The following is a 57,671-nucleotide window of genomic DNA, read 5'->3' as shown; positions in this document are numbered from 1 at the left end:
TTGTGGGTTGTTCGCCCTTAGCGTTCCCATAGGGTAGGTTGTTAAGGCTTGGCGTCCCTTGTAGGGTAGGTTGAAAATTGATCAAAACTGATTGAGATTGTCAATCTTAAGCTCAATTAGGCTACGCCGTTGTTAGTTGGTCTTGGCTAACCCCATCTGGATCTGTAGTCCTATGGGGGTGTTATTTTAATTAATGGGCAAAAAACTATTGTGTGCGTCATCTAGTTCTGTCATCTAGTTCTATAATAAATGGCAGCTAAAGGATTTATGCCATTGGTCGCCATCGTTTAAAAGCATGGGATCTGAACTACCAAAAATACTGGGAACGTGAGAGCCTCCCTTTTCAAAAGGGTTTACGGTTTCGTCTCCGGGATGAAACTCCCGGGACGGGGTTTACCCCGCCGTATCTATTCCAATAGGTTATAATAAAGAGAGGGAGGTGATAGTAAGATGTACAAAACAATTCCAGTAAAAGCAACGTTTTCAGACGAAGAAAATGCTTTCTGGCTATTTCAGTGTGAGCAAGCGAATAGCTTGATAAATTGTGCAGTCTATTACTCCAAACAGAAGCATTATAGTTGGTTGAAACAGCAACCAGAGGCATTTACAACTTACTGGCGGGGGGATGAACTGCGCTATGGTTGGAAGACTTACAAGTGCGCCCTCAAGTATGCTGAGCTATGCAACAGCTTGAAAGACAACCCTCATTACAAGGCAATGGCGGCTCAGTCAGCACAACAAACTCTTAAAACTGTAGCCGAGTCAATCACTAGCTATAACCAATTAGTCAGCCTTTACTACAAAGGCCAAGTCGATAGACCAAAACTGCTTAGGTACCGCAAGAAAGGCGGGCTAGCTGCCGTCACTTTTCCCAGACAAGCGCTCAACTATAAGAACGGTTTGTTTTACCCGTCGATCAGCAAGGAAAGTAGACCTGAACTGCTTACTGAGATCGCCTTAGAACCTCCAGGGTTCATAGATCCAGATTGGGTCAAACAGGTTACTATTCGCCCGTATCTAGGCCAATTATGGATCGATTGGGTAATTGATGATGGAAAACAACCGGTGGAAAATAATCCCAATCTAGACTATTTCCAAGCATGGAGTTTTGATCACGGCGGGGACAACTGGTTAACCGGAGTTTCAACCCATGGGAGAAGCCTGATTATTGATGGCAGAAAGCTCAAGTCTCTGAATCAGGCTTATGCCAGGTTGGTTGCCAAATATAAAGCTGGAAAGCCTGAATTATACTGGGATTCAAACTTAGATCGTGTCCAACGCAGAAGAAACAATCAAATCAGGGATGCGATCAACAAAGCCGCCCGTTTTATTATTAATCGGTGCCTGAGCGATTGCGTTGGAAACCTCGTCATTGGTTGGAACGAAGGACAGAAAGATTCCTCAAGCATGGGGAAACGGGGTAATCAGAATTTTGTGGTCATTCCAACAAAAAGACTGATTGAACGACTGAAACAGCTTTGTCCTGAGTATGGAATTAAGCTAACAATTACCGAGGAAGCGTACACCAGCAAAGCGTCTTATCTTGACTCCGACAGCCTCCCAAGACACGGCGAAAAACCCAAAGGATGGAAACCGTCGGGCAAACGAGTTAGGCGTGGTCTGTACAAAACTTCTAATGGTTGGCTAATTAATGCCGATTGTAACGGTGCTGCAAATATAGCTAGAAAAGTAGCCACACAGTTAGGTCTTGACCTGACCAAGGTGGGTAGGGGAGCATTGACACTACCGCACCGGTATGATCTTTTCAACTCTATGAAAAGATCATATAGGACGAGAAGCTACAAGGCACGGTTTCAACCTGCCTTGTAGGAACCTTGTAGAATCCCCTGTGCTTCAGCCGGGGGAGATGTCAAAATCACAAAATATTCATAATTTAGTCTGAATGTAAATTTGTGGACTGCATCTATTTTGATGACAGACAGATGACAGAATCTTCAATTCCGATTCGAGCCCTACCAGAAGCACGCCAACGTTCTCGACCCAATGGGTTGAAATGGTTTTCCTACATAAGTTTGGGGATTTTGAGCAATGCTGCTATTTTGGGTTTAGCTTTTTTTGTGCTCGAGCAAATCCCTCCAACTTACACCAGTAAGGCAGCAGCAATTATACCTGGTGTGGGTTCTCAAGGATCTGTTCAACTCCCTGGAGTCGGTCAAGCTTCCTCCAATCCAGGTGAGAAATCTCCTTACGGATATCTTTTAAAGGTAGATCCACGACAAAACTACCAGTATATCGCCATGAGTGACGTCGTATTAACTGAAGCTGCTGCTGCTGTTAATACCTCAGTCAAAGATTTTGAAGAGTTTGCCAAGCCAAGGGTTTATTTGGATAGAGGTACCACTATCATAGAGTTTGAAGCGGATGGCAAAAGCCCATCGGACGCTCAGCGAAATACTCAGGCTTTTTATCAAGCTTTAGTCAAGCGGATTGATTACTTAAGAGCAGAAGAATCAGCTCGTCAGGATAACAAGACGTTGCTAGCTTTAGACTCTGCTAATAGTAACTTAAAAAACGCCCAAACAAAGCTGTCTCAATTCAAAAAGAAGTCACTGCTCAAAATTTCTGAACAAATCAATAACCTTTCAGAAGAAGTAGAAAGGTTGCGAGTGCAGCGTGCTAATTTATTGGCTCAGCAGCAAGCGGCTACCTCTGGATTAAGGCAGCTAGAAGCTAACCTAAGGTTGTCAACTGACCAAGCAGCCGATGCTCTGATGCTTCAGGATGATGAAGTGTTTAAAAAACTTTGGCAAAACTATAGCGATATTAGTGCTAAGCTAACGATACTAAATTCTCAATGGACACCAAACAGCCCTCAGGTGATTAATCTCAAAGCTAAGAAGCAAGCGGCGCTTGAGGCATTACTTGCTCGTAGCCAACAGCTATTGGGCAAGGGGATGGATGTTCAACGTTTGGATAATCTCAATTTAGGCTTAGATGCCCAGACAGGTCGAGCAAATCTGGCACAAGTGTTAATCAACCAGAGAGCTCAACAGCAGGGACTAACCGGTCAAGTGAACACCTTGGCAGAACAAATTGCTCAGCTAGAGTCCAGACTTCAGACATTGATTCAGGAGCAGTTAACCCTGACTGAGCTTGAGCGAGAGGTGCAAATCTCTGAAGCTATATTTACGGCGAAGTCGGCTCAATTAAACCTGAATAAATCGGATCATGCTACTGCTTATCCAACCCTGCAATTGTTAGTAGAGCCGAACTTACCGAAAGAACCTGTTGGTAATACCAAAAAAACGGTAATCTTGGGAGCTGTGGCGCTTTCCCTGTTAATGACAACTGGCCTGGTTATCCTGGCCTGGGAAAAACCAAGTTCTAAGACAGACGCTCCTAAAGATTCCCCTCCGGTACTTCAACCTGAGTCTTAAACCAGTGAATTTAAACGTAGCAACAATTTGGATCTAATTGTTGGAAACTACTAGCACGGAAAACTAACAGAGAAAGACCCCAAGTCTGCTACCTTAATCAGGTGTTGGCAGTAAGTAATCTGATGAACCTATCCAACCGTATAATCAAAGGGTGGAAATCTCCCACGCTGCGAGTGATGTCTCTGACCTTCTTCGGTATGCTACTGGCGTGGGTTGCGGACATTTTGATGGCGGCGAAACTGGGGACTAGTCAAACCACAGATGCCTTGATTGTTGCCCTCAGCTTACCGCGACTAATTGATACCGTGAGCCGGGAGGGAACCAGACAAAGCTTGGTTCCAATGTTCATGGAGCGTCGAGATGCTCTGAATCACAGGGAATATCATCGCTTGGTCAGTGGCATTGTCAACTTAGCTTTAGTACTCGGTGTTAGTCTAACTGTTCTGTTGGAAATTATAGCGCCATTGATTATAACTGGGTTAGCCCCAGGATTTTCTCCAGAGGGTAGAGCACAAGCAACGTTTTTATTTCGGATCTGTGCGCCAATGGTTTTGTTTGCTCCTGGGATTGCGGTCTTTAGTGTGATCCTCAACAGCCAAAGGCGCTTTAGTGCGGTAGCTCTGCGGAATGCGATCGCACCAGGTTTCGTAGTGGCTGCCATTGGGTTGGCATGGCAACAGTCTAGTATTGCTCTGTGGATAGCGATCGCTTATACCTTGGGATTTGGTGGATTCTTTGTGCTGGTATTTCTAGATGCTTTTAAAGCGGGACACCAACATCAATGGTTGGCGTGGGCTGGCAAAGATGACCTTGCGCGTCTGTGGCAAGCAGGTTCTTTACCTACTATCGGTTTTGTGATTAAGCTCGCATCTAATCTAGTCAAGAGTCAGATGCTGCCTTCCTTAGTAGCAGTTGGTGGGGTCTCCACATTCTACTTTGCAATTCGGATCGTCTCCGCTGCTCAAACGATTATTGGTGTCAGTATTGCTACCACCAGCTTGCCTGCCATGACAGAGCATGACTTAGCTGGGCATAAATCCCGGTTGGGATCGGCTTTGCGCAAAAACTTGACCAAAACTCTATTAGTAAGCTTACCTGCAGTACTTTTTATTGTGGTATCCCATGGAGAAATCATTCGTTTGCTATACGGACATGGTTCTTTTGAAGCTACCTCTATTGAGCAGACGTCTCAAGTATTCTTTTGGTTAGGGCTGTCCTTGGCATTTATTTCTCTAATCCCCGTGCTTGAAGCTGGTTTATATGCTCAGAGAGCTTATGGTTTGGTTGTCTGGAGTATGGTGACCATGGCATTTGTAGGGGTTGCTCTGAGTTGGTTATTTTGGCAAGTTTGGGAATTAATTGGTATTGCTATGAGTTGGCCTGTTATGGCTATTATCTATGTGATACTCATCATCTATCTACTCCATCGAAAGGGTGTTTCTCTGCTGCAAAAACATCACAGTGAATGAGGGGTAATAAAATCTATGAATAGTTCAAGTTTTAAACAGCACTCTTACTTGATTATTGGAGGCACGACAAAAGCGGCAACCACATCACTATTTTATTATCTAGCTGATCATCCTGAAGTTTGTACCTCTAACCTCAAAGAAATTCGCTTCTTTTTGGATCAAGATTATCCAGAAGCTTCAAACTATCGATATGAAGATGGTCTAGAAAAATATGATGATATTTTTCGTTATGCTCAGTGCTCCAATGTCGAAAAAATTCGGATGGAGGCAACACCAGACTATCTTTACTCATCAGGTACACCCCATAAAATAAAACAATCTCTACCAAATGTTAAACTTATATTTATCCTACGGGAACCGGTTTCTCGCTTAATCTCTTGGTATAAATTTGCTAAACAGAAAGAGTATCTTCCTCAAAATATCAGCTTTGATAACTATGTTGACCAGCAATTAATTAAAGATAATTTTGAGCACGAAAATACCTATACCTATATGCGTTCCCTTGAGCAAGGGCGTTATTATGTCTACTTAAAACCTTACTTTGAGTTATTCGGATCCGATAGAATTTATGTGGCTTTTTATGAAGAATTATCCCGTAATCCCAAATATGTGCTTGAAAAAATTTGTCGATTTGCAGGAATTGATTCCAGCTTCTATGGGGATTATCTCTTTAAAGTATATAATCCCAGCAAGGCAGTAAAAAATTGGTGGTTTCACCGGAATTATGAGCAGTTTTTAAAGTGTATGCGTCAATATACCCAAAACAAACCCATTCACAAAGTTTTGAGGAAAATTCGACGAGCCTTGGATCCGATCTATTTACGCCTTAATGTGCAGCCTCAGGAAAAGGTGTCGATTTCACCAGCTATCAAAAATGCTCTTACTATGTATTATAAACAGGAAGTTACAGCATTGGAAGAACTACTTGGTCGCTCAGTGCCATGGGAGTCATGGAATTAATTTATAAAAAAACAATAACAAAGAACACTAACGAAACAACGGGACACGATATGATCAGAATCATGAGAGAAGAACACTAATTTAGGAGAATATCCATGAAGAAATATGTCTGTACCGCTTGCGGCTATGTATATGACCCAGAGGTAGGGGATCCAGATAGTGGCATTGCACCGGGCACACCCTTTGAAGACATTCCAGATGACTGGGTATGCCCGGTCTGTGGGGTCGGTAAGGAAGATTTTGAACCGGAAGAATAGTAACATCCTTATTGTCGTAATCGGTGGCACTGCCACCGTGTCTTGATGCAATAGCGAGTGGGGGAAACCACGGCAGCGCGGTCATGGGGGAGACCCCCAAGACCGCGCTGCCTCCCCAAGACCGCGCTGCATCGCTTTTTTTGATCAAAAATCGTGAGAGGCCAGAAAAACTGGTCTTTTAGTGGGACTTAAACAAAAATCAAGCCCAAATGAAGCCTAAACTGGCTTTATAAGCAGCAAACACCTCCTGATTGTGAGTTAGTTAGCCAATTAAAGAAACGAAAAGACATAGCTGTACGGAAAGCCTCCAAGGCTTCTGTAAAAGTATTCATTCGCGTAGCGTGGCCAAGGTTTGGAACGCCCATCGCCAAAGTAATCCCCCGGTTAACTTATGCCAAAGAATAAAAATATAGGCACAAAATACTAGAATAAAATGGTGAATTAGACTTCTTTTATCCCTGACTTGGTATTCTTTCAACCCTAGCCAACCCTTGGCTTCCCAAGAAAATACTTCCACCCAATTTCTTTGGGAATAGGTCATTACTATCCACTGTTTTGTTACTTTTTTTTGCCTCAACATTGGTGATCAAATAATCACGGTGCGCGCCTCCTAGGGCGAGTAAATCGCCCTTTCGACGTGAAAGGTTGATCCATCATAGATTATACCATAATTTTGCTCTTTTTATCGTTTAAGTCCCGATAGTTGCTGTCCCCAATGATTGTAAACTTCTCCTGATTAGATTTTAGAGATCTATTGTCGAAATCCTTGACTAAAAGACATTTGATCGATTTACCCATAGTATGGAACCAGTCTCCAAGAGTCCCTAAGTGTTAATGCAATATTTGAGACCTCAAGAATAGAGAAGATGGTAGGGTCATTTCTTAATGATGGGAGCTCCGATTGTTTTGTAGTCCCAATACTGAGAAGGTAGGGGTGGATTTACATCAACAACCTCAAAATCGATCTTGGAAAAGCCAGCTTCTTGCAATAGTTTTTGATGTGCTTCTGGTATTTCAGTGGCAACCCGTGAAAAATAAGTAAATGTTCCATTTTTTTTGAGTAACCGACCCGCTTCCTTAAAAAAATCGTGTTGGTGGAAACTTCCTGCATCCTCTGGAGTTAGTGGGACAGTATCAAACAGAATCCCATCAAAACTCTCATCATCAAAACGTGAACTAACCTCTTGCCAAAAACCTGGGACAATTTCCATCCTACCTATCCTCAAGGCTTCAGGGAATTTTTGTTGCGCGAATTCGCGTACATCTGGGTGGGCTTCAAGGATCGTATGTTTCTCAATGTCGGGGGAGTCTTGAATAAAACCTGCTGATAATCCAAGTCCAAAGCCTAATTCTAGTACTTGTCCGCCATTTGAAGTTGCGATTGAAGCCAACTTCTTCATATACGGAATTTCCCAGTCCTGCATTACTTCGACACCATTAACGCTCAATTGATCGGGAGTATAAATGGCTTTTTTTTGTATCCAATTTTGTTGCTTGGTATCCAATTTTGTTCCTTAACTAGCTATGCTCGCTGCATATTGAAACTACCCAAATTTAAAAGTAGGATTTCAACATACCACGCCTGCGTACATCACAAGTTGCACAATGTAACCCACCTCCAAAAACATAATGGTCTTTAAAGTCCACTAAAATTGGCTTTAAGCCTATCTCTTTAAAAAACTTAATCGTTGGTTCCTCACTCTTCTCCACAACCACTCGCTCCTGATCAATCATCAGAATATTCATAGAAAGCCAGCGGCTGGACATATGAAATTCGGCGTTTGCTACGCCCCTGGGAGGATAAAGAATTTCCCATCCTCCCTGCTTAAACATCTCTAGGATATCCGGTGAGATGCACGGACGGTCAGGGCAAGACAAGACACGCCCTTCGCCGATGGGAACCCAAGTTGCATCCATATGTATGGGAGCTGGATCACGGAACTTGACTGTGTGGACTCGGTACTCCGAGCCAAGATGCCTCTGCATCCACTGAATTCCCAAGTCGTTGGTGACGTGGCTCCTCTGTGCCAAGATGTCTCTGCCGAAGCGAGTGAAATCAGCTGCATCGAAGCAAGGTTCTGACTCGGTAGTAATGAAGCGCCCATTCAAAGGACCAACGCTATCTGGTACACCAGATTCCCCCCGGAAAAAGGCCATATCTTCTTCAGGATAGTCCCAATCGTAGAGGGCATCAGACATTTTGGGCTTGGGAGCCGCTGTCCAGCCTGCTCCCTGCTGGAAATATTCCTGAATCAGGGGACGATAGCGCAAGAACTCGAAATAGCGGCATCTTTGAGACATAGGCGCTTCGATGATTTCCTCGCCCACAACAAGCAAGACATCCCTCACATCAGCATTAAAGAATCCCGCTGATGTAAAATAAGGTGTTTTAAAAATATGATGGGCATAATCAACAGCTTCTGGTCGTCGTACAATGACACCTTCTCCTTCAAGCACTTCTTGAAGGTTATCTAGAGCTTTGGCGGCTTTCTTCACCAATTCTGTGGGGTAGGGTTTCCCCCCATGCTCTCGATAGAAGCTCCAATAGTCCTTTCGTATGAAGGTTTTTATGTCATGGGTTAAAACAGGGGCTGTAACCCCGTCAATAGTTCCCACAATTATTTCTTCGAGAGGGTCCCATTCGTTATAGCTACAAATCGAGGGAATGTTCATCTTAAATCATCATCTATGGGCGTATATAGGCGAAACTTAGAGATTATACCAAATCCGGTTCGCATATGTACCTTTTCTCAAATAGCAGGGGGACAGGGAGCAGGGGGCATGGGGGAAAAATTAGCGACAATCATAAAGCCACTCTCACAACCCCCCAATCGCATTCTTGGCAATTAGCAATCTGGCACTCCATAGCGCTGCTGAATTTCCAGCAATTTTACCCTGGCCTGCCCAGCATTATCCGCCAACTCAGCAAACTCCAAAAATCGCTTCAATTCCTTTTTCAACAAACTCCGTTCCACTTCCCAAGTTTCCCGTCCCAAATCTGGGGGCAAAACAATCATGTCAAATAACGTTGCCCGTTCCTTACCTGGGTGCGGTCGCAACACTCGCCCCCGCCGCTGAATAAATTGGCGGGGATTGCTACTACTTGCCAGAATTACCGCAGTTTCAATGGATGGAATATCCACCCCTTCATCCAAACATCGAATTGCTACTAACCCCTGCAACTCCCCCCGCTCAAATTGACGACGTAATTCCTCCCGTTCTGCCAACGGTGTCTGGGCAGTGTACGTGTTGACCCGATACCCCAGTTGAGAACCTAGTAACTGGGTTACTGCTGCTAACTGACGGTTGCTTTCATTACTCACTTGCCCATCTACCGAACCATCCCCACAATAAAACAAGGTATGGTAGGTGTTCAGTCGCTTAGCCATTAACCGCTGCAACGCCCTTAACTTGTTTGCCGCCGCCCCAACTAACCGAGCTCGTTGCATCAATAACGATGTTAAAGTAGTGTCATTTTCTATATCGTCTGCTTCCCCTAATGCCCAACCAATCCGTTGAGTTAACTTAGCATAGGCAATATTTTCCGCCTCTGTTAATTCCACGAACACCGGATAGTAGAGGTAACGCACTAGCGCTCCTTGGCGAATAGCATCGGCTAAGGTCAGTTCTGGTTGTAATACCGAACCAAAATAGTCAAACAATGCTTCTGTTCCAGCTTCATCAAAATACCGTTCCGGTGTAGCTGACAGACCAAGGCGCAGTCCAATGTTACGGGGTAAACTCTTTTCGATGCGGGTAGTCCCGAAATTATGGGCTTCATCTCCCACTATCAGGGTTTTTTCAGGAAAATACTTCAGCTGAGACTGGAAACCCTCCTTGATCAGGGTAGAATTGGTAGTGATTATGGTAATAAACGATTGTTTCCCAACCTGGAGGTTGTATAGCTGGGCAGATAGTTGACTCTGCCAGCTGTAGACACTCTCGAAGGCTAATATCGGTTCTAGATTAAAGTGTTCGCATTCTCTTGCCCACTGGGTGACCAAGTGGCGGTAAGGGCAAACTACCAGCAACAGCTGTAAACCAATTTTTTGATACAGTTCCGTTGCGATCGCTAAAGCAGTAATAGTTTTACCACTACCCGTTGCCATTTTCAGGGTTCCTCGTCCCCGATGGGCAAACCAATTTGCCACCGCTTGCCGCTGATACTGCCGCAGCTGAATATCCGGTGGTATCCTAGGGCATCCCTTGGGTGAGTGAGTCTCAAAGGAGAGCGGTAATTGGTAAGCTCCCCCCGATTCAGCTACTGTGATGTTAGGGGAGGGCTGATAGTATCCTCGTGCTGCTACACTTTCCCAGTCCTCTGATACCACGAATGGGAATTTGTTGTTCCTCATTGGTCATTGGTCTTTTGTTATTTGATAATTGGTATTTAGTATTTGCTATAGCATTTTTATTTGAGTTGTGAACATAGGATTAAAGTAACAAGGGAGCAGGGAGCAGGGAGTAGGGAGCAGTAGGAAAGAGCTTGGAGGATTTTTTTGTGTTCTTAAAAATCAGCAATATTGTTCGTGTCCTATTTATAAATCCTAGATTTCCTAGTTGCTATTTCCTAGTTGCTATTTTCTATTTTGATGTAAGCAAGTCTTTTTAATTTTACTTTTTACCGTTTTCCTTGGTCAGCAAACACCTCAATTTCCCCTGTCCTAGAGGGTTGGCATTCCACATTACCAATTGCTTGAGAACCTAACCCTGATCGCCCATCCACCTGCTTAATTCGACAAGACTTGGTGAAGGAATAATACTCAGGTTTGGTGTCAGGGCTTGAACGGGGACCGTTCCAATTGGCCTGCAAGTCTAAGTTATAGTCATACCCAGACTCCCTGGATGAAAATTTATAGGTTACTTTCCATAGAGGATCTTCAGCAACCGGTGAGCTTTGCTTGGCTTGATATTCAATCTCCTTCAGTAACTTTTGGTGATTTACCTTAAGCAGGGATTTCTCAACCTCTGACCAAGATTTTGCATTCAACTCTTCTTTCAATTGAACTTCCATCCCCTCTAATATCGATACACCTCTAGATAGCATAGTGACTTGGGCAGAGGGCAATTTCCAGACAAAGGAACTATGGATAAAATCATCACTCAGTAAGCTAGGATATTGCACTAGCCAGTTTTGAATCACGAAATAAAACTGTATCCAGCAGCTAATCAAGAGCTGGCTACCGAATAATATAACTAGATATTGACGTTCTGCTGGAGATGGTTTTTTTAGCTCCAATCTTACTGCTAAAATATAAGGTAAAGTCGCAATTACGGCTGATATCAATGGCCAACTAATGAACGTCCAGGATGATACGTCCCTTGAGTCGATGCCGAATAAATAGGTACTGATACCCTGAATTTCGGGCTGGTATTCTCCAAGGTTTAAATTGATGCCGAATAGATAAATACTAGTTAATGCGCCGGTAATCCAGGGACCCAGGGGCAAGCCTGTCTTGGCGTCTTTGTTCTTCTTGGCAATTCTTAGCTTAGCCGCCGCTGCCGTTACCCAGTAGACAAATAAAATAAACAAAATACCACCACAGCTTGCTATCAGCCGTTGTACAAATCCCGTGGCTAACCCTGCCATTACATAGGAAAACACAGTTAGCCACATTAGAGCCTGCCAGGAAAATGCCTTGGGAGGTTTCAGTACCTTTACCACCCAGTCTACCACCGCTAAGCCAATGACAAATTCGAATAGGGATGTGAAAAATTTCACGACGCTAGTTATCCACTAATGGGGTTGACATAAAGGAAACGCAGAAACAAAAGCAGTAAGATAGCGCTATAGCTACAGGAATTAGCAATGAGGACGACCATAGCTCGATTTTCCCCACCCGATCCTCTCTGACCAGAGCGCCTCAAGGATAATGACTTTTCCTCGTCGGAAGCCGATGTGGAACCAGTTGCCTGATCTTCAGCTAGTTCTAAAAAGATTTTGAGTAACCTCAGCCCTGCCAGCTTAATAATAAAGGAAAGAAAGAAAATTGTGATCACACTCATAGCAATAAGAGTATAAAAATTGTCAGGCTTATCCTCTGAAAAGTGATCGAAAAAGATATAACTAATCATCTGGCCTTGAAATTCCGTAGGGAGTTGGTCGTGAAGGGCAAAAAAACAGCACCAACCTACAATAGTGGAAAGTAGATTAATCGATGCTGCTTGCTGCATGCTGGTTTTGCGGTTGAGTTTTAGCCCTCGTTGTAAGACTATCCCTTCCACCGCAATTACCACCAGCAGGAAGAGAGTTTGAAACACGACCGTCTTTAGGGGCCATACAGGTGCCATAATTTTAAGTTTGCTCCAACGTAAGAATTTGCATTAAAAACCCGTTTGAGCCACATTTTACCTGCACGATTCGGTGAAACTTGGTTTTGTTGACACTTTATGTTGACACCTTATGTTGACACTTTATAGTTGCTTATTTAGTGCCAACCGTCAACAGAAATGGAGCAACTAAACGGGAGCAGGTCTAATGTTCATTAAATTAGACTACCAGTAATTTTCGGATACTGGTAGTTAATTTGAATGAGGGGTGTTACCCCTAAGCCTCTTCGGGCGGGTTTCCTGTTAAACTCCTTAACCACAGGCTATACATTGAAGCACTACAAGGAACATCTGTAAAGATGCGATTGACCGTAGGCCACGCTACGCGATGCTCCTAGGTCGCCGCTAAGCGATCGCATTTTGTTACATATTTTGTTTTTTAGATACCTGTTTGACCTGCCGTCACCCTTCGCGAACATAATTTAGGGTTTAGGCTCTAGGGTTTAGGGTTCTGTTGAAACTTGGCTAGCTCTCTTAGGACGGAGGTGCTCAAGTGCCCCTGTTGTAGCTCATACCTAATACGATTAGCCTAATACCTATAATTTCTCGATTATTGCTCTATGGCTTTGCCGTCAGTGTCTGGTAGTTGACTCCTGGGGCAATGCTATGGTTGATGGGTGTACCCCACACCTGACAGACAAGCCAAAACTTTATCTTTACTGTATCTTTGCAGATCAACTCCCATCACCATAGCGCAAACCTATGACACGAAATCACTATGAACCTGAACTCAAACTGCGTTCTGAAAAAGGAGTAGACTACACTAAACTGCGAGACTTACTAGCAGCAGGCAAGTGGAAAGAAGCTGACCTAGAGACAGCCAGGGTACTCTTGGAAGCAGCAGGTCGAGAAGCTGAAAAATGGCTAGATATAGAGTCGCTCAAAACATTTCCCTGTGCTGACCTGCTGACCATTGACCAACTTTGGGTAAGATACAGCCAAGGACACTTTGGGCTTAGTGTTCAGCAGTCCATTTATCAAGAGGTGGCAGGAGACTGCGTCAGGCTAGGTGAACGCATCGGTTGGAGAGTGAGGGGAGATTGGATAGCCTATAGTAAAATCAAATGGAATCTAGATGCCCAGATGGGACACCTACCCGTCTGTATGGCATTCATCTGGAGTAATCATCGGTCTGTATCCGGTATCGTGTGGTTATCTCGGGTAGGGTGTGAGGCGTGGTATACTTCATTTATGCAAAGACTTGTAGAGTGTAGCATATAAGCGTTACAGCCCAAGGAAATAATTCTTTAAACAAAAATTTTAAACAAAAATATTTGCTACGAATTCTATAAACATTTTAGGGATTTCAAGGTTAGTTTGATAACTCAAAACTACCAGGTCTATTGTTTGGAGCGCGCTTTGTACAAACTAGGGATGATTTGTTAGTCTATGGGTTACTCCCCATGCCCTACTGCTGGTGCTGGAAGTCGATAAATCTTTTGGGTAGTTTACCATAAATAAACATAATTCTCTACAGCTATGAGATAGGCTGTATCTGGATAGACAACAATGCAGTATTGAAACTCTGCGCTCTTCCATAGGCGCAGATTCTTCGGAGGAGTTAACTAACAAATGTTAGCCATTGCTCGAAACAACCACATCAACCTCACCTTCCGTAAAACCAATAGGCTTGCAGTCCATCAGGCAGTGCCAATTACCGCTACTCTCTCACGGTGGTGGGGGTTGAGGTTACCTTTAAGTATGTGGTTTGTAAGTATGTGGTTTGTAAGTATGTGGTTTGATTCACTAGCCTTAAAGCCTTTGCTTGCAGGGGCTAAAACTAGACTACGTGGCTGTAGCCAATCAATCATTTCGATTGATTGTCTTTTCAGTGGAATTTCCCACCACTGGGAGTCCCAGCCAACCTTAAAGTTTTTTTTGTATAACTATTATTGTAGTACTTTGACAGCAGTTAAAATCGCCTCCTCGCGTTTCCTCCACCACATAAATGACCACATAAATAATAGTAGTTTCCACTCTCCCGTGAGGCTTTAGATGACCAGCGCTTATATCCTGATTGCCTCAATTTTGGTGTTGGGGGGGTTACTCGCTACCTTAGGCGATCGCATGGGTACACGAGTAGGAAAAGCACGGCTGAGTTTATTTAATCTACGTCCCCGTACTACTGCCACGGTAGTAACAATTATCACCGGTGGCTTAATTTCTGCCTCGACCTTGGGGATTTTGTTTGCCACCAGTGAGTCTCTACGAGATGGGATTTTTGAGCTTGATAATATCCTCAAAAAACTTAGAAGTGCTCGCCGGGAGGTCAGCCAATTAGAGGATGAGAAAGATCGAGTAGAGCAGAAGTTAGCCGAGGCCAAAGCAGAGCAAATAGAGGTTCAGAAGCGTCTGGATGAAACTAATCGAAATTTCCAACAGGCTCAAAATCAACTGAAAGACGTCTCTGCTCAGGTTGGGGTGCTGCGTACTGAAATTAAGTCACTCCTCAGGGAACGTCAGCTGCTAATCCAACAGCGGAATCAACTCAATGAACAAATTACCCAACTCCAGAGCCAAATCACTCAATTAAAAGAATTGGTGAAGAAACGGGATCAGGAAATGCTGGAGCGAGACCAAGCTATCCAAGAGCGAGACCAAGCTATCCAAGAGCGAGACCAAGCTATCCTCAAACAAGACCAAACGATCCAACAGCGGGATCAGGAGCTGGCTGAGAAAGACCAAGCTATAAAACAATTTGACCAGAAAATTGCTGAACGAGATCAAGTCATTGCTCAGCGTGAAACTTTCCTAAAAGAACTCGAACAAGAACTTAAAGAACTTGAACAAAAACTTAAACAAAAGGAGAGTCAACTTGCTAAACGTAATAAACAACTTGAATCACAAGAAAAACAACTGGCTTTTTTAAAACGGGAACTCGCAATTCTAGAACAGTACTATCAGAATTATCGAGTACTGCGTCAGGGAAATGTTGCTTTATTTCGTGGTCAGGTACTCACCTCTGGAGTAGTACGAATTGTCGATCCAACAGCCGTAAATCAAGCTGTTGATCAACTGTTGAGCCAAGCTAATAAGACAGCTGTAGACATTACCCGTGCTAGTAGCAGTAATTTCCAAGAGCCACTGGTGCAAATTACTCAAGCACAAGTAGATCAGTTAATCCAGCAGATTAAAGATGGTAGAGACTACGTGGTGCGAATTCTCTCAGCGGGTAACTACGTTGAGGGGGAAAAATCAATACAAGTATTTGCAGATGCAGCCCTCAATCAGGTTGTCTTTAAGGGGGGTGATGTCCTTGCTACCATCTCAACTAATCCCTCAACTATGACCAATGAGCAAATTCGGAAGCGGCTCGATCAGTTGTTGGCAGCCTCTGAGTTCCGTGCTCGTCGCGCTGGGATTTTGGGTGATATCCAAGTCGGAGATGGTCGGCTGACCACCCTAACCAACTTTATTGAGCAGCTGGAGCAGTATAGTCAACCCCTTAATGTCAAAGCTATTGCGCAAGAAACTGCCTACACAGCTGGTCCTTTAAAAATGCAGCTGGTAGCGAGCTACAATGGAGAAGATGTTTTTAAAACTATTGTTAACTAGCTAGGTTGTTAACGTAAGCATTCAGCGGTCAGCGCTCAGCGGTCAGCGCTCAGCCGTCAGCGGTCAGCCGTTGGCCACGCTACGGGAATGGCCAAGCTACTTGAGCTGCTTAAAATAAACCTCTTTTATTCAAAAGCTATTCAAAAACTGATAGCTGATAGCTGATTGCTGATTGCTGATTGCTGATTGCTGATTGCTGATTGCTGATTGCTGATAGCTGATAGCTGATAGCTGATAGCTGATTGCTGATTGCTGATTGCTGATAGCTGATAGCTGATAGCTGATAGCTGATAGCTGATAGCTGATTGCTGATAGCTGATAGCTGATAGCTGATTGCTGATAGCTGATAGCTGATAGCTGATAGCTGATAGCTGATAGCTGATTGCTGATTACTGATTACTGATTACTTACTTGTTAAGTAGCTAGCTCCTCCACAATTTGCCAATCGGGATTGTTATTAACTGCCTCTTGAAGTAGCTCAAACATTTGCCGACAATGGTTATTAACCTGTAGAGGTAACTCTTCATTTTTGACGACAAAATTTATGGGCACTTGTTGCTCAGTGGCTTTCGATTTGTCAATCAATACGTCCACTGTAACCAGCTTGGTAAAGGATATATTATCCGGACTCTCTCTTGCCATTATATAGTCATCACTCTCGTAGAGAATCTCAAAATGGCAGGATTTTAGAACCTCAATCAGTAACGGTAGAAGACGATCAAGGGAAATAGTGATTTTAATGGAACGAGTGTAGCGAGCCATATAGACTTGGGGCTTGCTGATAGCTAAATTTTTCTATCTTGACATTCCCCCGTGCGAGGGATTGCTCGCACGGGGGATTCTCGGTTCATCGACTCGCCATAAGCTGATAGGTTTATACCAACCAAGCACTTAGGGCAAATCTCCCGAAGGGTTTTAGGTCTTATTGACCCAGTTTTCCGCATTCCCTGCTGTAACTTGTTTCTCCGGCTGTTGATAGCTAACTAGTTGTTTGCTTCTAAGCCGACCTAGGTGACCAAATTGTTAGGCAAGGATTACGCAGTACCCTATCTCTGGCGATACTTTTTACTTTACTCTACGGAGGAAGGATTTGGGCAATAATTTATTGTTTTTTTAACTTATTTTTAAATAATTGGGCTCTTCGGTCCCTGTGGTGATAAGCTAAGCTTATTTATAGCGTTTATCGCAGTTATGAGGTACAGTATTCTTTGACGTTGATTCCCTGTCTTGATGTAGCGCATCGCTATTCCTTATTCCCTCTTCTCTCTTCTCAGATCCGCTGTTCCCAGATCCGCTGTTCCCTAAAATCCCGAAATTGTGTACCTCATAGCTATGATAATTGCTATAAACAAGCAAGCTAACAGCTTTTCCCTCAGATTATAAAAATTTCTAAACCCATAGCTTTGACGAATAATCAATTTCATCTTATTATTTAATACTGCCATTACTCCACTAGTTGTTTTATTGATCAAATAATGACAAATTTATGGTAAATTTTATTGGCCTTTGGCCACGCTACGCGAACAATAGTCTCAGCTACTTGACCTAAAATAATTAAACCGCCCTACACGCTCACGTTTCATCCCCCCTTGAAAAAGACGGGGTTTTCAAGGAAAGACCCAAGGGGTAAAGCGGGTGCATCTCATATTTGTAAAAAAGGAGGGGAGTGTGGGGCGGGGGCGCGGGAAGTGTGGGGCGGGGGCGCGGGAATTTTTGCCTAATTTCATGCATTGAGATACACCCGGGTAAAGCTTGCGCGAAGGTAAGATTTTTTATAATAATCGAATTTTAAAACATACGAGCTATGAATGTAGCAATCATTGGTTGTGGATACGTGGGTAGTGCTGTTGCTCACCTTTGGCATCAAGAGTTAGGGTTATCCACTACAGTAACCACTACTACCCCTGAGCGGGTCCGAGAACTAGAAACAATTGCTGACCGAGTGGTTGTGGTTAAAGGAAACGACCCTATTGGTCTCGAATCGGTAGTGAAAAACCAGGAGATTATTCTTCTGTCTGTGGGTGCTGCCAATGGCAAGGTCTATCAAGAAGCCTACTTAGACACAGCCCAAACCTTAGTTTCTGTGCTCAAAAACGCTCCTACGGTACGACAGCTAATTTACACGGGAAGCTATGCTGTGTACGGTGATCGACAGGGAGGCTGGGTAGACGAAACATCACCGATTGCTCCCGCGAGTCCAAATTATGAAATTCTGGCAGAAACTGAGCAGGTATTACTATCAGCATCCAATCCTAATCTGAAGGTTTGTATCCTGCGTCTGGGAGGAATTTATGGTCCGAAGCGGGAACTAGTCAAAATATTTGGTCGATTCGCAGGTACTACTCGTGAGGGTTCGGGTCAAGAAGTCACCAATTGGATTCATCTAGATGACATAGTGGGTGGGATAGAATTTGTCCGTTCTCACCAACTGCAAGGGATATATAATCTAGTAGATGATCAAATCCTGACTTATCAAGAATTGCTTGAAAAAGTATTTAAACAGCACAACTTACCCCCCGTATCCTGGGATTCATCCGTTACTAAAGCCCGACCTTACAATGCCCGAGTGTCAAATAAAAAGATAATTGATGCAGGTTACCAGTTTATTCATCCAGAAAAAATTTTCTAATCTGATTACTCGGTGGGTAAGCATTCAGCTATCAGCCATCAGCTTTCAGCTTGCATAGGTAAGCTTCGTTTAATCTCTGTACGGAAAGCTGTTAGCGTAGCGTGGGCCTATGGGCAATGGGCAATGGGCTTTTCCCCAAACTTTCAATTCTGTAAAATCTCGAACTATTAAATTCTCACGAAAGAGGTTTATTTTAAGCTCACGGCTGACAGCTGACGGCTGAATGCTTACCTCGGTGGGATTAGTTGACTGAAAACTAGCCTAAATATAAGTAACGAGGCGATTGGTGCATGAATCGCCTCTAGCCAAGATTCAACAAATACACTATCTAAAACAAGTGTGAATTTTTTGTGACTGAAGTTCCCCCGTTCATTTGTACTACTATACTAGTTAAAAGCTCTCCCCATAAGGGATATAGCGATTGAGCCCAAAAATTGTGTACCCATGTTGGTTCTTGAAGTATGTCTGCAATTGGAATATAATCCAACTATAGGCACTGGTCGCATTTTTATTTGAGAACCAAATCGCTTCTTGATGCAATAGCGAGTGGGGGAAACCACGCCAGTTGCTCATGGGGGAGACCCCCAAGACCGCACTGGCTCCCCAAGACCGTAATGGTGCGCTTTCCGTAGGCGAATTAAATTCGCCACGGGTCGCACCTCTGCATCGCTCAAACGCCCTTCAGATAAACGTTGTGAGCATTCTCAATAAGACTGTACCCAGTAGCAATAAGTACCGACAAGCCTAGGAACGCCACAGAGCTTGGGATTGAGGTTTCGAGTAGTTCAAACTTTGGGGGAACTTCAGTTGTGATATGTAGGATTTGGGATTTTAGGGAATCGGGAATTGGGAATCGGGAATCGGGAATTGGGAATTGGGAAAAAATCTTGTTTACCTGATTACTATGAGAACCGATAATTACCCTTAATAAAAATCTCCCCATCTCCCCGCTCCCAGCGCTATTAGCTGATCGGTGGTACCGTCAACCCCTTAAGGGCCACCCCTTCTGCTGATGGCGTTAATCCCTTACTTTGAATTAAAACCCCAAAGCCACCCAATCCGGTTGGATCGATCAACTGGTGTAACCGTTGGCGACGCTGCATAATCTTGATCACATCCTGTGCTGTTGCGTTCGCATTTCCCCCTTCTCTAGGCTCAGAAAGAGCAGCTATGCGATCGCCTAATCCCAATGCCATTAGAAACAACCCTTGCTTGGTCAAACCTACCTTACCCAAACCACATAACTCTCCTTGTTGCTCTAGGGCAGTAAAATCCACATGAGCCGTAATGTCTTGTTCGCCGATATAACTATAGGGGTTATTGTGGTGCCGGTGGCGATAATAACACTGTAATGTTCCCTGATCACGGGCTGGCAAATAATACTTTTGGGCTGGATAGCCATAATCAATCGTTAGGACAAATCCCTGGTTTAACCGTTTCGCAACAGTTTTAATCCAATCCAGTGCAGCGAGATTCACCTCACAGCGATAGCCCTCTGGATAGGAACCAGAGAACAAATCAATACCTACCAAATCAAAATACTCTCTCAGTTGGGGTGTAGAAGGGGTATCTAAAACTTCTACAAACTTAATGTCATCGTCATCCTGATCAACAGTTGCGATATAAATTTCTTTGAGATCTCCTGCTTGCAGCACAACTTGATGTACCGGTAATGCATCAACCAATTCGTTAGAGAAACAGCAACCAGTCAGGGAATTGTCTTGTATTTCTTCCCAAGAACACCACCGTACAGGTAACGAGGGCTGGTGATTGTCGAGTCTGGGTAGGTTTAGTTTCAACAACAGCTGCTTCTGTTGAGCAATCATTGCTGTTGCCTTTTCCACAATGATGTAATTTACCGCACCATAGCAATCTGGGTAGTGCTGGTGCAAGTAAACTAGAACATCTGCTGCTAGGAGGCCCTGTCCCGCTCCCACTTCCATCAGGGTAAAGGGATTAGGTTGTCCGAGGATATCCCACATTTGGGCAAACTGTTCAGCAAGTAATTCCCCGAAGTCTTTTCCTAAGTGAGGTGAGGTGAAAAAGTCTCCTGATGAACCAATGTTAACTGCACCAGAAGCGTAGTAACCTAGCTGTGGATGGTATAGTGCTAAGTCCATGTACTGGGCAAAGGTAATTCCCTGGTTAGGTGCTGTAGCAATGTGATTAGCAATTACCTTGGATAGAGGTTGAGTAGATGGAAGGTTTGAATTCAAGAAATTAGTCATTAGACTTCTTGCAGAAGGTAAGCATTCAGCAGTCAGCAGTCAGCAGTCAGCAGTCAGCAGTCAGCTTTGTGGCACAGGCTTTGGCCTTGGCCTTTTGGCCTTTTGGCCACGCTACGCGAACGGCCACGCGTGCGCGTTTGGCCACGCTGTGCGAACGACGCTGGGAGGTAACTCAGCATTATTCGAATGCTGACCTGTTGTCTTGATGCAAAGCGCGAGTGGGGGAAACCCCCGCAGGTCGGCGCTGCATCGCTTATTCAAAAGCTGTTCGCGTAGCGTGCGCGTAGCGCATTAGCACCTCAAGTAGCGTGCGCATAGGCTGATAGCTGATAGCTGATAGCTGATAGCTGATAGCTGATAGCTGATAGCTGATAGCTGATAGCTGATAGCTGATAGCTGATAGCTTACGTCAATTTTATTCTCCCTACTCCCTTTTCTATAGCTTACGTAGACACTTTTTTATTAGCCGTGAATACGCCATTGGGTTGAGTAATCACTGCTTGAGTCACAACCCCACCATTATCGGTAGTGAAGTTAATACTATATCCTGCTGGGGAATCCTTAAAATTAAATTCGGTTCCTTGGTAACGAACTAACTCTATCTCTGGCTGACCAGCTAATGACACAAATAGTTTATTATCTTTGATAAAGATAGTCATAGATTGACCAGAAATGTCATATTCACCCACAAATTTTTCCATAAAACTAGTGGTTAAAATGCTTTGGTCAGGGATTCGTTCAAATACAATATCCTTCACCTTCGGTTCTAGAGGTATGGACAGTCTCTGAATAATTCCTTTGGGGTCATTAAAGAATGATAATAGTTGAAAATTATCAGAACCCTCTGATAGTAATTCAAAACTATCATAGTGGTAGTGCTTTAGTTCCGCAACGATGGAATTATAAGTTGCCGTTAACTGCTGATCTTTGAGCGCAATGGAAACTATTCCGTATCCGGGATGCTCAAAATCTCCTGTGTAATCTTCTAGGGGATGTGATGGTTGAGTGCCAGTTTTAGGCTGTGGTTTGGTGTTCTGTTTGCCTTGTTCAGCCGCTTGTTTAGCTTCCTCAACCTTACTCTTCTGCCTTTCATTCCAAGGAACTTCGTCGAGACCAAGCAAGCGATCGCAAATGTGATAAGTTATAATATCTGGCAATGGGGTTCCTTGGAGATTGGTGAGAACTACCACACCAATTTTATCTTGAGGCATCAACGTTGTCAGGGCAGAAAATCCGTCAATACCACCCCCATGCTGGACGTGATTATGACCTCGGTAGGCAGTGAGAAACCATCCTAATCCATAAGAGTAATGCCAGAATTCCGGATACTCAAGGGATGACGGCTTCACGATTTGTGGTGTATACATCTCAGTCAGAATACCAGGGTTGATAATCTGCTTATCCTCATAGTTTCCCTGGTTTTGATGGAGTAGAAGCCACTTCGCCATATCAGTAACATTGGAATTAATAGAGCCAGCAGGACCAATAGTGTCGATATTGCGAAATGGGATGGCTTTAACTACGTCATCTTTCTCTCGATAAGGAAGGGAAAAATCCTCAGTCTCCTGGGATTTGACAACGGAAAAATTGCTGTCTGCCATCGACAAAGGATTAAAAATTTCCTGCTGAACAAATTCTTCCCAGCTGCTCTCGGCAATTTGACCGACTAAGTAGCCAGCGGTCATGTACATCAAATTTTGATACTGATAGACACTCCGCAATTCATGATTAGGTTCGAGATACTGTAAGCGCTCAACTATTTCTTTACGAGTGAAAGGACTGTTATACCACATGAAACCGTGACGGGGTAAGCCAGAACGATGAGTGACCAGGTCACGGAGAGTCATGTGTTCACTAGCATAGGCATCGTATAGTTTAAACGTGGGCAGATAATGTCGAACTGGTTTATCCCAATCTAATTTTCCTCGCTCAGCCAAGATGCCCATAGCCATTGTGGTAAAGGCTTTAGTGCAAGACCCAATCGCAAATAGGGTTTTAGAGGTTACTTTTAAGCCTTTTTCTACATCCCTAAAACCAAAGCCTTCACAAAAGATGATTTCGCTATCGTGAACAATAGCGACTGCCAGCCCTGGGACTTTCCACTCTTCCATTCTCTGGTTAATAAAATCACTAAGACCTTCCATTAGTTGCTCTCCATTCATGTGAATTTCAGAAGTTTCGACGTAAGCATTCAGCCGTCAGCCGTCAGCCGTCAGCCTTGGCCACGCTACGGGAATGGCTGAAAGCTGTTCGGTGTAGCGTGCGCGTAGCGCATAAGCTTACGTTTCGACGCCAGTTGCTGATCTGACTCCCCACGCTTACCACACTTACCACGCTTACCATGCTTGCCACACTCCTGCCACACTTCCTATACTCTTCCTTGTCCTGTTTATTGATAATCACTTAATTTCCCCATGGCAAATTAAGTGAAGCGGGTCACCATTGGCGGTAAAATCAGATAAGATAGGTATATCTACTAGAGAAAAATTACTTATGGCTAGTGGTAAATCCCAGAATCATGCAACTCTGTCTTACCGCGAATTGCAAATCATCGAACATGTAGCGGCTGGTTTAACCAATCTCGAAATCGCCCAGGAGCTGGCAATCAGTAAGCGCACTGTTGATAATCATATCAGTAACATTCTGACCAAAACTTCCACTGATAACCGGGTGGGTTTGGTTCGTTGGGCCTTAAAGTGGGGCAAAGTTTGCTTGAATGATGTCAATTGCTGTCCTTTACCAGCCCCTGGTCAAACTCAGTGATACCACTGACTTATCCAGTCCCGGAGATTATTGAAATTACTGATAGTTTTCAGAGTCGGCTTGAAGCTAGGATTAGGCAATTTTGCTCAGGTTGCTTTGCTCAGGTTGCTTTGCTGAAGCCACCAAGCACCTCAGTGGCACTGGCAACCCCCCAGCTAAACACCAAGAAACCCATGATTATCTAAGTCCCACTGGCATAATTAGTTTAGTTGTCCAGAGTGACTTCTAGGCTTTTGGCTGACTGCTGATAACTCAAAGCTGATAACTCAAAGCTGACAACTCAAAGCTGACAACTCAAAGCTGACAACTCAAAGTTGACCGCTCAAATTATATCTTAAGTATATCTTAAGATATTTTTAGCATCTTTAGCGATCGCAGGCAATCTTTCTCTAGGATGTCCCATACCTGTTTAGGGGTTAGGGTAGATATCTACGATATATCGACCGCTATTCCTTTCGTTCTACCACTACTTTCAATCGAGCCGCCAATGCCCCGATCGCTCCCAGGGGGAGTAACCAAGGAGCCCAGAAAATAGCAGTAAATCCTCCTAATACGCCAAAAGTTAGCGGAATCTCCAACAAAATCCGATCCTGGTCATTTTTGATCATAATTCGGCGAATATTCCCCTGATTAATTAGGTCTTTAACTTTGTCAATCAGGTCATTACCACTAATACTGAATTCTTCGACACTGACCTTTGGCTGAACATCTGTCTCTACCGAATTGGAGTGATTGTTTATTTGTTGATCAGTTGGTTCATTCATGGTAAGCTGCTAAGGCACCGGCTTGGTAATTATGGTCATTACTTTTCTACAGTAGCTCAAAAATAATTGTTAATGTTGATACAAAATCCTATGGGACTGGTGGTAAGGGATTTTGGGTTTTATAATAAATAGTCGAGATGTTCGTTCTATAATTGCTTGACACCGCTGTGACTAAAACCCCCCTACCCCTTAGTATCGGTGACCATAGGGATCACCACACCCAACAACCGGACGCTTTGGGACGTTTTGGGAAATTTGGTGGTAAATATGTTCCAGAAACCCTGATGCCTGCTCTGAGTGAACTAGAGCAGTCTTTTGAGCAATACCGTAATGACCCGGATTTCCAACAGGAACTACAACAACTACTGCGAGACTATGTGGGACGTCCTAGTCCTCTGTATTTTGCTGAACGTCTGAGTAACTACTATACCAAATCTGATGGTAGTGGACCACGAATTTATCTAAAACGGGAAGATTTAAATCACACCGGTGCTCACAAAATTAATAATGCTCTGGCTCAAGTATTGCTAGCCAAGCGCATGGGTAAGGGGCGCATCATTGCTGAAACGGGAGCGGGTCAGCATGGTGTGGCTACCGCAACAGTATGTGCTCGATTTGGTCTCGAATGCGTCATTTATATGGGCGTTCAGGACATGGAACGGCAATCCCTGAATGTGTTTCGGATGCGGCTACTGGGAGCAACGGTGCAACCGGTATCGGCTGGAACCGGTACTCTCAAGGATGCGACCTCGGAAGCGATTCGAGACTGGGTGACAAATGTCGAAACCACTCACTATATCCTTGGGTCAGTGGCAGGTCCTCATCCTTACCCAAAAATGGTACGGGATTTCCATGCTGTGATTGGCCAGGAAACTCGCGCTCAATGTTTGGAAAAGTGGGGCGGTTTGCCGGATATATTGTTAGCTTGTGTGGGAGGTGGCTCCAATGCCATGGGCCTGTTCCATGAGTTTGTTAATGAACCCACTGTGCGGTTGATTGGCGTGGAAGCAGCAGGCGCTGGTGTGGATTCTGCTAAACATGCGGCTACCCTCACTCTTGGACGACCAGGAGTGTTGCACGGGGCAATGAGTTATTTGCTCCAAGATCATGATGGTCAGGTGCTCGAAGCTCACTCGATTAGTGCTGGATTGGACTATCCTGGTGTCGGTCCAGAGCATAGCTATTTGAAAGATAGTAGTCGGGCAGAGTATTATAGTGTTACAGACCAAGAAGCGGTGGCTGCGTTTCAACGGTTGTCTGAGCTGGAGGGAATTATACCGGCACTGGAAACATCTCATGCGATCGCATATCTCGAAACTCTGTGTCCCCAACTCAGTGGTAATCCCCAGATCGTGATTAACTGTTCCGGTCGGGGTGATAAGGATGTGCAAACTGTTGCTAAATTTATGTCAGCTCAGACCTCGAAAGATTAAAAAAATAAAAAATAAGTAGGACATGTGGACTGTCAAGGGTAAATTGTAAACTACGATACAGTAATTCCCAGAAATTAGAAATTCCCAGAAATTAGAGCCCAGGGTTTAGCCAGCCTGCTCATGCCAAAAGCATTGCTCAAGATTAGTTTGGGAATGCTTATCTTTACTGTGGAATTAACTCAAGTTTTGATCAAGGGTCCTTAACTCTAGTAACCACTGTGATTTAGTTGCTAGTTATGGTGCTATAACATCGCTTTAAAGCGATAACTAACACTACCGCTAGTGGTTAGTATCAGTGGTGACTGTCATCTTCACGAATAACTGTGCCTTTTCCGTTCTCCTCATGGGAACAGAAACGGTACCCCATAGGAGCATCGAATCAACCAAATCCTGGGAGTTCTCCCTAAGAATATTATCCCATCAAAACTATCGCATCAAACACTATCCCATCCAACAAACTTCTAGAACCTACAACCTATAACCTTTGAACCAATGACCAACACAACTGTAATTGAAGAATTGAAGGATTTTCAAGTTTGCGATCGCGATTTACCCGAATCTATATGCCAAGAGTATCTAAGGGCAGATTCCCTCGCCGTGGATACCGAAACCATGGGACTGATTTACCAACGCGATCGCTTATGTCTTGTACAGCTGTGTGATCCACTCGGACGAGTCACCTTTGTCCGCATTGACAAAGGACAAACAGAAGCACCCCGATTAAAACAGTTGTTAGAAGCGACTAATGTGCTCAAAGTATTTCACTTTGCTCGGTTTGATGTCGCTATGCTCAGGCAAAATCTCGGTATTGAAGTCAATCCTGTATTCTGCACCAAGATTGCTAGTAAGTTAGCCCGCACCTATACTAGTAGCCATGGTCTCAAAGAATTGGTCAAAGAGCTAGAACGGATAGATTTGGATAAAAGTGCTCAGAGTTCTGACTGGGGTAATGTCGCTAACCTGTCCGATGAGCAGTTGGAATACGCTGCTAATGATGTACGCTACTTGTTGAATGTGCGGCAAAAACTGATCAATATGCTGCAACGGGAAGACCGTTGGGAATTAGCTCAACAGTGCTTTGAGGCGTTACCGACTATGGTATCTCTCGATTTGTTGCACTATCGAGATGTATTTGAACATTGAAGAATCAGAGACTGGTAAGTAAAGTTTAACAAACAGTTTCCAAGCTCCAAAATCCAACTTAAACTAGTAGAGGAGGGGTGTTACCCATAGCCCCTCCAGGAGATACCAGTGAAACGTATGTTTAGTTGGAAACGTGCCCAAATCCCCTTGTGTTTGGGTGCTTTTTTGATATCAGTACTGATTAGCCTATTAACCATAGCACCTAGTCAAGCACAATCTCAGGCATCTAAAACCTTGCCACCATTGAAGATTACCCAAGGATGGCACTATCTCTGGGGTGATGTTTCTATGAATAACCTCCGTCATGCCAAGCTTTGTACTAAGGTCGAGATTGCCAAGGGCGAGCCTTGCTGGAAAGAATTTACGTTTCCAAAAAGATTATGGAAGTCACCGGCAGATCAACAGCAAAACAATGTTTGGTTAAAGGTTAAGTTACCAGACGGTAAATGGCAATCTCCCACTCTTTATCTCGGAGCAGTTCCGAATATACTAGAAGCTTATTTAGATCAGGAACTGATTTATACCCGATTATCCCCTAACTCATTGCCTCCAGCTAATGGTGACGGGTATCAATGGCCAATTGTTCCTATTGATTCAAATTTTTATGGAAAATCATTGTTCATTAATGTTTACGTAGGGACTGAGCAGTCTATTTATATCGGATTTTTCGACCGGATAGTTATTGGTTCTAAATTTAACGTAATTCGGTGTTTATTCAAAGACGAAATCAGCACCGTTTTAGGATGTATTTTTATTTTAATTGGGCTGTGGTTTAGTTTAACCTGTTTATTCCGGTCTCAAGACAAACGATTGATTCTAGCCTTTGCATTATTAGCTATAGCTGGAGGCATTTACAACCTTAGCCAATCAACCATTATTCCCTTATTATTTAAGGATTCACTGAATTGGGAGCATATTCGATATACGGCTTTTTGTTTTCTTCCTATTCTCACTCTTATTGGTTTTGAAGAAATATTTGGCTCAGGCTACTTTTCCATCATCCAGCGGTTATGGCAAATTCACCTAATTTATTCGGTCATTTCTTTAGGATTAATTGTTATCTACAAAAGTTCCTGGTTGTATGAGATATCTATTGATCACTACTTGCTCCTGGGTAGTACAATAATTTTATTGCTCCATGCGATTCCTATAGCTATCACTCAGAAAAACTATTATGCTAAACTATTTAGTTTCGGATTATCTATCCTGGCTATAGGAGGAATGCATGATATTTTAGTTTATCGCTTTGAACCGGAAAATTGGTATCAACGATTGTATCCTTGGGGAATGTTGCTGTTTATCCTATCCTTAGCATTAATTTTAGAACGACGATTTGCTGAAACCAGGCAACTGCTACAGGAGTATAACCAGAAGCTAGAAACTAAGAATGCTGCTCTTCAGGAAATGGATCAGCTCAAAAATGAATTCTTAGCCAATACATCCCATGAACTTAAAACACCTCTGAATGGCATTATCGGCATTGCTGAATCCCTGATTGATGGAGCAACAGGTAAGTTATCCCAGTCAACAGCATCTAATCTTTCTCTGATTGTCTCTAGTGGCAAACGGTTAACTCAGCTTGTTAACGATTTACTGGATTTTTCTGCCCTCAAGCATAAACAAATCAACCTGAGAATTAAGCCAGTGGGGATGCGAGAAATAACAGAAGTTGTTTTATTGCTATCCCGTCCCCTTGTGGTTAATAAAAACCTACAACTGATTAATCAAGTTTCCTCATCGATTCCCCCAGTCGATGCTGATGAAAACAGACTCCAACAGATTCTCTATAATTTAGTGGGTAATGCCATTAAATTTACTGAATGTGGTACGATTAAAGTGTCAGCAGAGGTGGTAAATTCTTATCTAAAAATTACCGTTTCTGATACAGGTATTGGTATACCACCTGATAAATTAGACCGAATTTTTGAAGCTTTTGAACAAGGGGATGGCTCCATTAATAGGAAATATGGAGGAGTGGGGTTAGGTTTAGCGGTTACTAAAAAACTGGTGCAGCTCCACGGCGGAGATATTGATGTGGAGTCTACCCCAAACCTTGGCTCACAGTTTAGTTTCACCCTACCGATATCAACAGGTAAAGTAGAGAGGAAACAGCAAGAGGAAGTTTCCCAGGTTCAGAATTATTTGGCGATGGCAAATGACTCTGAACCCCTGATATCTGATCACCTGATGTCTAATCACCTGATATCTGATCACCTGATATCTGATCACCTGATATCTGATCAGAACCTATCATCACCAACCGTCGAAGCATTTAACATCTTGATTGTAGATGATGAACCAGTAAATCTTCAGGTTTTGGTCAACCATCTTTCTCTGCACAACTATAATATTATTCAAGCAGTTAATGGCCTAGATGCATTCACAAAAATTTGCCAAGGATGCAGACCAGACTTGATTTTACTGGATATTATGATGCCGAAAATGACCGGCTATGAGTTCTGCAAAAAAATCCGTGATAAATTTCTACCGAATGAACTACCCGTAGTATTGTTAACTGCTAAAAATCAGATCTCAGATTTGGTAGCAGGATTTGCAGCAGGAGCGAATGATTATTTAACTAAGCCCATATCCAAGAATGAATTGCTAGCAAGAATTAAGACCCATCTTCAGTTAGCCAAAATTAATGTAGCTTATGGACGCTTTGTGCCTCGGGAGTTTCTGCAATTTTTAGAAAGGGAAAGTATTCTTGATGTCCAATTAGGGGACTATGTCCAAAAAGAGATGACGGTACTTTTTTCGGATATTCGCTCCTTTACTAGTTTATCAGAGAGGATGTCACCGCAAGACAATTTTAATTTTATCAATGACTATTTAAGTCGAGTCAGTCCAGTGATTCGTAATTATAACGGCTTCATTGATAAATATATTGGTGATGCGGTGATGGCGTTGTTTCCCGAAAAGGCTGATCATGCCCTAAAGGCAGCCATTGAGATGCAAAAGCAAGTTTATAGTTATAACTCCCATCGGAACAATAGTGGTTATGAACCGATTGCGATTGGTATTGGTTTGCACAAGGGGAGTTTAATTTTAGGTACAGTGGGGGAATCTGAACGGATGGATACAACCGTGATTGCTGATACTGTAAATTTGGCCTCCCGTTTGGAAAGTTTAACCAAGATTTATGGAGCAGAGATTTTGATTAGTAAACCCACCTTGACTGATCTGGATAATCGAGACAGTTATCATTATCGGCGTCTAGGGCGAGTCAATGTGAAGGGTAAAAGTCAACCAGTGGAAATCTTTGAAGTGTATGATGCTAATCCTGAGGATTTGATTGCTTTCAAGTCCGACACGACTCCTCGGTTTGAGGAAGCAGTTTCCTATTATGTAGAAGAAGACTTTGCTCAGGCGCAACAGATTTTTGAGGAACTTTTACAGAGTAATCACCAAGACCGGGTGGTTGAACTTTATATTGAACGGTGTGCTAAAGCCCGGGAGTATGGGGTTTCGGAATTGGATATTGTGATTACTTGAATTGGTTATTAAGGGAATAGGGAATAGGGAGTCGGGAGTCGGGAGTCGGGAGTCGGGAGTCGGGAGTCGGGAGTCGGGAGTCGGGAGTCGGGAGTCGGGGGAGAGATGTAGGGTGGGCAGTGCATCAGACAGGAACTTCCAGGACAACTATTCCCTGGTAAATCTCGGCAGATACTAGCAAAAGCTATAAGTGTATCCATCTTTTCGGTATATTGCCGATATATCTTGAGGTTTGCAACTTTTGTAGCCCTTGGTTCCTAACGGGGTAAATCCAAAGCTTCCTTTGCTTCTAGGGGTGACTTTACCTATTCCTAGTTTTTGATGCTTGGCTATGTCCCCAGTAACAAGCGCCTTTGATTGGTTTTAATGGATTGTGTCTGATGGGGTAACCGTATTTGTTAAGTGCTGCTTTCTGTCTCCCTCCGGGTCCCTTGCAAGTGACTAACAGCGGCTGAGAGGTTCTCAACACTAAGGTCTCAATATCCCCAACACAAGCGGCATCAATCCAGTGCTGCTTAGGTAGTTCTAATCTAGTCCGGTTGTATTTGGTTTGCGCTCCCGTTCCGGTGACCACAACCTTGATTAATTGAAGTACCTTAACTAACTTGTTCCGAGTTGCATTTACTGCTGTTGCATCTTTTAATGGCTGCTTAGCTTTAGATTTGATTTTTTGCAGTAGACTTGGCTTCTTTTTTAAGAAGTCTTCTATAGGCTTGTTACCTTTGCGTTGATTACACTTTTCACAAGCCAAACAAAGATTACTTACGCGTTCGCGTAGCGTCGGCAAAGCCGAATCGCTTCCACCAAGTGACCTTGGGTGAATGTGTTCGATTTGCAATGGAACGGATTGCTTACCACAGTAAGTGCATTCTCTTCCCCATTTTTCAAGTAAGTACTCTCTAACCTCATATCCGGCTAACTCTCCTTGCTGGTACTGAATGCCACTGATTTCAGGATTTTGCATTTTTTGGGTGTCAAACTTAACCCTTTCGACCCAAATCTCATTGACTGGGCAGAATTTAATCAATCGTTTTACCCAAGTCTGAATAGTCAAAATTCTGTGTTCTAGACTAGGTGGAAGCCATCCCTCTGGACGCTTACGGTTAAGGAATATGGGTTTCCTGTAGCGGGTGTTGCGGTTACGTCTCCCACGCCTTACAGCGCCTCTAGACTCTAGTTTTTTCTTAATTAATCCTCCTCTGTGCTCTAATTCCATTCCCCAAATAACTTGGTTGTTTTGGACTAGGGCAAATCCAGTTACCTTACTACCAGGGTCAATCTTTATTTGACAAGGTGAGATGCTTGGATTATTGTTCGCGCAGCGTCGGCTTTGCCGAATCGCAGTCTTTAAGATGATTGTGAACGGGTACATCCTAAAAACGGCAGCCTTACCTTTGTTTAATAACCGGCGAGCTTTCTTTGGTGGAATAGGGTTTAATGGTTGCTTGTTTGTGTCAATAACGAATACGTAATTCTGCATGATTAGTGCAACTCAATTCGGTAATGTGTTCCTCGACAATGTTGAAATGGCTTGTTAGGCTAATCACACATTTTGCCTTTGTCTTAATGATTAGCGACAGAGCCAAGAGCTGGAGTTCACTCTTGGGTGTCATAACCAAACCAACGTAGAAAACTAAGTCTGCATCCTAGCTGGCGATTTCCAGGAGTTACCGGGAATTGCCTAGGCTTTGACTAGGAGATTGATGTGCTTACCATCGGGTTGCTAGGCACTGCCCACCAAGGATTAATCACTGTTAATAACCGATACTTTTTAGCTACCAAAACCTACCAAAGGCAAATTCTGGCTCGCCAATGCCAGATGCAATAGCATCCAGGGGGTATCTCCGCGCTTCTCTGACGGAATATCCCGCGAGCGCCATAAAAATGTCAAAAAAGTCTAACACCGGGATAGAGAGCGCAACTACTAAACCCTTGGTTTTCGGCTTTAATTTAAGTTACATAATAATCCCTGTCGGTGTTACCCTAATTTAAGTTTAACAAATAATCAGAGTTTTTGGTAGACTCTGCGACATTTTCTCTAGCTGTTTACTAACCTTCAACTTACTAACCTTAAACCTTCAACTTACTAACCTTGGCCAAAAGGCCACGCGATCGCTGAAAGCGGGACGCGCGTCCATCGCGTTCAACTTTCAACCTCATAACCTTGGCCAAAAGGCCACGCTACGCGAACAACTTACTAACCTTGGCCAAAAGGCCACGCTACGCGAACAACTTACTAACCTTCAACCTGATAACTTTCAACCTGATAACCCCAAAAAAACTAGCCGCAGAAATCATTTCCACGGCTAGGAATTTTTACTTATGTCTCAACGTTGTAAACCCATCCAGATGTGATCCGATGTGATTAGACCGTAAGCTATCAGCTATCAGCTATCAGCTATCAGCTATCAGCTATCAGCTATCAGTTTATGCGCTACACGAACAGTTTTCAGCTATTAGCTATAAGCCAAAGGCCAAACGCTGACCACTGACCACTGACCACTGACCGCTGACCACTGACCGCTGACCGCTGACATCAGACCTGATGCTTTGGCCAGGGGGCAAAGCCCCCTGAAATTTAAGCCCTTAATCCAGAATTAAATACTTCGTCATTACCGTGATGAATTCGCCAGGAATGTCAGTCGGCTGAAGGGGGCTCCACTCGTCAATTTGGGCGTAACCCCGTGCATAAAGGGTATGCATGGTGTTGGTTATTGCCCGGCGGGAGCCTTTCAAAATGTGCTTAATGGGGTATTTTTTTGGGGAAGGTTCCTGAGGAGTATTACTAGGAGTAATCTCATCAGGATTGTTTTCTGGGTTAGGGCGGAAGTTGTCAGACATAGTAAAAAAAACGTTTTAAGGATTACAAATATAATCATAACGATTATAAATTAACTTGTCAAGGGTTTTTAGATTTTTTTTTGAGAAGGGTAATTGAAAGAAAATGTACGGATTAAGGAATGCGATCGCGTTTTTTTAAAGGCAACAGGCAACAGGGAACAGGGAACAGGGAAAATCGTAAATATTAGTTAGCGTTCCCGTAGCGTTACCATAGGTCAATCGCATAGATATATTTCAGAGAATACCATTTTTTGGGGAGTAATTTTATCGATAGCGCTGGTAATATTAAATCGGTAAAGTAATAAATTGTGATATTTTTTTTCCCTACTCCCTGCTTCCTACTCCCTGCTCCCTGCTCCCTGTTCCCTACTCTCTACTCCCTGCTCCCTATATTTTCCTGTGTTAGAATAAGTCCAGATTGGGTTTGATGCATCTACATAGATTAAATACTATTTAGTTAAATAAAATATATTCGGTGAGTTATTCAACGGAATTAAACCAAACCTCAGATCACAGGGAGGTGATCTTTAGGTGGTTACATCTGACTGACCTCCATTTGGGTATGGATGGCTTAGAGAATCTCTGGCCAAATGTTGAGGAAATTTTCTTCAATGATTTAGAGTACCTTTGTGAACAGGTCGGCCCTTTGGATTTGGTAATGTTTACTGGGGATATCACCCAGGGCGGCAGTGAATCAGAATTCCAACAGGTAGACAAACTGTTAACTAGTAAGCATTCAGCTATCAGCCAAAGGCCTTTGGCCACGCTTTCGGCAAAGCCGACGCTTCGCGAACGCGAACAGCTATCAGCCAAAGGCCTTTGGCCACTGGGCATAGCCCACGCTACTTGATGTGCTTATGGGCTATGGGCAAGCTACACCGAACAGCTTTTGAATAAGCGATGCAGCTTCGGAACAGGGGAGGCAGTGCCGACCTGCGGGGGTTCCCACGGGGCAAACAGCGGTGCGGACGCAGGTTCCGCACACAGACCCATGCGCCACTCGCGGTCTGCCGTGGTTTCCCCCACTCGCGCTTTGCATCAAGAAAACAGGTAAGTATTCGTTTAATCTGTGTTACGGAAAGCACCTCAAGTAGCGTGAGCTTTTAGCTCACGGCTGACCGCTGACGGCTGAATGCTTACGCTCATTATTGTTACTGTACTTCTTAGTTATACAAACCGCCGTAAATTAAATTAACTTAATTTTTATTCATAAAAATTAAGTTAATGGTACTATAAATGAAATCTAGATTCAATTAGATATTATATAAATGTGTTGGTCATCTATCAAACACGGTGTGCCACACGGAAACAGGATTCAATATCTAAATACTGGCGGAGATTTGACCTCTACTGTGCTTCGTGTAAACCTGTCATAGCAAGTCGAATCCTTGAGCCAAAAATCCCCGTTTTTTGAGAGCGGGGAGTATCAAAGTACGATTGCCGTACTGTATTTATCGTGTCAATCATATGACAGGAGTGCAAGTTAAATGTTTTCTCTAGGTTCAACAACTCCAGTCGGGGACTTTCGAGTCGATACTAATTACTTAGTTACCGATGTAAATGGTGATGGTCAGTCTGATCTAGTCGAGCTTTGGAATGATACAGATAGTTTCTTTGCTGCGACTTGGATTAGTAATGGTCAAGGTGGATTTAACTTCGGCGGTAATACCAGAGTAGGGGACTTTCGAGTCGATACTAATTACTTAGTCACCGATGTAAATGGCGATGGTGATTCTGATCTAGTCGAGCTTTGGAATGATACAGATAGTTTCTTTGCTGCGACTTGGATTAGTGATGGTCAGGGTGATTTTGACTTCGGCGGTAATACCAGAGTAGGGGACTTTCGAGTCGATACTAATTACTTAGTTACCGATGTAAATGGCGATGGTGAGTCTGATCTAGTCGAGCTTTGGAATGATACAGATAGTTTCTTTGCTGCGACTTGGATTAGTGATGGTCAGGGTGATTTTGACTTCGGCGGTAATACCAGAGTAGGGGACTTTCGAGTCGATACTAATTACTTAGTTACCGATGTAAATGGCGATGGTGAGTCTGATCTAGTCGAGCTTTGGAATGATACAGATAGTTTCTTTGCTGCGACTTGGATTAGTGATGGTCAGGGTGATTTTGACTTCGGCGGTAATACCAGAGTAGGGGACTTTCGAGTCGATACTGATTACTTAGTCACCGATGTAAATGGTGATGGTCAGTCTGATCTAGTCGAACTTTGGAATAATACAGATAATTTCTTTGCTGCGACTTGGATTAGTGATGGTCTGGGTGGATTTAGCTTCGGCAGTAATACACAAGTAGGAGACTTCCGAGTCGATACTGATTACTTAGTTACCGATTTAAATGGTGATGCTCAGTCTGATCTAGTTGAACTTTGGAATGATACAGATAAGTTCTTTGCTACTAGTTGGTTAAGCTAAGTTAGTAGGTACTGCCCACCGAGGATTAATAACAATAGTAGTTCACGTAGGGTGGGCAGTGCACCAGACAGATCAAATCAGCCAGCCAATCAAGTTACTAGACACTGCCCACCTAAGATTAATCAAAATAGTAAGCTAACGTAGGGTGGGCAGTGGTTGAGACAAATCAGATCAGCAAACCAATCAAGTTAGTAAACACTGCCCACCTAGGATTAATCCCAATAGAACAGTAAACAAATCTACGGTGGGCAAACAACATTTACTGTAAGCATTTAGCTAATGCGCTACGCGCACGCTACGCGAAAAGCAGTCAGCCGTCAGCTAATTAACGGGAGGTAGTAAAAAAGCTGCAGTATGCTCCTACGGCTGCTTGAAAATTCCTGCTCCTTTTACTAATCCGACCCCCTGGAGTTCTCTCGCCTGATAGCTGATAGCTAATAGCTGATAGCTGATGGCTTAAAAAACAAACGATAAAACTAAATACTACTCCCGACTCCCTACTCCCTACTCCCTACCCTAATGCTATAATACTAAAAAGCCAAAGGAGTAAAAGAGGCGAAACCGATGACTCAATTAGAAATTGGTCAAGAAAACGTACCGCCCGAAGAAGACGAAGCTACTCGTGAAATTGCCCAAATCAGTGAACGACTTATTGACAAACATCCTCCTGTAAAACGGGGAGAACATCCCAAAGCTCATGGTTGTGTTAGAGGAGAATTTATCATTGACCCTAACCTCCCTAAGGATGACAAGATTAGAGTTGGTATTTTTAAAGAACCAGGTAAGCGTTTCCCCGCTTGTATTCGCTTCTCAAATTTCAGTGAGCAGAAGGATACCAGAGGTGATGCCCATGGTATGGCGGTTAAACTGATGGGTGTACCAGGAGACAAAGTCTTGGAGGATGAAAAATATGAGGAAACCCAAGACTTTTTGCTAATAGACCACCCGCTTTTCGTAGTTCGCAATGCCAAAGACTACATTGAGTTTTTTGCAGAAATTGAACGTTCCGGAAGCCGGAACCCCTTAAAGTTTTTCATAACTGGACTTAATCCATTTAAATGGCGCTGGCGTGAGATCCAGATCGGACTAGGGATTCGGTTGTCCAAGATTCGCAGTCCATTAGAATCTCAATATTGGAGTACAACCCCATACAAATATGGGTCAGGAGCGATTAAATTTTCCCTGAAGCCTTCTCCTGATAATATCTCAACTAGTTCTAAGTCGATTCCTAAAACAGAAAACTATCTCCGCGACGCAATCCGGGAACATCTTAACAATAAAGAAGCTTGCTTTGATTTCTTAATTCAGTTTCAGACCGATGCCGATAAGATGCCAATTGAAGACCCCACCATCGATTGGAAGTCACCCTATCAAAAAGTAGCTACTCTCAAGATTCCTGCTCAGACCTTTGAATCTCCTGAACAAATCAAATTCTGTGAAGATTTGTCCTACACCCCATGGCATTCTCTACCAGAGCATAGACCTTTAGGGGGAATCAACCGTCCTCGCAAGCAGGTTTACGAGTTAATTTCTCGGCTACGAAACAAACTGAATAATGTCCCCCATAAAGAACCGACAACAGAAGAATTTTTCTCGATTTTTCCCCTAGATGTCTTGCCGAAGTAGGGAGCAGGGAGTCGGGAGTCGGGAGTCGGGAGTCGGGAGTCGGGAGTCGGGAAAGATAGAGAAGTGTGGGAAGTGTGGGGAGCAACTGGCTTTGAAATCCCCAAGACCTCACTACATCGCTGCTCCGAAGCTCCCTTTTCCCTCTTGCCTATTGCCTATTGCCTATTGCCTATTGCCTATTGCCTATTGCCTATTGCCTATTGCCTATTGCCTTCCCCTCCTGGGAGGGGTTAGGGGTGGGTTCCTCTTGCTAGCATGCCTCTTGCCTTTTGCCTACTCCCTACTCCCTATTCCCTCGATCTGGGTGACCAAACCATGTCCATTGGCGATCGCTAGGCATATTGTCTTCTATTGTTTGTACAACGTCTGCCATGGTGCCGTCTTTGGCAACCCAACCGCCATCGATATCTGGGAAATCGAGCCGACAGTTCTCGCACTTTTTGTCATTGTAAAAGCGGATCGGACACCAGAAAGATTCCACATTCCTCAACATTTCAGCACCAAGGGAATACACCCCAGTCATCCAGTCACAGTAAAGGCACCAAATTAGATCATGACCAACTAAGCCTTCAAACTTCTGGCGACTGACATTGACCCATTCACTGTGCTTGTAACTTGGGAAGCCCAGTAACCAGATTAGGAATGGATACAAGGCTATTTCAGCAAGGCGAATCAAAAAAAACACTGGCAGACTGACAGCTGTCACCCATAATGCCAAGTGGTTTCGCCACCAGCCAAATCGCTGATTGAGGTAGCTAACAATTCTCGGTCCTTTTACTGCCTCAGAATGGACTAATTCATGAGCAACAATCCACAACTGTAGCGCTAATATTTGACCCACTAGGGCAGCCAAAACCCCCACCCAGCCTACAAGTAGTCCACTGATCAGCCAAGGAATCCACACTATCACTGATAGAATCACGTCCAGCCCAGGGGCTTGGGTAAAAGATTCCGAGATAGTCTTGCCTAGCTTACCGAGCTGAGGCATCACGGTTAACAGGGAGATCAACCCAACTCCCAGAGAAAAAACTGCTGCAAAGGTTAGAGCAAATGGAATCATAACTTGTGATGCACTATAGGGTTTTGAACAGGTCTGGAATTTGACAACTCAGGCAAAATTAACGATAAATTGGATTGCGGTGATACTTGGCATAAAAAAGTATCCACCCCCCTTGACGGTTACAAATCGAGGTAGGTTATTAATTCGTTTACGAATCAGTGAACGCTGAATGGTCATATGACCAGAACCGTCATTATCTCCGATGATCGGGTCTTTGTTACCATATAAACGGTTAAATCGAGGATTGTTACACCAAGTTTCCTGAAGAAACTCAAATTGACGCCTAATATTAGCATTAATACTGAAGAAATGCAGTCCTCGGGGCTTGCCATCATCCTCGATATCCACAGGCAACTGACCGTTTTCGATATCATCGATGGGGAATAGAGGTTCTCCGTAAAGAGCCCCCCGTCGAATAATCCGATGCCGATTGGATAGTTTGAAGGAATTCTCTGGGGTGGCATCTAGAAAGGAATCTCTGGGGTTGCTACGACGGATGTGAGCACCGATGGGGCAACGATAACCCTCCTTATCTTCTGGTAAGTACTTGAACTGATTCTTATCCTGAATCTCTGGGTTATCCTGGTCTGGGGCAAGCACTAGGGGGGTACCACTGGGCCAACGTCCTACGAACTTAGCGGCAAGCAAGCTCATGGTTGGAGCATGGGGACAACCCTCGCCATCATGTCCTTGTTGGGCAATATATTGCCAAAAGCCAGCTACATCCTGAGCTAGCTTCCGGTATACCAGGTAAGTTCCATGACGCCCGAAATCTTTGAACTCTGACAGCTCTGTACCTGGAAAACTGGGCAAGATATTATCACTATCCTGGTCTACTGGCACAGATGGGGTAGCAGGCAAGAAATCGTATTGATTGGGATAGCCCAGGATAAACTCCCCAGTCCTAACCACATCTTGATTAGGGTTTTGGTTGTTTCGAGTCCCCTCAATGATCGGCTGGGAAATACTGTCGTTAAAGCCAAAATGCTCCTTATTACTAGTACCTCTAAACCCAGGCTCTTCTGCCACAACCACTAGATTATCTTCTTGATCTTGAAGCAATTGGTTGCGCCGCTGGGCGAGGCTTTCGGGGTCTAATCCATAAAGGACCAACAGCATATGAATCTCTTCATTATTTGAGCCACCGACATCCCATTTATCTGGAGCACTTTCTGCCGTATCTCCTAATATACGAGAACGTTTTGAAGTGGCTATCCCTTCTATTAATTCCCTGGAAAAGGTTTCGAGAGTGTGCTGTGGTAGGTTAAGAGCCTGCAATCCTTTGTGGGTAAAGGCAATGTTCAAGGTAGATTCAGGTTTTTCCGTGGTTCCATCTGGTCGTTTTGGCCACAATTTACCTGTGGTGATTTCCGGGATAATAGTGTTTAACCATGCCTGAGCTTGTTTAGGGTTCTTGATTTGAACAAATAAATATAAGGCATAGCGCAGATGCCCATAACCACTCAATATAATTCCCTGAATATCTTCCCGTGCTTCTGGCGTTAATTCTGACATGGTCACTTCCCTCGTTTCTGGGTTTAGAGTTACAGAGTTATCTCTGAGTTATCGCTGCATCCAGCTGACGATTAATTCTTCTATTCAGTAGCTGTTTCAAGAAACCGTTATCAACAAACCGTTAGAGCAGTTTTAACCATTCCTCAATCGCAGCTCGATCAAAATTTGTCCCGATCATTTTGCTAATTTGTTGGTCTCTCAAACTAGTTTGGACAGTTTGCTCAGGATAGGCACTGTAGTAGAATAGGGATGGGGTTTGGTAATCTCGGAAATATTGTTTGAACGCCCCGATATCCTGAGCGCCTCCCTCTGGATAAGTCATTGTGTTGTTCCAAATGGAGTTTAATCCGTCGCTGGCTCGATCAACAAAATCATTCAGATAATTATCCCAGGAGCCATCATAATTACTTAAAAATAGTAAACGTTTCCCTTCATCAATAATCAGCCAACGGGCAAAATGAATTGTAGTGATATTAGCTAGGGATGCCGGGGGAAATAGATATTGTCCAGCCCAATTAACAAGAAACAATACTATCTTCAGACGCTTGATTCGCTCAGGCTTAATGTCTACAAGGTGATTCATTGAGTTCTGGACAAAACGATCTTCTGCGTTGGCCAGAAGCTGACTTTGAGCGAGATCAGCTTTTACACTAGTATATTGTCCAATTTCACTTCTATTTTCCGGTTTGCCCAGTATGCTAGCCAGAAAATTTATTATAACCAAGAGGATTTCGCGAATTAGGTTCAATATCCCTTGAACCAGAGCTACCAATCCTCTCAATATCTTTAATCCATTCAATCCCACAACTTCCCACCAGGTATTAGTTTGAGAAACCTGGGCAACTTTATCTAAAAATGGCTTTACTCCTGAACAATCTAGGTAGTTAGCGACATCCTTAAGATCTAAGAAATTTTCAATATGTTTCCGAATTGCGATGTAGTTCTTGAGGCTTTCGACTGTTTCGTTACGGAAGGCGATGTAGAAGGCTTCGGGCTGATAGGAGTGTTCGTTAATAAATTCAGAGAATTGTGGCTTGCCGGTATAGCCTTGGCATTTTTCCCATAGGCTATCCATTCCTGGTGATATCTGAATTATTTCATTTAGGTAGCTATCTAAGTCACCATCATAATTGCTCGAAAAGAGCAAGCGCGGTCCATTATCAGGATCATTGAGGATGGCAAAACGCGCCAAGTGGGTGTTACGGCTCTCAGGAAAGCGAACATAGGGATTATTTTCTGGCTCCGAGTCAATTGCTTCGAGAATTGATTTTAGCTCTGCCTCTTCTCCAGGCTTTATCTTGACAATAACAGTCAGCGGGTTTGGGGACATTTTGCCCTCCATTTAATTAATAATGGTGTTTTGGCGAAACTAAGTTTATGGTTTAGTTTACGGTTTAGTTTACGGTTTAGTTTACGGTTTAGCGATCGCGTTTAACCCTATGTAGCTTTAGACTATAGAGCATTGACGGGTTGGTGTGACTGTAACTTGATGACAATCATCATTAATTATACCCTATTTATTTTATCAAAATTAGTTTTCACTGTCAAAATATAAACATTGTTTACATTATTGTTTACATTACTGTGCTCTGGTCCCTGCCCTCTCCTTGCTAGGGCTCCATTTTCTACATATTTCTTAATATGTTTAGTTGATTGTTTCTGCTATAGTGGGTAAAGTTTGTGGAAAATCCAATGCTCTCAAAGAGCCGCTACTGGATGCTCTAAAGAGACCCTAAGCGAACGCATGTTTCACTATCAAACCAGTGAATCAACTGGGGTGATATAGCCAGGGTCACTTCTTCGGTTTCCCAAGTTAAATTATTAGGTAATAACCCTCGGATACTGAGAGAGTCTGACCCCTTCACCCGAACACTAATTAAATTATGCATGCCTAGATTTTCCACGAGGTAGATGCGACCCTCAATCCTATATTTATCCTCTGGTTGAGCTAAGGCCACATCTTCTGGGCGGATACCTAGGACAATCTGTGGCGGCACTTTAGGCAAATTTGGCAAAGGAATTTTGACCTCACCCAAGATGGCATAATTCCCCTGACAGTGAAGTGTCAGTAAGTTCATTTGGGGAGAACCGACAAAACTAGCCACAAACTGATTTGCTGGCTGCTTGTAAATGCCCTGGGGTGTATCTAGCTGTTGCAGCTTACCCTCAGATAACACCGCAATCTTGGTTGAGAGGGTCATCGCTTCGGTTTGGTCATGAGTAACATAAACCACTGGTGCCTTTTGAGCAACAAATAGCTGCTTCAAATCCGCCCTAACTTGCTCTCGCAGCAAAGCATCCAAGTTACTCAGAGGTTCGTCTAACAAAAACACAGCCGGTTGCCGCACCAATGCCCTGCCCAGAGCAACCCGCTGGCGCTGACCACCAGATAGCTGACTAGGCTTACGCTCCATCAAATTTTCCAGTCCCAGTTTACCAGCTACTTCCTGCACCAGGCTCCGAATTTGGTCAGAAGGGACTTTATGGAGTTTCAGACTAGCGGCCATATTGTCATATACGGTCATATGAGGATAGAGAGCATAGCTTTGGAAAACCATAGCGATATTGCGATCGCCTGGTCTAACATGAGTAACATCCCGTCCATTGATAACTACTTTGCCATGGGTGGGTTGTTCTAATCCAGCAATTAGTCGCAGGATCGTAGATTTACCACATCCCGATGGCCCAAGTAGGGTCAGAAATTCTCCTTCATCCACTTCTAAGCTAATGTCGTTAACTGGGATGACGTTACCCTTGTTAGTCTTGTAGATTTTATTAATATTATGTAGCTCTAGTTTAGGCATACCATTTGGAGGTTGAAGGTTGGGAGGTTGAAGGTTAGCTGGTTGAAGGTTGAAGGTTAGCTGGTTGAAGGTTGAAGGTTGAAGGTTAGCTGGTTGAAGGTTGAAGGTTGAAGGTTAACTGGTTGTTCGCGTAGCGTGGCCAAAGGCCAAGGTTTTGGAAGTGTGTGGGGAAAAGCGCGATCGCATTACTTCCCCAATAGGGCACTGCCTCCCCAAGACCGCGCTAGATGGCTTTTGCAATTAGGCAAAATTCGCGGGAAAATTATACTCTCCTTCCATCTACCCATCAATGTTTACAATTCAGATGTAAAGAGAAACGATCTGAGGGAAGTCAAGTTTCAAAACTGTCAATCAATACGATAATCTCCTTCATCCTCGCGGAGTCGGTTTTGATCAGGGTAGGTTTTCAGATATGCCATGAAGCCTGTAATTTGTCGGCTGCACTTCTGGCATAGATCAAATAGTTGTGTAAACTGAGATTGATGAATGTAACCAGCATCAAGAGCAACATAGGCTTGAGAACGTAGTTCACCCGCAGAGCCTCTAGCTCGACCTAAGAACTCAATAAAAAGACGTTGTGTCCGACTCTCAAAGCCCTCAGCAATATTTGACATAATAGAAACCGCTGCACGGCGCATCTGGTTGCACAAACCAAAATCACGGGAAAACTCTCCCTCCTTTGACAGTGCGTAAACCAACCTTGTTAACTCCCGTGCTGTCTGCCATCCCTGAATTTCTTCAAATCGTTTTATCGTTCCCATACTCTTCCAAACTCAAAAGATTCAATCTTAAAAAATTCAATCTTAAAACCTTCCCTACAAAGAACGCCAAGGCCGAACAACCTCCAACCCTCCAACCCTCCAACCCTCCAACCTCCAACCCTCCAACCTCCAACCCTCCAACCCTCCAACCCTCCAACCCTCCAACCTCCAACCTCCAACCCTCCAACCTCCAACCTTCAACCTTCAACCTCCAACCTTCAACCCTCCAACCCTCCAAACCTCCAACCTCCAAACCTCCAACCTCCAACCCCCAAAGAGTTAACCCTTAACTGCTCCCGATGTTAAACCTTGGACAATTTTACCTTGGAAAAACATTACTAATACCACTAAGGGAAATGTTCCTATAACTGTCATAGCCGCAATGGAACCGTAGGGAATCTCTTTTCCCAGAGAACCACTTAACTGAGCCGCAGCAACGGGCAGGGTTTTCAGAGATTCTTGGCTAATGAAAGTGAGGGCTAAAATAAATTCATTCCAAGCAAAAATAAAGGTAAGTATTCCTGTTGTTACTAAAGCTGGAACGGTTAGGGGTAATAGAATTTGGATTAGCATTTGCCAGGTGCTATAGCCATCGACTTTAGCAGCATCTTCTAGCTCTGGCGGTAGCTGTTGAAAAAAGCTGCGCATCACTAATAGGGTGAGAGGAAGGTTGATAGCTGTATAGGAAATAATCAGGCTTAGATAATTATTCCCTAGTTTAATAATTTTGATAAGTTCCAGGAGTCCTAGGAATATCAAAATAAAGGGAAATAATGTGATAATGATAATCCCAGCAATGATGATTTTTTCTCCCCTTAGGGTTAACCGTGCTAAGGCGTAAGCAGCGGGAGTTCCTATCCCTAAACACAATAGTGTGGAAGTAATTGATACAAAGGTGCTGTTGAAAATATAGTGGACTAGGGGGCGCAGGGTAAATAAGTTTATATAGTGGTCAAGTGTATACCGCTTAGGGAAATAAATATTGGGAAGGGAAGAGATATCTTGGTTGACTTTGATGGAAGTGAGGAATTGCCAAAGGAGTGGTGCTAGGCAGAAAATTATCAATAAGATGATTCCTAGGGGCAGGATAATTAGTTTGATAATGTTAATTTGTTTTGTTTTCGGTTGAGGGGATGATGAGTTAGGCATAGGACTTACGAAGTTGAGTTGGTTTTGCCCCCCTAACCACCCAATTTGGGGGGGAATGATGTCAAAGTCCCCCAGAATTGGGGGATTTAGGGGGCTTTGCGTAACTCCTGAGGCAGAATAGTCATTAGTTGCGTGAGCCTAGGGCTATAATTACCACCGTGGTTACCAGTATCAAAAAGGTTACTACCACAAGGGCAGCACCATAACCAAAGTCTAGATAATCCATGACAGTGGTATAGATGTAGAGAGATACAACTTCTGTAGCTCCTCCCGGACCACCTCCAGTCATCACTTTGATCAGGTCGAAGACTCCGAAAGCTTGGGCAAAGCGGAACAGTAGGGAAATTAGGATTTGGGGCGTCAATAGCGGTAGAGTAATTTGCTTGAAACTTTGCCAGGGGGTAGCACCGTCTAGGGCATGGGCTTCGTATAGGTCTTGGGGAATAGACTGCAAGCCAGCTAGGAGCAAAATGCTGATGAAGGGTGTAGTTTTCCAAACGTCTGCGGCAATCACTGCCATCATCGCTGTTGTAGGGTATCCTAGCCAGTTGATTCCGTCTTGAATAATACCTAGACGCAGTAAGATATCATTCCAAACCCCAAACTGGTCATTAAACATCCAAGCCCATACTAGACCGATCAAAGCAGTTGGCAAGGCCCAAGGCAGGATAGCGATGGTGCGCACAATACCCCTTCCTTTAAAGGTTTGATTTAAAATTAATGCGATCGCAATTCCTAACACCAGTTCCAGAGCAACAGATACTGAGGTAAAAATCACAGTATTCCAGAGACTCTGCCAGAAGCGACCATCCCCCATCATTCGCCCATAATTATTGAGACCAGAAAAGACCGGTTGTAGCTGTGTCCCTAGGTTCTTAGTGAACAAACTTAACCAGAACGAACGCAAAATAGGATAGCCATAGACTAGCAGCAGTAGTAACAATGCTGGTGTTACCAACAACCACCCTGTCCTTTGCTCCTGTGCTGCTATCGGATCAGTTTTCATTCAACAATTTAGAATTTAGAATTTAGAATTTAGAATTTAGAATTTAGAATTTAGAATTTAGAATTTAGAATTTAGAATTTAGAATTTAGAATTTAGAATTTAGAATTATACATTCTGCCTTCTGCCTTCTGCCTTCTGCCTTCTGCCTTCTGCCTTCTGCCTTCTGCCTTCTGCCTTCTGCCTTCTGCCTTCTGCCTTCTGCCTTCTGCCTTCTGCCTTCTGCCTTCTACATTCTACATTCTACATTCTACATTCTACATTCTTCCTTCTACATTCTTCCTTCTACATTCTTCCTTCTACATTCTACATTCTACATTCTTCATTCTTCCTTCTTCCTTCTTCCTTCTTCATTCTTCATTCTTCATTCTTCATTCTAAATTCTACCGACAACAGCCTACGGGTTTGATCAGCTGCTGCTTTCATCATTTTTTCAGCACTGAGTTTGGGATTAGTTAGCACAGCATTGAGGTACCGTTGTAAAATATCAGATACCTGAGAATATTGGGGAACTGGTGGACGCAAGACAGCCCCCTCTAACACCTCTAGCAATTTTGGATAGTGGGGATACTTAGCAACAATATCTGGGTCTGCAAACAGCTTCCGTCGGGTTGGCAGATAGCCAGTTTCCAGAGTATACCGACGCTGGGCTTTGTCACTGGTGAAATACTCAATAGCTCTCCAGGCTTCCTCAGGATGTTTGGAAGATTTAGCAATTCCCAAACCCCAACCTCCTAAGCAAGCACCAGCTTTGCCACCAGGACCATGAACCATAGGGCTAATGCCAATCTTGCCTTTGACCTTTGAACCCTCTTGATTTGCCAATGACCAAACATAGGGCCAATTCCTCAGAAATACTGCATCCCCATTTTGAAACAACAGTCGTGTTTCTTCTTCCTGATAGGTAGTGACGCCAGGGGGTGAAATCCCTTGTTTGATGGTGCTGCGCAGAAATTCTACAGCTTTAATCGCTTCCGGTTTATCCAAACCCACTTCCAAGGTTTCCGGGTCAACCCAGAAACCACCAAAGCCTGCAAGTATCTCCACAAACATGGCTGATAACCCTTCATATTGACGACCTTGCCAAAGATAGCCCCATTTGGGATCATGGTTTTCCTGCAATTGTTGGGAAATGTTGACCAACTGCTCAAAGGTTTTTGGGGCTTGGAATCCAGCTTGCTCTAGCAAATCCTGACGATAGTAGAGGATACCACCATCGGAACGGAATGGTATGCGGTATAGTTTCCCCTGGTAGCGTCCTGAATCAACTGCTTTATCCAGAAATTCGTTTAAATACTCCTTACTAACTCGCTCCGATAAATCTAGTAACCACCCTGCAGCGGCAAATTTAGGAGCCCAAATCACGTCCATGTTAATCAGGTCATAGGGTGAGTCTCCTAAAATGAAAGCAGAGGTATAGAGGTCTTCTGTTAAGTCAGAGTTTAATGGTCCTTCGATCAGTTCGATTTGAATATCTGGATTCTCTAGCTCAAAATTCTTGACCAGTAGTTCCTGCCAATAAGCAAATTCCCCCGCTCCCATCAATAGGGTGAGTTGAACAGGGGGCTGGGTCAGTGCTGGTAGTGCCCAAAACTGGGACAGGAGCACACTGGCAACCAGCATTCCCAAAAGAATCAGGATTACGAAAGGTCTAAGCAGTTTAGTGAAACCTTAATCAGCGCGTCGCAGCATTCATCAGTTTAGCATCAACTATCCGACTCTCTAGGAACTTCATACAGATCGGCTTTGCCCCGAGCATAACTATGGGCAAGCTCAGAAGAGCAAAGATAATTGTAGATAACACGATTGGTCTCAGGAAAGATTTATCGATTGTAGATTGGTTCATGATTAAATGCTTACCTTAAACAAGTTCTAGTACTGGTGGTGAACTCAATGGCTAGGTAACGTTACAGGCTCCGTAGCCGGTATTGTTCCTGTTTTTGCTCCGTACACAAATAATCTACCGATCTCACCAAGAGCAGTCGATAACTAAAAGTTAAGGAAAGTTATGGAGTTGCCCTAGGATTGGACTTAAATCAAACATGAGGTATACCCAATCGCTAACATAACGCAAATGCGATCGCAAACCCCTGAGGTTCAAACTAGGACAAAACGCTGGAAATAAAGCTACCGTTCAAAACAAACGAAAAGCTGACATGATCAGCGTTTTTAAGTGCCACAAAGCGGTACTAGTCATTGAGTTTTAAGTAGCTATCCTAAGGGAGTAATTGTGAACGGATCTACAATCCAAAAATTAATCTTGGCACCAGTCTTCATTTCAACTACACTCTTTTGTGTCTTCACCTTACCCGTAGCCCTATTTGGTGAAGAGTCCCTCACCATCCGCATGCAAGATGAACTATTTTTTCATGGTAAAGTCAGGGATTCGGCGGCTCCTTACTTGGGACTAGCGATGTTAATCAGTTTGGGAGTAGGTATCTCTAATGCTACTTTAGCTGGGTGGCAGGACTCTTCCCGGAAGTCAGCTACCATTGAGTCTGAGTTAGACACTATCGAGCAAGCTCTTCAGGAGAAGGAAAAGTTAATTCAACAACTACAAGTTTCAACATCCGAGCTGAACACAGAGAAGCAACAGAAGCTAGATAATGTGGTTGCTTATGAAGAAGTAAAATTTGCTGCTGCCAGCGTACCGATGGCAAAGAAGGTTTCTCGGACCGTGGTCATGGAGAAACCGATAACAGTTATGGAACCGTTAATAGTTACCCAGGAACCAGTGCTTGAAAACCTAGGGATGTCATGGCAACAGAGTAAGGTAAAAGCTGGAATCTATCAGTTTGCCTCTGCTCAAACGTTCTTAGGCTACACCAAGGGATGCAGTCGGCCAAAGGGAGTTTCCCCCATTCGCGACGGCATCAAGAATACTTCTTCTGCATCTGAACAATCCACAAGCATCAGAAATCCTCAAGTTCTGGCGAAAAAAATTGTGCTAGTTGAAGCACTCCAAAGTCAAATCCAAAACCTATCGGTTCAGCTAGAATCTCTCCAAACATCTTTAAAAGCAGCACCCCAAGTATCTGATCAAGCTCAAGTTGCAGCTTAGATAATAAGTAAGCTATCAGCATTCAGCTATCAGCATTCAGCTATCAGCATTCAGCTATCAGCATTCAGCTATTGGCCAAGCTACGGAAACAGCTTTTTAATAAAAGAAGCTGACCGCTGACCGCTGACCGCTGAATGCTGACAAACTATCAGCAGCACTTTATAGGCGGTCTTTACTTTAAAAAGACCGCCTATGACTATAAGAAGCATGTTATATTATTAAGTACAGTTAATCACTTTTAAAATCGGTTATCCTCTGAAAGTTAATTGTTAATTGTTAATTGTTAAGTTTTAATTTTTAATTTTTAATTAACAATTAATTTTATTTTTAGGAATGATATAGCGTTGATCATAATTTGATCATACTTACAGCGTTTTTCATAACTATGAGGTACACAGGATTTTTTCCCTGTTCCCTGTTCCCTGTTCTGTTCCCTGTTCCCTGTTCTGTTCCCTGTTCCCTGTTCCCTGTTCCCTGTTCCCTGCTCCCTAAAACCTACTCCCTGCTCCCTAAAACCTAGCATTTTGTACCTCACGACCTTGAAAATTGCTAGATTAAACTTTGCTCAGAGGCATTTTCCCATCCTTAACCTCAAGCAGATGTGACCTAGAGGATTCCACTAGGTCAATTTCCAGACCTTCCCGCGCCATAATCGTATTAGAAAACTCCTTAACAGCCTGTTCTCCAAGCTGATCCAAGAAATCATCGTTATGGAGGGGGTCATGATGGAAGATGACTAATTTTTTAGCATTAGCAGCTCGAGCAACTTTGATAGCTTCCTGCCAGGTGGAATGTCCCCAACCAATTTTGCTCGATATCTCAGAGTAGTATTCTTGATCAGTGTAGGCAGCATCATAAATCATCAGGTCTGCATTACGGGCCAGCCGCAGGACATTTTTATCGAAACCTTCTTCGAGGTGTTCTGTGTCAGTGATGTAGGCAGCTGAATAGCCTCGCCAGTTAACTCGATAGCCAACGGCTTCACCTGGATGGTTCAAGGGTGCATTTTCTACCGTAATCTCACCAATATTGACTGTTTCTCCAATCTCAAGGTCATAGAACTTCTTTTTCGATTGCATAATTTGCAAGGGCACCGGAAAATTTGGGTGGGTCATCTGATCAGTTAGACGTTTCTCGATGGTGGCACCATTAGGGGCGCGGGTGCCATAAATATGGAAACAATTCCTTTTAATAAAGGCAGGGGTAAAGAAAGGGAAACCCTGAATATGGTCCCAATGGGAGTGGGTAAAAAATAGATGAGCTTCTACGGGCATCTCTTTCAGGAGAGACTGTCCCAAAACTCGCAACCCTGTGCCACCATCAAAAATCAGACGCTCACGACCAACTCGGATCTCTATACAAGGTGTGTTGCCTCCATACCGAACTGTTTCTGGTCCTGGACAGGCAATACTACCTCTGACGCCCCAAAAACGAATAGTGAATAAGTTGTGGGTATTAGACATAATTTTTCCTTGCAGGCTTTTGCAGTTAGTTCATCAGTGAGGGTTTTCTGACGAAGAGGGTGTCAGTGTATGGTAATCCAGGAAGGGGCAAAGGTAAAGCTAGAATAGTCAAGTACCCTTGGCCCAATTCCTATTTACCCTTAGCTTTTCTAGCTAGAATTCAAGCACATTGCACAGCACGCCTTAGCACAAGAGTCACACTAATAATTAGCAACGATCTCACCTGGATGTTACTGGTTAGAGGTGATTAGCGGACTGAATTCCCCTGTTGTTGTAGGGTGTGTCGATTATACAAAGTAGCTCAAGTTTACCAGTATAGTTCATCAATCTGGAACTATGATGGCTCATAGCAAGTACTTCTTATTCCTATGATTCCCAAAAGCTTAGCAATATTCACCTGAATGTCTTGTAAGTTACACAACCCAAGTATGTGATCAAAATCACATACTTGGCAGTGGTACCAGAGGAAAACTACACCTGACATAGATTCCCCCTCGAAGGTATGATCAACAGAAACCAGATTAATGACCAATGACCAATCAAAAGATAGTTGTCAAAGTCGGCACATCTAGTTTAACCCAACCAGCAACAGGTCAGTTGGCCCTATCCACTATTGCTGCCCTAGTGGAAACCCTGAGTCGGCTCCGTTCTGAAGGTCATCAAGTGGTACTGGTTACATCTGGCGCTGTGGGGATTGGCTGTGGGCGACTGGGCTTAACATCACGACCGAATACACTCCCTCTCAAACAAGCGATCGCAGCAGTTGGTCAAGGACGGCTGATGCGGATATATGATGACTTATTTAGTAACCTCAACCAACCTATTGCTCAGATTCTCCTCAGCCGCCGAGATTTTGTACAGCGTAGTTGCTATGTCAATGCCTATGCTACCTTTCGGGAGCTACTCCAGCTGGGGGTGATCCCTGTGGTGAATGAAAATGATACGGTAGCCGTAGATGAACTTAAATTTGGGGATAACGATACCCTTAGCGCCCTAGTAGCTAGTTTGATTGAATCGGATTGGTTGTTTTTACTAACTGATGTGGATAGACTTTACTCAGCAGACCCCCGTAAGGTACCGGATGCTGAACCAATTATTTCAGTCAATAGCATTGAGGAGTTAACTGAACTAGAGGTACAAGCTGATGACTCAGGCTCTGGTTGGGGCACTGGTGGGATGGTAACCAAAGTGGCTGCTGCCCGAATTGCTACCAATGCTGGGGTCAGAACTGTAATCACTGAAGGACGATGTCCGGATAACATTGAAAGAATTTTACAGGGTGAATCCCTGGGCACCCAGTTTGCCCCCCAAGCTCAAACCAATAAAGCCCGCAAGCACTGGATTGCTTACAGTTTAGTGCCAGCAGGGAAACTCTATCTTGATAATGGAGCGCTCAAGGCAGTTTGTGATGGGGGCAAATCTCTATTAGCAGCTGGTATTACTCGCATAGAGGGGGATTTTCGCTCATCAGATGCCGTAGAGCTATGTGACAGCAATGGTACGGAAATTGCTAGGGGATTGGTGAACTACAACAGTAATGAATTACATAAGATTCGAGGGCATAAATCGGAAGAAATCCTGACTATTTTGGGTTACAAGGGGGCAGAAACTGTGGTTCATCGGGATAACTTGGTACTGATGAATTAGGGAGTAGGGAGTAGGGAGTAGGGAGTAGGGAGTAGGGAGTAGGGAGTAGGGAATCGGGAATCGGGAATCGGGAAAAAATCCTGTATACCTGATAGCTCTGATCAACGCTAGATAACGGTGTTTTGAGGATATTTTTAATTCGTGGCTGCCTTTTTTGCTGATTCTACCCAACTATCAAAGAGTTGCTGATTTTTCTTTATCCATTCTTCGGCATGGCGGCGAATATCTTTTGGGCTACTTTCACCATCTTGTACCAGTTTTTGTTGAGCATTCACATCGTCAATTGGAACTGTCATCAACTCAAACAGGCGTTTGGCAGCTGGATTTGCTGCTAAAAATTTCTTGTTTGCCATCACCCGAACTTTATCCACAGCAAAACCCACATTTTTTCCGTTAATAGTAGTATCTTTTTCGGTTATATTTTCCTGTTCTTTAGGTAGTGAAATAAAAGGAACCTCTAATCTAATGGTATCTTCTCCTGGCTTTAATACTGTCACTGACCAGTGGGGACTATAGCTATAAAATAAAATAGGTTGTCCTTGTTTATAGCGACCCAATGTGGCGGCCAAGAGAACATCATAGTTGCCTTGGTCATGTTCAACGGTATCGCGCAACTTGTAAGCATCCAGCTGATGTTCAATTACCAACTCACACCCCCAACCTGGATTACAACCAGTTAAGTTAGCTTTGCCATCTCCATCAGAGTCAAAAAGCTTGGCAATTTTGGGGTCTTTTAGTTGTCCGAAATTAGTAATTTTGTATTGTTCAGCAGTTTTTTTATCTATCTGATAGCTTTGCAAACCATCAGCAATAATTACCCCCACCTTTTCTAATTTTTGGTCACCACCGTTTTGTAAAAAGAATTTTTTGTGTATATTTTGCCAATGAACACTGTAGAAATCTACGTCTCCATTCCTGACAGAAATGTGTGCCAGGGGAATACTAAGTTGTTTTATTGCTGCAGGTTTATAACCAACCTTTTCCAAACCAATATTGATGATTTCGGAAACAAATAAGGCATAGGTGGAAACGGAGGATGCAGAACTGACCTTGACTCCTTTACCTGCTGTGGATTGACTCCCATTTGGGGTCTGTGCTTCACAGGCGATTAAACTGAGGCATAGAGCTGCTGCTAGGATAATACAAATAAATTGATTGATTTTCCTGATGGTCATTTCTTGGATTCTATTTGATCAGGTGCTCTGGAGATGTTACAGCTAGATTTTGCCTGAAATTCTGGTAAGGCGCAATCCCGACTACGGATCATAGGGTGGAATGGGCTGTTGGTGGCATGGGCATGTTGCCTGTTTCATTTCCGGGCGGGCAGGATGCCCACTCTACTGGTCGGGCGGGCAGGATGCCTACTCTACTGCTATTTCGCGCAGCGGGCAGGATGCCCACTCTACTCCTATTGATTCGTTGATTCAGCAACGCCCAATTTCTTGCTTAAACACTGGTTTCCAATGCTATCTTACGGAATGAAGAGCCGACCGACTCCCATATAATTGTCAATTTCAATCACAATTTCAAGTAGCCTATCTACACATTTATCCCGATAGGCTCGTTCATCCAAGACCCGATCAGCATTGCCAATTGTGATGACAGGAAGGGAATTGGACTTGTTTTCTTCACGCAAAACCTTCTCTAATGCATCCTTACCTTTCATCTTTCGATTGGCTGTCAATAGAATCATCTGATTGGCTTGAGCAAAGCGCCAAACAATTCGATCATTGCTATCGATTGGTAGCTCAACTTCTTGAAAGGAGACGAAACCTATGGGGAGAGTCTCAAGCCAACCTTGATTAGCAATGTTGCCTAACAGAACTACTGCATGTCTCTCAAGATTGTGATCAATCAAGAAAATCATGCTTTCTGTGCGTGTCTTGCTTTCTGTTCCTGGAGTTTTGCCCACAACGCTTCTCGACCGGGTTTAGGGGGCATTGTTGCAATGCGAGCAAAGTGTTCTCGATTCCGCTGTTCCCAATACTGTCGGTTTTCCTGTTCCTCCTGCAAAATAGTTTGATACTCGGCTTCGACTTGGGTACGATTGTCTTCGATGTATGATAGGGCTGCGCTTACTTGTTCCTTAGTTAGGTTAAGAACATCCCCAATTAATTTTGGTGGATACTGAGCTGTGACATAATCCATCACATCGTAGAGGGTGATGCGTGTTCCGGCAATGGTTAATCCCCATTCTGTGCGAATTATAGCTGTATTGCTATTAGAAACTGGAGCCATATCTATCGCTTTCTTAAGGTATCTCTATTGTACGAAGTGTTTAAGTATTCAGTGGTCAGCTTAAAATCAGGCGTTGCTTAATATAATGATTTTAAGAGTTTTGTAGAATGGGCATGTTGGTGGAATGGGCATCTTGCCTGTTATCAATATTTTGGCGCGGGCAGGATGCCCACTCTACTGATAGTCATCCCGCCCCTCAGCAATGGCACATCTGTTCCTAATGCTGCTAGGTCTAGTCACAAAACTAGGGTTTTAACGCAAGACACGCTCGATATATACCCGTCCATAAAGGAGAGCGCAAAATTTGCAGATTTTGACGATAGATTCGAGTATCAGGATCATTTGGCCCTAACTTCTGTTCGGCAATCTCCAATGCCTGTTGATAAAGGGGTTTAGCCTCATCATAGCGCCCGATTGAGTAGTAGAGTAAACCCAGGTTGTTGAGACTGGCGGCCACATCACGATGATTTTCACCCAAGCGGCTTCTAGTTATCTCTAAACATTTCTCATACCAGGGTTCGGCCTGGTCATAGATACCTTGACCCTCATAGAAATTTCCTAAGCCAACAAAGGGCTCTATTAAATCTTCATCCCTAAGCCAGTCAGTTAGGACTGTGGCAGCTTCGGCTAAATGAGGGATGGCGGGGGTAACTGCTGCAATCTGATCACGAGTTGCTGTCTTGGGAATTTTTTTGGCCACAGCTACCATTGCTTGACAAAAGCGTTGCTTGTAGCAATCGGCCTCTGGTAATTGAGCCAGCTTGGTCTGGAAAAATTCTCGCATTAGTTGATGAAGCCGATAGGTTTTCTGTTCACTCAGTTGCAACAGATTACGATTGACCAGAAAGCGATTGGCCGTAGGCCACGCTACGCGAACGCGTAATTCTTCCCATGCTTCTTGTTCTTCTTCCCATTCCTCCTGATCGTCAGTTTCTCTAACACAATTCTCTACCAGTGACCACTCACAAGGAGCAGGAGCAAACAAACTCAGACGACATCCTAACTGCTGGGCTTCTGGTGGCAAATTGTTCCAAGATAACTCAAACCCTTCTATAGAGTAGGGCGTAGCAGGATTGATATTGTTACTGGGGGGATTTAATTTTTTCCGTTTTTTTTTACTCCTATTCCATTGCTGTTATTCAGCAACCCAGGAGTTTTGAGGCATTCGAAGATAAATTTATTGACACCAAGATAGACCAGACTATCTTGAGATTCTGGTTTGCATAGGTCAATGTGATTCTTTGGTATCGCAACCGGCTTCACTTTTTCAATGCCTGGGTTGGCACTATCCTCGTCTACAACCAAAATCCCGTTTACAGCCTGGGTTTCGTAATAGACTTTTGTGGCAATTCCTAGACTCCGAACATGTTCTCGATACCATTCATTTAATTCCCGTAACTGAGGGGAATGAGCTTTTAGTTCTTTTACACTTATTGTAGTTCGTGTCATAAAGTTAATATTATCAATTAAATTAGCTAGATGAGACCCAGTGTGGGGAGTAGCCAGAAATACAACCCCTTTCGTCTGCTCAAGAATAGCTTGCTTTTGAAAGGTCAAGGCACTGTTGAGCATCTTTTTGACTAAAAGGCCGCCCATACTGTGAGTAATAAAGATTAATGGACGTTCGCCGAGATCGCAGCTATCTAACCAATCTAATAAATTACTGGCTTGATCGAAAAGGGGCATACTGCTGTGGCTTGTCCAGTTTGTCGCTTCAGCGTCATACCCAAAAGACCAGATGTTAACGCATAAATTATCTTTTCCTAACCAACCTAGCCAGCAGTCATCATCATCCCGTTTTCCCTGGGGATGCCAGGTGCTGATAGCATCCCCTCCCAGCCCGTGAACAAACACCACATCCGCACTGGGCAATAAGTCCTGATAGCTTGAGATTTCGATTAAGCCGGTTAAATCCCTCAACGGTTACCCTCAAGTTAATTATATAGCATTAACTAGTAGATGCCTGAAACCCAATCTCGAATTATTTTAACACAGGAAAATATAGGGAGTCGGAAATTCTAAATTCTAAATTCTAAATTCTAAATTCTAAATTCTAAATTCTAAATTCTAAATTCCATAACCGTACAATTTATTTCAATTATCCCTCCGAAAAAAAATTATAAAACCCCTTGACAAATTAAAATGTTATCGTTATGATTATATTTGTAACTTAACAACGAATTGTTAACTATGTCCGACAATTTTCGCCCTAACCCAGAAAACAATCCTGAGGAAATTACTCCTAGTAATACGCCTCAGGAACCTTCCCAAAAAAAATACCCCATTAAGCACATTTTGAAAGGCTCCCGCCAGGCAATAAACAACACCATTTATACCCTTTATGCACGGGGTTACGCCCAAGTTGACGAGTGGAGCCCCCTTCAGCCGACTGACATTCCTGGCGAATTCATGACGGTAATGACGAAGTACTTAATGCTGGGTTAAGGGCTTAAATTTTGGGGGGCTTTGCCCCCCCAAAGCATCAGGTCTGATGTCAGCGGTCAGCGGTCAGCCGTCAGTGGTCAGTGTTTAGCTGATAGCTGAAAACGGATAGCTAATAGCTAATAGCTGATACGCGACACGCTGATAGCTTACGGTCTGATCGGATTATGTTTGATTAGGTTTACAAAGTTGAGACATAAGTAACAATTCCTAGCCGTGGAACATAGTTCTGCGGCTACTTTTTTTTGGTTAGCAGGTTGTTCGCGTAGCGTGGCCTTTTGGCCAAGGTTATTTGGTTGTTCGCGAAGCGTGGCCTTTTGGCCAAGGTTAGATGGTTGTTCGCCTTTGGCGTTCGAGTAGGGTAGGTTTAAGGTTATGATGTTGTAGGTTATTAACAGGCTCAGCTGATCAACACAAGACCTCTTGAGGTGATCAACAAGTGTTCTATTGTGATTAATCCTTGGTGGGCAGTGCCTAGCAACCCGATGGCAAGCACATTAATCTGTCTGTTGCACTGCCCACCCTACATCTACTTAATAAAATTCTCCTTGGTGGGCAGTGCCTAGCAACCCGATGGCAAGCACATTAATCTGTCTGTTGCACTGCCCACCCTACATCTACTTAATAAAATTCTCCTTGGTGGGCAGTGCCTAGCAACCCGATGGCAAGCACATTAATCTGTCTGTTGCACTGCCCACCCTACATCTACTTAATAAAATTCTCCCCATCTCCCCATCTCCCCGACTCCCGACTCCCGACTCCCGATTCCCGACTCCCGATTCCCGATTCCCGATTCCCTCCAATAACAAATTTAAAAATGATAAAATACCTAACTACTTTATTGCTGTTGCTAACATTATCCTTTGCCTTTGCACCTCCCGCTGTTGCTTTCTCCTACTGCCGCACTAAAAATAACAACCGGATTTGCATCCTTAGCATTAAGCGGAGTGCTAAGTATCTATGGGAATATCGAGCAGCAGTTAGTGTTAATGGCGTTGCTACTCCTATAGAAATATATAATTGTCGCGATCGCATTAGAGTTAAGAAAGACAGAACTGTTGTGCCATTTCAAGACAATGTGCGGCTCGTTTTAGCTAGGAGCCTCTAGAAACTAGAGGGGTATGAGTTAAGGGATTCGCGGGGATAACCCCGAAATCCTAACTATTTCCTGGATGGTGGTGAAAACCCACCCCTTGAGGAGACAA

51 protein-coding genes and 3 pseudogenes are annotated in these 57,671 nt (G+C 43.7%); 23 read left to right on the top strand and 31 right to left on the bottom strand.

What is annotated here, in order from left to right; all coding sequences use genetic code 11:
• The first annotated feature begins 450 nt into the window (after positions 1-450).
• From F6K63_RS00270 to rd, 5 genes are all read left to right on the top strand, one after another.
• Entirely contained in the window at positions 451-1,830 is a 1,380-nt protein-coding gene (locus F6K63_RS00270) for an RNA-guided endonuclease InsQ/TnpB family protein (RefSeq protein WP_008187714.1), read from the top strand.
• 113 nt (positions 1,831-1,943) lie between these two features.
• A complete protein-coding gene (locus tag F6K63_RS00265; protein ID WP_287248580.1) occupies positions 1,944-3,398 on the top strand; it encodes a GumC family protein in 1,455 nt (484 codons plus the stop codon).
• Between the two features lie 122 nt (positions 3,399-3,520).
• On the top strand, positions 3,521-4,867 hold the full coding sequence (gene murJ / locus F6K63_RS00260) for a murein biosynthesis integral membrane protein MurJ (RefSeq protein ID WP_008187712.1): 1,347 nt from the start codon (positions 3,521-3,523) through the stop codon (positions 4,865-4,867).
• A gap of 15 nt (positions 4,868-4,882) precedes the next feature.
• A complete protein-coding gene (locus F6K63_RS00255; RefSeq protein ID WP_008187711.1) occupies positions 4,883-5,827 on the top strand; it encodes a sulfotransferase domain-containing protein in 945 nt (314 codons plus the stop codon).
• Positions 5,828-5,922: 95 nt separating this feature from the next.
• Entirely contained in the window at positions 5,923-6,084 is a 162-nt protein-coding gene (gene rd, locus F6K63_RS00250) for a rubredoxin (RefSeq protein WP_008187710.1), read from the top strand.
• A 199-nt stretch (positions 6,085-6,283) separates the two neighbouring features.
• Here rd and F6K63_RS00245 read toward each other — a convergent pair.
• The 6 genes and pseudogenes from F6K63_RS00245 to fraC all read right to left on the bottom strand — a co-directional run.
• Positions 6,284-6,680, bottom strand: a pseudogene (locus F6K63_RS00245) (IS701 family transposase); the annotation flags it as partial.
• Between the two features lie 279 nt (positions 6,681-6,959).
• Positions 6,960-7,589: a class I SAM-dependent methyltransferase gene (locus F6K63_RS00240; RefSeq protein WP_008187707.1), complete on the bottom strand. Its 630-nt coding sequence runs from the start codon at positions 7,587-7,589 to the stop codon at positions 6,960-6,962.
• Between the two features lie 49 nt (positions 7,590-7,638).
• Positions 7,639-8,757 (bottom strand): hypothetical protein, encoded by a 1,119-nt coding sequence (locus tag F6K63_RS00235; RefSeq protein WP_008187706.1) that lies wholly within the window; start codon positions 8,755-8,757, stop codon positions 7,639-7,641.
• Between the two features lie 173 nt (positions 8,758-8,930).
• Entirely contained in the window at positions 8,931-10,439 is a 1,509-nt protein-coding gene (locus F6K63_RS00230; protein ID WP_008187704.1) for a DNA phosphorothioation system restriction enzyme, read from the bottom strand.
• A gap of 266 nt (positions 10,440-10,705) precedes the next feature.
• Complete coding sequence (locus F6K63_RS00225; RefSeq protein ID WP_008187703.1) at positions 10,706-11,806, bottom strand: DUF5357 family protein; 1,101 nt, start codon at positions 11,804-11,806, stop codon at positions 10,706-10,708.
• A gap of 8 nt (positions 11,807-11,814) precedes the next feature.
• Complete coding sequence (fraC, locus tag F6K63_RS00220; protein ID WP_008187702.1) at positions 11,815-12,375, bottom strand: filament integrity protein FraC; 561 nt, start codon at positions 12,373-12,375, stop codon at positions 11,815-11,817.
• A 741-nt stretch (positions 12,376-13,116) separates the two neighbouring features.
• Here fraC and F6K63_RS00215 point away from each other — a divergent pair.
• Both F6K63_RS00215 and F6K63_RS00210 read left to right on the top strand, forming a co-directional pair.
• Positions 13,117-13,635 carry a GUN4 domain-containing protein gene (locus F6K63_RS00215; RefSeq protein ID WP_287264851.1) on the top strand — a complete coding sequence of 173 codons (519 nt, stop codon included), beginning with the start codon at positions 13,117-13,119 and terminating at the stop codon, positions 13,633-13,635.
• 774 nt (positions 13,636-14,409) lie between these two features.
• Entirely contained in the window at positions 14,410-15,969 is a 1,560-nt protein-coding gene (locus F6K63_RS00210; protein WP_287248559.1) for a DUF3084 family protein, read from the top strand.
• 414 nt (positions 15,970-16,383) lie between these two features.
• Here the strand turns inward: F6K63_RS00210 and F6K63_RS00205 are convergent, their stop codons facing one another.
• Both F6K63_RS00205 and F6K63_RS00200 read right to left on the bottom strand, forming a co-directional pair.
• A complete protein-coding gene (locus F6K63_RS00205; protein WP_008187699.1) occupies positions 16,384-16,731 on the bottom strand; it encodes a hypothetical protein in 348 nt (115 codons plus the stop codon).
• 539 nt (positions 16,732-17,270) lie between these two features.
• A pseudogene (locus F6K63_RS00200) lies at positions 17,271-17,453 on the bottom strand (transposase); the annotation flags it as partial.
• A 320-nt stretch (positions 17,454-17,773) separates the two neighbouring features.
• Between F6K63_RS00200 and F6K63_RS00195 the strand changes: the two are divergent.
• Positions 17,774-18,598, top strand: coding sequence for an SDR family oxidoreductase (locus F6K63_RS00195; protein ID WP_008187698.1), 825 nt, complete (start codon positions 17,774-17,776; stop codon positions 18,596-18,598).
• Between the two features lie 670 nt (positions 18,599-19,268).
• On the opposite strand, the gene F6K63_RS00190 is transcribed toward F6K63_RS00195, so the two are convergent.
• Both F6K63_RS00190 and F6K63_RS00185 read right to left on the bottom strand, forming a co-directional pair.
• On the bottom strand, positions 19,269-19,541 hold the full coding sequence (locus F6K63_RS00190; RefSeq protein ID WP_008187697.1) for a hypothetical protein: 273 nt from the start codon (positions 19,539-19,541) through the stop codon (positions 19,269-19,271).
• Between the two features lie 19 nt (positions 19,542-19,560).
• Positions 19,561-20,826, bottom strand: a complete 1,266-nt coding sequence (locus F6K63_RS00185; RefSeq protein ID WP_008187696.1) for a class I SAM-dependent methyltransferase — start codon at positions 20,824-20,826, stop codon at positions 19,561-19,563.
• 8 nt (positions 20,827-20,834) lie between these two features.
• Here F6K63_RS00185 and F6K63_RS00180 point away from each other — a divergent pair, with 8 nt between their 5' ends.
• Positions 20,835-21,032 (top strand): hypothetical protein, encoded by a 198-nt coding sequence (locus F6K63_RS00180; RefSeq protein ID WP_131827042.1) that lies wholly within the window; start codon positions 20,835-20,837, stop codon positions 21,030-21,032.
• A gap of 237 nt (positions 21,033-21,269) precedes the next feature.
• Here the strand turns inward: F6K63_RS00180 and F6K63_RS00175 are convergent, their stop codons facing one another.
• Positions 21,270-22,970 (bottom strand): serine hydrolase, encoded by a 1,701-nt coding sequence (locus F6K63_RS00175; RefSeq protein WP_287310273.1) that lies wholly within the window; start codon positions 22,968-22,970, stop codon positions 21,270-21,272.
• Between the two features lie 61 nt (positions 22,971-23,031).
• A complete protein-coding gene (locus tag F6K63_RS00170) occupies positions 23,032-23,229 on the bottom strand; it encodes a hypothetical protein (protein ID WP_137985533.1) in 198 nt (65 codons plus the stop codon).
• Between the two features lie 90 nt (positions 23,230-23,319).
• Here F6K63_RS00170 and pedR point away from each other — a divergent pair, with 90 nt between their 5' ends.
• Positions 23,320-23,589, top strand: coding sequence for a photosynthetic electron transport-dependent transcriptional regulator PedR (gene pedR / locus F6K63_RS00165; RefSeq protein WP_008187694.1), 270 nt, complete (start codon positions 23,320-23,322; stop codon positions 23,587-23,589).
• A 446-nt stretch (positions 23,590-24,035) separates the two neighbouring features.
• On the opposite strand, the gene F6K63_RS00160 is transcribed toward pedR, so the two are convergent.
• A complete protein-coding gene (locus tag F6K63_RS00160) occupies positions 24,036-24,353 on the bottom strand; it encodes a DUF4342 domain-containing protein (protein ID WP_071104800.1) in 318 nt (105 codons plus the stop codon).
• A gap of 167 nt (positions 24,354-24,520) precedes the next feature.
• Here F6K63_RS00160 and trpB point away from each other — a divergent pair, with 167 nt between their 5' ends.
• From trpB to F6K63_RS00145, 3 genes are all read left to right on the top strand, one after another.
• Positions 24,521-25,786 (top strand): tryptophan synthase subunit beta, encoded by a 1,266-nt coding sequence (gene trpB / locus F6K63_RS00155; protein ID WP_287264847.1) that lies wholly within the window; start codon positions 24,521-24,523, stop codon positions 25,784-25,786.
• Positions 25,787-26,278: 492 nt separating this feature from the next.
• Positions 26,279-26,929, top strand: coding sequence for a ribonuclease H-like domain-containing protein (locus F6K63_RS00150; protein WP_287248510.1), 651 nt, complete (start codon positions 26,279-26,281; stop codon positions 26,927-26,929).
• A gap of 117 nt (positions 26,930-27,046) precedes the next feature.
• A complete protein-coding gene (locus F6K63_RS00145) occupies positions 27,047-30,424 on the top strand; it encodes an ATP-binding protein (protein ID WP_287310694.1) in 3,378 nt (1,125 codons plus the stop codon).
• Between the two features lie 8 nt (positions 30,425-30,432).
• Here the strand turns inward: F6K63_RS00145 and F6K63_RS00140 are convergent, their stop codons facing one another.
• Entirely contained in the window at positions 30,433-30,624 is a 192-nt protein-coding gene (locus F6K63_RS00140; protein ID WP_287248508.1) for a hypothetical protein, read from the bottom strand.
• Positions 30,599-31,904, bottom strand: a pseudogene (gene iscB, locus F6K63_RS00135) (RNA-guided endonuclease IscB). Before iscB ends, F6K63_RS00140 begins: the two are co-directional and overlap by 26 nt.
• Before the next feature lie 684 nt (positions 31,905-32,588).
• Between iscB and F6K63_RS00130 the strand changes: the two are divergent.
• The gene (locus F6K63_RS00130) at positions 32,589-32,789 is read left to right on the top strand and encodes a hypothetical protein (RefSeq protein ID WP_287310269.1); all 201 of its coding nucleotides are present in this window, start codon (positions 32,589-32,591) and stop codon (positions 32,787-32,789) included.
• A gap of 221 nt (positions 32,790-33,010) precedes the next feature.
• On the opposite strand, the gene F6K63_RS00125 is transcribed toward F6K63_RS00130, so the two are convergent.
• Positions 33,011-33,265: a hypothetical protein gene (locus F6K63_RS00125; protein WP_287247561.1), complete on the bottom strand. Its 255-nt coding sequence runs from the start codon at positions 33,263-33,265 to the stop codon at positions 33,011-33,013.
• 475 nt (positions 33,266-33,740) lie between these two features.
• Between F6K63_RS00125 and F6K63_RS00120 the strand changes: the two genes are divergently transcribed.
• The 4 genes from F6K63_RS00120 (at position 33,741) to F6K63_RS00105 (ending at position 37,557) form a co-directional block, all read left to right on the top strand.
• Positions 33,741-34,115 carry a metallophosphoesterase family protein gene (locus F6K63_RS00120; RefSeq protein ID WP_287251542.1) on the top strand — a complete coding sequence of 125 codons (375 nt, stop codon included), beginning with the start codon at positions 33,741-33,743 and terminating at the stop codon, positions 34,113-34,115.
• Between the two features lie 637 nt (positions 34,116-34,752).
• Positions 34,753-35,697: a hypothetical protein gene (locus F6K63_RS00115; RefSeq protein WP_287310267.1), complete on the top strand. Its 945-nt coding sequence runs from the start codon at positions 34,753-34,755 to the stop codon at positions 35,695-35,697.
• A gap of 564 nt (positions 35,698-36,261) precedes the next feature.
• Positions 36,262-37,323, top strand: coding sequence for a catalase family protein (locus F6K63_RS00110; protein ID WP_287310265.1), 1,062 nt, complete (start codon positions 36,262-36,264; stop codon positions 37,321-37,323).
• Positions 37,324-37,386: 63 nt separating this feature from the next.
• On the top strand, positions 37,387-37,557 hold the full coding sequence (locus F6K63_RS00105; protein WP_287310263.1) for a hypothetical protein: 171 nt from the start codon (positions 37,387-37,389) through the stop codon (positions 37,555-37,557).
• Positions 37,558-37,603: 46 nt separating this feature from the next.
• Here the strand turns inward: F6K63_RS00105 and F6K63_RS00100 are convergent, their stop codons facing one another.
• The 9 genes from F6K63_RS00100 to F6K63_RS00060 all read right to left on the bottom strand — a co-directional run bounded on the left by F6K63_RS00100 (position 37,604) and on the right by F6K63_RS00060 (position 47,461).
• Positions 37,604-38,383: a hypothetical protein gene (locus F6K63_RS00100; RefSeq protein ID WP_287310262.1), complete on the bottom strand. Its 780-nt coding sequence runs from the start codon at positions 38,381-38,383 to the stop codon at positions 37,604-37,606.
• Between the two features lie 48 nt (positions 38,384-38,431).
• Positions 38,432-39,898 carry a Dyp-type peroxidase gene (locus F6K63_RS00095; protein WP_287310261.1) on the bottom strand — a complete coding sequence of 489 codons (1,467 nt, stop codon included), beginning with the start codon at positions 39,896-39,898 and terminating at the stop codon, positions 38,432-38,434.
• Between the two features lie 121 nt (positions 39,899-40,019).
• Positions 40,020-41,228, bottom strand: coding sequence for a hypothetical protein (locus tag F6K63_RS00090; RefSeq protein WP_287310259.1), 1,209 nt, complete (start codon positions 41,226-41,228; stop codon positions 40,020-40,022).
• Positions 41,229-41,619: 391 nt separating this feature from the next.
• On the bottom strand, positions 41,620-42,702 hold the full coding sequence (locus tag F6K63_RS00085; protein ID WP_287310258.1) for an ABC transporter ATP-binding protein: 1,083 nt from the start codon (positions 42,700-42,702) through the stop codon (positions 41,620-41,622).
• A 347-nt stretch (positions 42,703-43,049) separates the two neighbouring features.
• Positions 43,050-43,463, bottom strand: a complete 414-nt coding sequence (locus F6K63_RS00080) for a four helix bundle protein (RefSeq protein WP_287310257.1) — start codon at positions 43,461-43,463, stop codon at positions 43,050-43,052.
• Positions 43,464-43,742: 279 nt separating this feature from the next.
• Positions 43,743-44,612: a carbohydrate ABC transporter permease gene (locus tag F6K63_RS00075; protein WP_287310256.1), complete on the bottom strand. Its 870-nt coding sequence runs from the start codon at positions 44,610-44,612 to the stop codon at positions 43,743-43,745.
• A gap of 124 nt (positions 44,613-44,736) precedes the next feature.
• Positions 44,737-45,618 carry a carbohydrate ABC transporter permease gene (locus tag F6K63_RS00070; RefSeq protein ID WP_008187674.1) on the bottom strand — a complete coding sequence of 294 codons (882 nt, stop codon included), beginning with the start codon at positions 45,616-45,618 and terminating at the stop codon, positions 44,737-44,739.
• Between the two features lie 354 nt (positions 45,619-45,972).
• Positions 45,973-47,238, bottom strand: a complete 1,266-nt coding sequence (locus tag F6K63_RS00065; RefSeq protein WP_287310254.1) for an ABC transporter substrate-binding protein — start codon at positions 47,236-47,238, stop codon at positions 45,973-45,975.
• Between the two features lie 52 nt (positions 47,239-47,290).
• Positions 47,291-47,461 (bottom strand): hypothetical protein, encoded by a 171-nt coding sequence (locus tag F6K63_RS00060; protein ID WP_008187672.1) that lies wholly within the window; start codon positions 47,459-47,461, stop codon positions 47,291-47,293.
• 384 nt (positions 47,462-47,845) lie between these two features.
• On the opposite strand from F6K63_RS00060, the gene F6K63_RS00055 reads away from it, so the two are divergent.
• Together F6K63_RS00055 and F6K63_RS00050 are read left to right on the top strand one after the other, a co-directional pair.
• Positions 47,846-48,676, top strand: a complete 831-nt coding sequence (locus F6K63_RS00055) for a hypothetical protein (protein ID WP_044494144.1) — start codon at positions 47,846-47,848, stop codon at positions 48,674-48,676.
• Positions 48,677-49,061: 385 nt separating this feature from the next.
• A complete protein-coding gene (locus F6K63_RS00050; protein ID WP_287310253.1) occupies positions 49,062-49,196 on the top strand; it encodes a hypothetical protein in 135 nt (44 codons plus the stop codon).
• Between the two features lie 34 nt (positions 49,197-49,230).
• Here the strand turns inward: F6K63_RS00050 and F6K63_RS00045 are convergent, their stop codons facing one another.
• Positions 49,231-50,139 carry an MBL fold metallo-hydrolase gene (locus F6K63_RS00045; RefSeq protein WP_008187668.1) on the bottom strand — a complete coding sequence of 303 codons (909 nt, stop codon included), beginning with the start codon at positions 50,137-50,139 and terminating at the stop codon, positions 49,231-49,233.
• Positions 50,140-50,670: 531 nt separating this feature from the next.
• On the opposite strand from F6K63_RS00045, the gene proB reads away from it, so the two are divergent.
• Positions 50,671-51,786 carry a glutamate 5-kinase gene (proB, locus tag F6K63_RS00040; protein ID WP_287310251.1) on the top strand — a complete coding sequence of 372 codons (1,116 nt, stop codon included), beginning with the start codon at positions 50,671-50,673 and terminating at the stop codon, positions 51,784-51,786.
• 134 nt (positions 51,787-51,920) lie between these two features.
• On the opposite strand, the gene proX is transcribed toward proB, so the two are convergent.
• The 5 genes from proX to F6K63_RS00015 form a co-directional block, all read right to left on the bottom strand.
• Complete coding sequence (proX, locus tag F6K63_RS00035; protein ID WP_287310249.1) at positions 51,921-52,961, bottom strand: glycine betaine/L-proline ABC transporter substrate-binding protein ProX; 1,041 nt, start codon at positions 52,959-52,961, stop codon at positions 51,921-51,923.
• 296 nt (positions 52,962-53,257) lie between these two features.
• The gene (locus F6K63_RS00030; protein WP_287310692.1) at positions 53,258-53,653 is read right to left on the bottom strand and encodes a DUF5615 family PIN-like protein; all 396 of its coding nucleotides are present in this window, start codon (positions 53,651-53,653) and stop codon (positions 53,258-53,260) included.
• Positions 53,650-54,024 (bottom strand): DUF433 domain-containing protein, encoded by a 375-nt coding sequence (locus F6K63_RS00025; RefSeq protein ID WP_287310247.1) that lies wholly within the window; start codon positions 54,022-54,024, stop codon positions 53,650-53,652. The genes F6K63_RS00030 and F6K63_RS00025 overlap by 4 nt, the downstream gene beginning before the upstream one ends.
• A gap of 244 nt (positions 54,025-54,268) precedes the next feature.
• Positions 54,269-55,048: a tetratricopeptide repeat protein gene (locus F6K63_RS00020; protein WP_287310245.1), complete on the bottom strand. Its 780-nt coding sequence runs from the start codon at positions 55,046-55,048 to the stop codon at positions 54,269-54,271.
• Positions 55,049-55,119: 71 nt separating this feature from the next.
• Positions 55,120-55,944 carry an esterase/lipase family protein gene (locus F6K63_RS00015; RefSeq protein ID WP_287310243.1) on the bottom strand — a complete coding sequence of 275 codons (825 nt, stop codon included), beginning with the start codon at positions 55,942-55,944 and terminating at the stop codon, positions 55,120-55,122.
• A gap of 270 nt (positions 55,945-56,214) precedes the next feature.
• On the opposite strand from F6K63_RS00015, the gene F6K63_RS00010 reads away from it, so the two are divergent.
• Together F6K63_RS00010 and F6K63_RS00005 are read left to right on the top strand one after the other, a co-directional pair.
• The gene (locus F6K63_RS00010; RefSeq protein WP_008187661.1) at positions 56,215-56,469 is read left to right on the top strand and encodes a hypothetical protein; all 255 of its coding nucleotides are present in this window, start codon (positions 56,215-56,217) and stop codon (positions 56,467-56,469) included.
• A gap of 814 nt (positions 56,470-57,283) precedes the next feature.
• Positions 57,284-57,574 (top strand): hypothetical protein, encoded by a 291-nt coding sequence (locus F6K63_RS00005; protein ID WP_287310691.1) that lies wholly within the window; start codon positions 57,284-57,286, stop codon positions 57,572-57,574.
• The last annotated feature ends 97 nt before the right edge of the window (positions 57,575-57,671 follow it).

Source organism: Moorena sp. SIO1G6, assembly GCF_010672795.1.
Taxonomy (GTDB): domain Bacteria; phylum Cyanobacteriota; class Cyanobacteriia; order Cyanobacteriales; family Coleofasciculaceae; genus Moorena; species Moorena producens.
This window is presented reverse-complemented; position numbering and strand designations above follow the sequence as displayed.

Excerpts from the sequence above, each read along its gene's own strand:
- F6K63_RS00230 (WP_008187704.1), bottom strand. The coding sequence starts at position 10,439 with ATGAGGAACAACAAATTCCCATTCGTGGTATCAGAGGACTGGGAAAGT.
- F6K63_RS00085 (WP_287310258.1), bottom strand. The coding sequence starts at position 42,702 with ATGCCTAAACTAGAGCTACATAATATTAATAAAATCTACAAGACTAAC.
- F6K63_RS00125 (WP_287247561.1), bottom strand. The coding sequence starts at position 33,265 with ATGTCTGACAACTTCCGCCCTAACCCAGAAAACAATCCTGATGAGATT.
- F6K63_RS00265 (WP_287248580.1), top strand. The coding sequence starts at position 1,944 with ATGACAGAATCTTCAATTCCGATTCGAGCCCTACCAGAAGCACGCCAA.
- rd (WP_008187710.1), top strand. The coding sequence starts at position 5,923 with ATGAAGAAATATGTCTGTACCGCTTGCGGCTATGTATATGACCCAGAG.
- pedR (WP_008187694.1), top strand. The coding sequence starts at position 23,320 with ATGGCTAGTGGTAAATCCCAGAATCATGCAACTCTGTCTTACCGCGAA.
- F6K63_RS00060 (WP_008187672.1), bottom strand. The coding sequence starts at position 47,461 with ATGAACCAATCTACAATCGATAAATCTTTCCTGAGACCAATCGTGTTA.
- F6K63_RS00270 (WP_008187714.1), top strand. The coding sequence starts at position 451 with ATGTACAAAACAATTCCAGTAAAAGCAACGTTTTCAGACGAAGAAAAT.
- F6K63_RS00160 (WP_071104800.1), bottom strand. The coding sequence starts at position 24,353 with ATGAATGAACCAACTGATCAACAAATAAACAATCACTCCAATTCGGTA.
- F6K63_RS00080 (WP_287310257.1), bottom strand. The coding sequence starts at position 43,463 with ATGGGAACGATAAAACGATTTGAAGAAATTCAGGGATGGCAGACAGCA.
- F6K63_RS00025 (WP_287310247.1), bottom strand. The coding sequence starts at position 54,024 with ATGGCTCCAGTTTCTAATAGCAATACAGCTATAATTCGCACAGAATGG.
- F6K63_RS00195 (WP_008187698.1), top strand. The coding sequence starts at position 17,774 with ATGAATGTAGCAATCATTGGTTGTGGATACGTGGGTAGTGCTGTTGCT.
- F6K63_RS00090 (WP_287310259.1), bottom strand. The coding sequence starts at position 41,228 with ATGTCCCCAAACCCGCTGACTGTTATTGTCAAGATAAAGCCTGGAGAA.
- proB (WP_287310251.1), top strand. The coding sequence starts at position 50,671 with ATGACCAATCAAAAGATAGTTGTCAAAGTCGGCACATCTAGTTTAACC.
- F6K63_RS00005 (WP_287310691.1), top strand. The coding sequence starts at position 57,284 with ATGATAAAATACCTAACTACTTTATTGCTGTTGCTAACATTATCCTTT.
- murJ (WP_008187712.1), top strand. The coding sequence starts at position 3,521 with ATGAACCTATCCAACCGTATAATCAAAGGGTGGAAATCTCCCACGCTG.
- F6K63_RS00235 (WP_008187706.1), bottom strand. The coding sequence starts at position 8,757 with ATGAACATTCCCTCGATTTGTAGCTATAACGAATGGGACCCTCTCGAA.
- F6K63_RS00190 (WP_008187697.1), bottom strand. The coding sequence starts at position 19,541 with ATGGGGAGATTTTTATTAAGGGTAATTATCGGTTCTCATAGTAATCAG.
- F6K63_RS00045 (WP_008187668.1), bottom strand. The coding sequence starts at position 50,139 with ATGTCTAATACCCACAACTTATTCACTATTCGTTTTTGGGGCGTCAGA.
- F6K63_RS00110 (WP_287310265.1), top strand. The coding sequence starts at position 36,262 with ATGACTCAATTAGAAATTGGTCAAGAAAACGTACCGCCCGAAGAAGAC.
- fraC (WP_008187702.1), bottom strand. The coding sequence starts at position 12,375 with ATGGCACCTGTATGGCCCCTAAAGACGGTCGTGTTTCAAACTCTCTTC.
- F6K63_RS00150 (WP_287248510.1), top strand. The coding sequence starts at position 26,279 with ATGACCAACACAACTGTAATTGAAGAATTGAAGGATTTTCAAGTTTGC.
- F6K63_RS00140 (WP_287248508.1), bottom strand. The coding sequence starts at position 30,624 with ATGGATACACTTATAGCTTTTGCTAGTATCTGCCGAGATTTACCAGGG.
- F6K63_RS00185 (WP_008187696.1), bottom strand. The coding sequence starts at position 20,826 with ATGACTAATTTCTTGAATTCAAACCTTCCATCTACTCAACCTCTATCC.
- F6K63_RS00010 (WP_008187661.1), top strand. The coding sequence starts at position 56,215 with ATGTCCGACAATTTTCGCCCTAACCCAGAAAACAATCCTGAGGAAATT.
- proX (WP_287310249.1), bottom strand. The coding sequence starts at position 52,961 with ATGACCATCAGGAAAATCAATCAATTTATTTGTATTATCCTAGCAGCA.
- F6K63_RS00100 (WP_287310262.1), bottom strand. The coding sequence starts at position 38,383 with ATGATTCCATTTGCTCTAACCTTTGCAGCAGTTTTTTCTCTGGGAGTT.
- F6K63_RS00070 (WP_008187674.1), bottom strand. The coding sequence starts at position 45,618 with ATGAAAACTGATCCGATAGCAGCACAGGAGCAAAGGACAGGGTGGTTG.
- F6K63_RS00215 (WP_287264851.1), top strand. The coding sequence starts at position 13,117 with ATGACACGAAATCACTATGAACCTGAACTCAAACTGCGTTCTGAAAAA.
- F6K63_RS00210 (WP_287248559.1), top strand. The coding sequence starts at position 14,410 with ATGACCAGCGCTTATATCCTGATTGCCTCAATTTTGGTGTTGGGGGGG.
- F6K63_RS00030 (WP_287310692.1), bottom strand. The coding sequence starts at position 53,653 with ATGATTTTCTTGATTGATCACAATCTTGAGAGACATGCAGTAGTTCTG.
- F6K63_RS00145 (WP_287310694.1), top strand. The coding sequence starts at position 27,047 with ATGTTTAGTTGGAAACGTGCCCAAATCCCCTTGTGTTTGGGTGCTTTT.
- F6K63_RS00065 (WP_287310254.1), bottom strand. The coding sequence starts at position 47,238 with ATGCTGGTTGCCAGTGTGCTCCTGTCCCAGTTTTGGGCACTACCAGCA.
- F6K63_RS00050 (WP_287310253.1), top strand. The coding sequence starts at position 49,062 with ATGAGGTACACAGGATTTTTTCCCTGTTCCCTGTTCCCTGTTCTGTTC.
- F6K63_RS00205 (WP_008187699.1), bottom strand. The coding sequence starts at position 16,731 with ATGGCTCGCTACACTCGTTCCATTAAAATCACTATTTCCCTTGATCGT.
- F6K63_RS00075 (WP_287310256.1), bottom strand. The coding sequence starts at position 44,612 with ATGCCTAACTCATCATCCCCTCAACCGAAAACAAAACAAATTAACATT.
- F6K63_RS00115 (WP_287310267.1), top strand. The coding sequence starts at position 34,753 with ATGTTTTCTCTAGGTTCAACAACTCCAGTCGGGGACTTTCGAGTCGAT.
- F6K63_RS00255 (WP_008187711.1), top strand. The coding sequence starts at position 4,883 with ATGAATAGTTCAAGTTTTAAACAGCACTCTTACTTGATTATTGGAGGC.
- F6K63_RS00175 (WP_287310273.1), bottom strand. The coding sequence starts at position 22,970 with ATGGAAGGTCTTAGTGATTTTATTAACCAGAGAATGGAAGAGTGGAAA.
- F6K63_RS00095 (WP_287310261.1), bottom strand. The coding sequence starts at position 39,898 with ATGTCAGAATTAACGCCAGAAGCACGGGAAGATATTCAGGGAATTATA.